General features: G+C 61.0%; 39 protein-coding genes and 2 pseudogenes. 14 read left to right on the top strand and 27 right to left on the bottom strand.

Annotation, left to right across the window (positions count from 1 at the left end; all coding sequences use genetic code 11):
* Positions 1–384: 384 nt before the first annotated feature.
* From DN412_RS29150 to DN412_RS29165, 5 genes are all read left to right on the top strand, one after another.
* Positions 385–1,545, top strand: a complete 1,161-nt coding sequence (locus DN412_RS29150) for an IS30 family transposase (protein ID WP_115214743.1) — start codon at positions 385–387, stop codon at positions 1,543–1,545.
* 721 nt (positions 1,546–2,266) lie between these two features.
* A complete protein-coding gene (locus tag DN412_RS43115; protein WP_133303096.1) occupies positions 2,267–2,476 on the top strand; it encodes a hypothetical protein in 210 nt (69 codons plus the stop codon).
* A gap of 28 nt (positions 2,477–2,504) precedes the next feature.
* Positions 2,505–4,382: a RiPP maturation radical SAM C-methyltransferase gene (locus DN412_RS29155; protein WP_133303097.1), complete on the top strand. Its 1,878-nt coding sequence runs from the start codon at positions 2,505–2,507 to the stop codon at positions 4,380–4,382.
* Positions 4,375–5,793 (top strand): radical SAM/SPASM domain-containing protein, encoded by a 1,419-nt coding sequence (locus tag DN412_RS29160; protein WP_115214745.1) that lies wholly within the window; start codon positions 4,375–4,377, stop codon positions 5,791–5,793. The genes DN412_RS29155 and DN412_RS29160 overlap by 8 nt, the downstream gene beginning before the upstream one ends.
* A 126-nt stretch (positions 5,794–5,919) precedes the next feature.
* Positions 5,920–6,534, top strand: a complete 615-nt coding sequence (locus DN412_RS29165) for a hypothetical protein (RefSeq protein ID WP_133303098.1) — start codon at positions 5,920–5,922, stop codon at positions 6,532–6,534.
* Here DN412_RS29165 and DN412_RS45990 read toward each other — a convergent pair.
* From DN412_RS45990 to DN412_RS29185, 4 genes are all read right to left on the bottom strand, one after another.
* A complete protein-coding gene (locus DN412_RS45990) occupies positions 6,492–7,052 on the bottom strand; it encodes an iron-sulfur cluster assembly scaffold protein (RefSeq protein WP_115214747.1) in 561 nt (186 codons plus the stop codon). The genes DN412_RS29165 and DN412_RS45990 overlap by 43 nt on opposite strands.
* Positions 6,940–8,172: an aminotransferase class V-fold PLP-dependent enzyme gene (locus DN412_RS29175; protein ID WP_161564058.1), complete on the bottom strand. Its 1,233-nt coding sequence runs from the start codon at positions 8,170–8,172 to the stop codon at positions 6,940–6,942. The genes DN412_RS45990 and DN412_RS29175 overlap by 113 nt, the downstream gene beginning before the upstream one ends.
* A gap of 649 nt (positions 8,173–8,821) precedes the next feature.
* On the bottom strand, positions 8,822–10,045 hold the full coding sequence (locus tag DN412_RS29180; RefSeq protein ID WP_115214749.1) for a type II toxin-antitoxin system HipA family toxin: 1,224 nt from the start codon (positions 10,043–10,045) through the stop codon (positions 8,822–8,824).
* Positions 10,042–10,482 (bottom strand): helix-turn-helix transcriptional regulator, encoded by a 441-nt coding sequence (locus tag DN412_RS29185; protein ID WP_161564059.1) that lies wholly within the window; start codon positions 10,480–10,482, stop codon positions 10,042–10,044. The genes DN412_RS29180 and DN412_RS29185 overlap by 4 nt, the downstream gene beginning before the upstream one ends.
* 160 nt (positions 10,483–10,642) lie before the next feature.
* On the opposite strand from DN412_RS29185, the pseudogene DN412_RS29190 reads away from it, so the two are divergent.
* Positions 10,643–11,224 (top strand): annotated as a pseudogene (locus DN412_RS29190) (IS66 family transposase); the annotation flags it as partial.
* 300 nt (positions 11,225–11,524) lie between these two features.
* Here the strand turns inward: DN412_RS29190 and DN412_RS29195 are convergent.
* The gene (locus tag DN412_RS29195) at positions 11,525–12,643 is read right to left on the bottom strand and encodes a sensor histidine kinase (RefSeq protein WP_115214751.1); all 1,119 of its coding nucleotides are present in this window, start codon (positions 12,641–12,643) and stop codon (positions 11,525–11,527) included.
* 126 nt (positions 12,644–12,769) lie between these two features.
* Here DN412_RS29195 and DN412_RS29200 point away from each other — a divergent pair, with 126 nt between their 5' ends.
* Positions 12,770–13,168: a response regulator gene (locus tag DN412_RS29200; protein ID WP_115214752.1), complete on the top strand. Its 399-nt coding sequence runs from the start codon at positions 12,770–12,772 to the stop codon at positions 13,166–13,168.
* A gap of 370 nt (positions 13,169–13,538) precedes the next feature.
* Here the strand turns inward: DN412_RS29200 and DN412_RS43870 are convergent, their stop codons facing one another.
* The 3 genes and pseudogenes from DN412_RS43870 to DN412_RS29210 all read right to left on the bottom strand — a co-directional run bounded on the left by DN412_RS43870 (position 13,539) and on the right by DN412_RS29210 (position 17,361).
* Positions 13,539–15,041: a hypothetical protein gene (locus tag DN412_RS43870; protein ID WP_167471147.1), complete on the bottom strand. Its 1,503-nt coding sequence runs from the start codon at positions 15,039–15,041 to the stop codon at positions 13,539–13,541.
* A gap of 21 nt (positions 15,042–15,062) precedes the next feature.
* Positions 15,063–15,131, bottom strand: a pseudogene (locus DN412_RS45995) (SEC-C metal-binding domain-containing protein); the annotation flags it as partial.
* A gap of 280 nt (positions 15,132–15,411) precedes the next feature.
* Positions 15,412–17,361: an ATP-binding protein gene (locus DN412_RS29210; RefSeq protein ID WP_115214753.1), complete on the bottom strand. Its 1,950-nt coding sequence runs from the start codon at positions 17,359–17,361 to the stop codon at positions 15,412–15,414.
* 1,092 nt (positions 17,362–18,453) lie between these two features.
* Between DN412_RS29210 and DN412_RS29215 the strand changes: the two genes are divergently transcribed.
* The 3 genes from DN412_RS29215 to DN412_RS29225 are packed head-to-tail and all read left to right on the top strand — an operon-like array spanning position 18,454 to position 21,024.
* On the top strand, positions 18,454–19,110 hold the full coding sequence (locus DN412_RS29215; RefSeq protein ID WP_115214754.1) for a hypothetical protein: 657 nt from the start codon (positions 18,454–18,456) through the stop codon (positions 19,108–19,110).
* Positions 19,103–19,948, top strand: coding sequence for an ImmA/IrrE family metallo-endopeptidase (locus DN412_RS29220; protein ID WP_115214755.1), 846 nt, complete (start codon positions 19,103–19,105; stop codon positions 19,946–19,948). Before DN412_RS29215 ends, DN412_RS29220 begins: the two co-directional genes overlap by 8 nt.
* Entirely contained in the window at positions 19,945–21,024 is a 1,080-nt protein-coding gene (locus DN412_RS29225; RefSeq protein ID WP_115214756.1) for a beta family protein, read from the top strand. Before DN412_RS29220 ends, DN412_RS29225 begins: the two co-directional genes overlap by 4 nt.
* Here the strand turns inward: DN412_RS29225 and DN412_RS29230 are convergent.
* Complete coding sequence (locus DN412_RS29230) at positions 20,974–21,687, bottom strand: sce7726 family protein (protein WP_208647678.1); 714 nt, start codon at positions 21,685–21,687, stop codon at positions 20,974–20,976. The genes DN412_RS29225 and DN412_RS29230 overlap by 51 nt on opposite strands.
* A gap of 740 nt (positions 21,688–22,427) precedes the next feature.
* On the opposite strand from DN412_RS29230, the gene DN412_RS29235 reads away from it, so the two are divergent.
* On the top strand, positions 22,428–24,356 hold the full coding sequence (locus tag DN412_RS29235; protein WP_161564060.1) for a tyrosine-type recombinase/integrase: 1,929 nt from the start codon (positions 22,428–22,430) through the stop codon (positions 24,354–24,356).
* 378 nt (positions 24,357–24,734) lie between these two features.
* On the top strand, positions 24,735–25,121 hold the full coding sequence (gene gloA, locus DN412_RS29240; RefSeq protein ID WP_115214758.1) for a lactoylglutathione lyase: 387 nt from the start codon (positions 24,735–24,737) through the stop codon (positions 25,119–25,121).
* A gap of 64 nt (positions 25,122–25,185) precedes the next feature.
* On the opposite strand, the gene DN412_RS29245 is transcribed toward gloA (DN412_RS29240), so the two are convergent.
* From DN412_RS29245 to DN412_RS29325, 18 genes are all read right to left on the bottom strand, one after another.
* Positions 25,186–25,632, bottom strand: coding sequence for a hypothetical protein (locus tag DN412_RS29245; RefSeq protein ID WP_115214759.1), 447 nt, complete (start codon positions 25,630–25,632; stop codon positions 25,186–25,188).
* 1 nt (position 25,633) lies between these two features.
* Positions 25,634–27,622, bottom strand: coding sequence for a hypothetical protein (locus DN412_RS43120; protein WP_133303099.1), 1,989 nt, complete (start codon positions 27,620–27,622; stop codon positions 25,634–25,636).
* A gap of 7 nt (positions 27,623–27,629) precedes the next feature.
* A complete protein-coding gene (locus DN412_RS43125) occupies positions 27,630–30,989 on the bottom strand; it encodes a hypothetical protein (protein ID WP_133303100.1) in 3,360 nt (1,119 codons plus the stop codon).
* Positions 30,986–32,437: a site-specific integrase gene (locus DN412_RS29255; RefSeq protein ID WP_115214761.1), complete on the bottom strand. Its 1,452-nt coding sequence runs from the start codon at positions 32,435–32,437 to the stop codon at positions 30,986–30,988. Before DN412_RS29255 ends, DN412_RS43125 begins: the two co-directional genes overlap by 4 nt.
* A gap of 36 nt (positions 32,438–32,473) precedes the next feature.
* A complete protein-coding gene (gloA, locus tag DN412_RS29260) occupies positions 32,474–32,872 on the bottom strand; it encodes a lactoylglutathione lyase (RefSeq protein WP_115214762.1) in 399 nt (132 codons plus the stop codon).
* A 91-nt stretch (positions 32,873–32,963) separates the two neighbouring features.
* A complete protein-coding gene (locus tag DN412_RS29265; RefSeq protein WP_115214763.1) occupies positions 32,964–33,824 on the bottom strand; it encodes a M48 family metallopeptidase in 861 nt (286 codons plus the stop codon).
* Complete coding sequence (locus tag DN412_RS29270; RefSeq protein WP_115214764.1) at positions 33,821–34,585, bottom strand: lysophospholipid acyltransferase family protein; 765 nt, start codon at positions 34,583–34,585, stop codon at positions 33,821–33,823. Before DN412_RS29270 ends, DN412_RS29265 begins: the two co-directional genes overlap by 4 nt.
* Positions 34,586–34,628: 43 nt before the next feature.
* On the bottom strand, positions 34,629–35,225 hold the full coding sequence (gene gmhB / locus DN412_RS29275; RefSeq protein WP_078195321.1) for a D-glycero-beta-D-manno-heptose 1,7-bisphosphate 7-phosphatase: 597 nt from the start codon (positions 35,223–35,225) through the stop codon (positions 34,629–34,631).
* Positions 35,226–35,256: 31 nt separating this feature from the next.
* The gene (gene glyS, locus DN412_RS29280) at positions 35,257–37,380 is read right to left on the bottom strand and encodes a glycine--tRNA ligase subunit beta (RefSeq protein WP_115214765.1); all 2,124 of its coding nucleotides are present in this window, start codon (positions 37,378–37,380) and stop codon (positions 35,257–35,259) included.
* 33 nt (positions 37,381–37,413) lie between these two features.
* A complete protein-coding gene (locus tag DN412_RS29285; protein ID WP_078195323.1) occupies positions 37,414–38,046 on the bottom strand; it encodes a hypothetical protein in 633 nt (210 codons plus the stop codon).
* A complete protein-coding gene (glyQ, locus tag DN412_RS29290) occupies positions 38,043–38,993 on the bottom strand; it encodes a glycine--tRNA ligase subunit alpha (protein WP_115214766.1) in 951 nt (316 codons plus the stop codon). Before glyQ ends, DN412_RS29285 begins: the two co-directional genes overlap by 4 nt.
* A gap of 579 nt (positions 38,994–39,572) precedes the next feature.
* Positions 39,573–41,183, bottom strand: a complete 1,611-nt coding sequence (lnt, locus tag DN412_RS29295) for an apolipoprotein N-acyltransferase (protein ID WP_115214767.1) — start codon at positions 41,181–41,183, stop codon at positions 39,573–39,575.
* A complete protein-coding gene (locus DN412_RS29300) occupies positions 41,180–42,067 on the bottom strand; it encodes an HlyC/CorC family transporter (RefSeq protein WP_078195326.1) in 888 nt (295 codons plus the stop codon). The genes lnt and DN412_RS29300 overlap by 4 nt, the downstream gene beginning before the upstream one ends.
* Before the next feature lie 133 nt (positions 42,068–42,200).
* Positions 42,201–42,947, bottom strand: a complete 747-nt coding sequence (gene ybeY, locus DN412_RS29305; RefSeq protein ID WP_115214768.1) for an rRNA maturation RNase YbeY — start codon at positions 42,945–42,947, stop codon at positions 42,201–42,203.
* Complete coding sequence (locus tag DN412_RS29310) at positions 42,948–43,946, bottom strand: PhoH family protein (RefSeq protein ID WP_115214769.1); 999 nt, start codon at positions 43,944–43,946, stop codon at positions 42,948–42,950. It lies immediately after the preceding gene.
* Positions 43,947–43,980: 34 nt separating this feature from the next.
* Entirely contained in the window at positions 43,981–45,333 is a 1,353-nt protein-coding gene (gene miaB, locus DN412_RS29315) for a tRNA (N6-isopentenyl adenosine(37)-C2)-methylthiotransferase MiaB (protein WP_115214770.1), read from the bottom strand.
* Positions 45,334–45,426: 93 nt separating this feature from the next.
* Positions 45,427–45,822 carry a hypothetical protein gene (locus tag DN412_RS29320; protein WP_115214771.1) on the bottom strand — a complete coding sequence of 132 codons (396 nt, stop codon included), beginning with the start codon at positions 45,820–45,822 and terminating at the stop codon, positions 45,427–45,429.
* 111 nt (positions 45,823–45,933) lie between these two features.
* Complete coding sequence (locus DN412_RS29325) at positions 45,934–47,619, bottom strand: ClcB-like voltage-gated chloride channel protein (RefSeq protein WP_115214772.1); 1,686 nt, start codon at positions 47,617–47,619, stop codon at positions 45,934–45,936.
* A gap of 300 nt (positions 47,620–47,919) precedes the next feature.
* On the opposite strand from DN412_RS29325, the gene DN412_RS29330 reads away from it, so the two are divergent.
* Both DN412_RS29330 and DN412_RS29335 read left to right on the top strand, forming a co-directional pair.
* Positions 47,920–49,500 (top strand): DEAD/DEAH box helicase, encoded by a 1,581-nt coding sequence (locus DN412_RS29330; protein ID WP_115214773.1) that lies wholly within the window; start codon positions 47,920–47,922, stop codon positions 49,498–49,500.
* A gap of 18 nt (positions 49,501–49,518) precedes the next feature.
* A complete protein-coding gene (locus DN412_RS29335; protein ID WP_115214774.1) occupies positions 49,519–50,565 on the top strand; it encodes a serine/threonine protein kinase in 1,047 nt (348 codons plus the stop codon).
* Positions 50,566–50,839: the final 274 nt, after the last annotated feature.

Raw genomic sequence — 50,839 nt, forward strand, 5'->3', positions numbered from 1 at the left:
CTACGGTTTACAACCGAAATCTATTGCCGCCCGCCAGAAGGCGTCGCCTGCATCCTGGCCCGATGCATCCGGTCAGGGGCGACGCAGCGCCTGAGGGATTGCCCCGGGTTATTGAGCAGTTACCTAATTTCGTTGCCGCTTCGCGGTCTTGGAATCGGAAATAGCTGGACTGCCATGACGAGAAGCGCGAATTAGCCGGACTGCGGTGCGAGCGCCGTTTTGCGCACTTCCCGTTGCAAGGCTCATCACCCGGTTGCTCAGTGGCTCTTGCCGACCCTCTCCTGCCCTTTGGCCCCGCGCAGCCCCCAACGGCAGCTTCCAAGTGCGGATTCAACCGGTCGATGCAACACACTAAAGGCTTTGCGAGCCTGAGGGGTGCTGCAAATGAAACAAAGACGGCGGATCTACTACACCGAGACTCAAAAGGCACTGATGTGGGAACGGTGGCGCAAAGGTGACACGCTTCACCAGATTGCCCGACTGTTCGATCGCTACCACTCATCGATACAAGGGGTTCTCGCGAGGACTGGCGGGATACAGCCAGCGCAACGACACCGCTCCAGGCTTGCCTTGACGCTTGCCGAGCGAGAGGAGATCTCGCGCGCAATAGTCGCCGGCCACTCCATCCGATCCATAGCGGGCCGGCTAGGGCGTGCTCATTCCACTATCAGCCGCGAGGTCCGGCGAAATGGTGGCAGACAGGGCTATCTGGCGAACCAGGCTGACCAGCTCGCCTGGGAGCGCGCACGGCGCCCAAAGGCATGTAAGCTCGTCAGGAATCGGACCCTCGCCCAAGTGGTGGCCAGCAGGCTTCGATTGCAGTGGTCGCCAGAGCAGATTGCGGGTTGGCTTAAGCACGTGTATGCGGTCAACAAGGATTATCAGGTGTCGCACGAGACAATCTATCGGAGCCTCTACATCCAAGCCCGTGGTGCGCTGAAAAGACAGTTGCTGGAACACCTACGGCGTTCTCGAGCCATGCGTAGATCGCGCCAACACACACTGAAGACCGACGACCGTACGAACATCCGGGATGCCGTATCGATCAGTGAACGCCCTGCCACGGCAGAGGATCGCGCGATACCCGGGCACTGGGAAGGCGATTTGCTGTTCGGCAGCGCCAACAGCCAGATTGCAACACTCGTCGAACGCCAGACCCGGTTCGTGATGCTGGTGAAGATTGCCAGCAAGGACTCCGAGGCTGTAGTCAACGCGCTGATCAAGCACGCCGGCAAGCTGCCGCAGGAACTGTACAAGTCGCTGACTTGGGATCGTGGCACGGAGATGGCTGGTCACAAGCGTTTCACCGTGGCCACGGACATCCAGGTCTACTTCTGCGATCCTCAGCATCCGTGGCAACGCGGCTCCAACGAGAACACGAATGGCCTCTTGAGACAGTACTTCCCGAAAGGCACCGATCTCTCGGTCTATTCGCAAGCCAAGCTCAACGCCATTGCCAGGCGGCTCAACGAACGCCCGCGCAAGACACTAAACTTCGATACACCGGCTGAACGATTCCATCAAGCTGTTGCGTTGACCAGTTGAATCTGCAAGGTCAAACGGACATTTTGTGCGGTGATGTCGGCCGGCAGGTGCACGGCTGCGGATGATCGCACATTTTCTCCGAGGTCGAATGGTTACGATTTGACAAAATGATCGAGCCGCCGTTATCGGCCATGACCTTGAACTCCGGCGTCCAATAGAAGCGGTTGGCCCGTCACCGGTGGTTTGATCCCATATTTACTACCCTCCCCTTGGAGAGGCTTGGCGCGGTTTCCGCAGACCTGCCGCTCCCGCGACTTGATGGGTCCGAGCAGGATGCGAACGCGGATAGAGATGTGCTCGGTCCCACTGGAGGACGCTTCAATGCAGCGAGACCAGCCATCGTGCCTCTGACGCGACGGCCCTCAAGTAACGCTATCCGTCTGCCGCCACGTAAAAATATTGGGGGCTTGCGTAATGGCCTTGGTTGCGATCATCTTGATGGCTATGCCCAAGCCGGCCCCTCGGACGCAGTGTCCGACGCCAGGGAGTTGAGGATGGAAAGCTCAATCGGGTGAGCACGAAGCGGATGTTCGCCTACGACGCTACCTCGCGCGCATTTCGACTGCCGTTCCTCGCCTCCCCAGTAGACCTCTCGTGGACTGACTTGGGATGCCTCGCGCTGGCGATCGCCGAAGGCCTCGTGCTAAGGGATTACCATAAGTTACATCAAGGAATTTGCATACTAGAACTTTAGCTACAAGAACGAAAAAGGGAGTCAGCCGTGAAGCCATCAGACAAATCCGCAGAACTGCTTCGCCAGATCGAGTCTTTCCTGAATGGGCTGACCGACGAGGAAAAGAAAGAAATCACTGAACTCCAGTTCACTGCGGTTAAACAAATCAAGAACACCACGCTGCCAACGGTCTGCTTCTCCTTGGTAGCGTCTGTGCCATTCGCCAAGGGCGGAAAGGGCAAGGTAAAAAAGCCCTGATCTCTAGTCGTCCTACAGGACAAGTTCGGTGTGTTCGATCGGTGTGGCACTGGTTTCCATGCCCTTTGGGATGCCGAACGGCCCATCCCTAGCGTTGGAGTTGCTACACGCCTCACTCGAGCGTAGCGGAACAGCGTCCACCATTCACCAATACGAAGGGGCTTTCGCCCGACACATCGGCCTCGACCTCTACATCGCCTTATCGGGAGGGCAGCCGGGTCCAGAGAAGTTAGCTGGCGAGTGGGTGTTCGCGCAGCTAGCGGCGCCGTGGCGTAGGCCGGAACTGGATGCTCGATATCTCGACCGGATCCTGATCCGCTCCGATCATAGGCTCCGAGAAGGCCTCCTGTTCGCTCGCGAGGTCGCGACCCAGTTCGTCGAGAGTGTTGCCCAAGAGTTAGCATCAAGCAACGCGCATGTGGTGGGCTTTTCCTCGGTATTTCAGCAAACCACAGCATCAGTTGCCGTCGCACGCCGACTTAAGTCCTTAAAAGCGGAGGCGATTGTAGTACTCGGCGGCGCAAACTGCGAGGGACCCATGGGGCTCCACCTTGCGCGGGCTTTCGACTGCTTCGACTATGTGGTGTCGGGGGAGGGGGAAATTGCATTGCCGAAGCTCATGAATCACCTTAATAAGCGGAGATTTGAGTCGGCGCGCATACCTGGTGTCTATTCCCGGAGGGATCTGGCATATACGGGGCCGGCTGAGTCCGTTCGCTCCCTTGACGATTTGCCGCACGTGTCATTCCGCCAATACGCTGAAAATCATGGCAATGACGATATAGCAAGCAGCTTGGGATTGCGCATACCTTTTGAGACCTCGCGTGGCTGCTGGTGGGGCGAAAAACACCACTGCATTTTCTGCGGGCTGAATGGGAGTCAAATGACGTTTCGCCGCAAGAGTAACGAACGCATCAGACTGGAACTGGCGAACCTTTCACTGACCTTCCCGGACGCGGAGTTTGCAGCCACGGACAATATTCTGGACTTAGATATTCTGCGATCAGGTGCGCTGGATAGCTTTTCCGGACGGTCGATCTACTTCGAGGTTAAAGCAAATCTCAAGCGCTCAGATGTCGCTGAGCTCCGCTCACGCCGAATCATGCGTGTTCAACTCGGGATCGAGAGTTTGTCTACTGTCTGCCTTAAAGCTCTCGACAAGGGTACCAGCGGGCTCAAGAATGTCGAGGCACTAAAGTGGTGTAAAGAATACGGAATATCTGTCGACTGGAACCTTTTGATCGAAATACCCAAAACCGAGCGAGTGGACTTCTTAGCGCAGGTCGGCCTAATGCCTGCATTGCACCATTTGTCTCCACCTCACAGTCTGTGCAGTCTCAGAATAGATCGCTTCAGTCCGCTTTTTGATCAGCCTGAGAGGTTCGGTCTCCGTAACCTCGTGCCTAGCCCGGCCTACGAGTTCGTTTTCGACCTGCCACCAGATCACCTCAAAGGCATTGCTTATTTCTTCACCGCCGACGAAGTGCCGGATCCTGCAGAGAGCACGTACCCCGTTCTGCAGAAGGCGTTGGAGATCTGGCAGGACGAACATGAGAGTAGCTTTCTATTTTCTGTCGATCTTCAGGGCATTACCTGGGTTTTCGACTCAAGAGCAGCGGGTGTCGTCAAGATGATCCGAGTCGAGGGGTTGGAGCGTGATGTGCTAGACGCCAGCCAGAAGACTATCAACATATCTCGCTGTCTGGACCTTGCCCAGCAGGAAAAGGTCAATGAAGCAATTGATTCACTACTCGAAAATAAGTTTCTCGTCCGGGAGGGCGATCACATCGTTAGTGTAGTCATTCCGGCTGGCACGCACTACCCGGGTGCGGATATGCTGGATGCCTTGATGGTGCATATGGCTGAACACGCTCGCACCCAGATTAGGGAGAAGCGAAATGAATGAGGAGGAGGTTGTTCGTCTGTCGAGCGATGTGTCGATTATTCGGCGCGAAAAGCGCGTTCTGGCGGTAAATCGCAAGTCGCTCAAGTGGCTGGGCATTCCATTGACCCTCGCACCGCTATTGCTTCGCTTCGACGGCAGGACACGCCAGCAGATCTCCCAGGGTTGGGATTCGAGCCAGATAGCCTATTTCGACTTTGAGCAATGGGCATTGGAGGGAGACCTTCTCGAGATCGGAGCTGTCGCGCAGCAGTCGGAAGAGGCACCGTTGGAGCGACAGATCGTCATTCTAAAACTCGTGCAAGGGTGCAATCTTGCTTGCTCTTACTGTTATGACGAGGCGACTACGCAAGTCATTCGTATGGACTTGTCCGTCCTGAAAGCCGCGATCAAGCGATCGTTTACCAGTCGATCCACTGACAGGCTCCACTTTCATTTCTTGGGTGGTGAGCCAACACTCCATTGGGACGGTATCGAGCAGGGTGTGACATTCGGACGTGACCTCGCGGAGGCCAGTGGGGTATCTGTCAGCTTTGCATTAGGTACAAATGGGACGTTGATTAGCCCCCGTCAGCTTCGCTGGCTGGCTGAAAATGACGTTGCCATCCGCCTCAGCGTTGACGGGGGGGAGGGCGCGCACGATAAGTACCGCATTGACCATGCCGGGCGCGGTACTCATGCGAAAGTGATGAGCTTCCTGCGCCGGCTGCTGGACTCGGGATACAGAAATTGGACCGTAGTCAGCACCGTTACAAAGGCAAGCGTGGGTCAGATCCCTGCATTCGTCCAGTACCTCGAAAGCATTGGCGTTCCGAGCATCCAACTTCAGCCATGCAGACAGCAGGGATTTGCAGCCGGAGTCGCTGGGTTGTCGCCGTCGGGCCTTGAATATGCCAAGGCACTTCGAGAAATGACGCTGCTGGTAGTGCGCGGGGAGGTTTCACATATCCGCATAGAGGCACTGCTCCGCAGCGCCTTTCCGTTCCTCACTGGTCGCAGCGTTTATGCGGGGTGCTCGGGCCAGCGTTGCGGCGCCGGCAGTGAGATCATTGCCTATGACTATGATGGCTCAGTTGGTGCATGTGACACCATTCCAAAGGGGAACTTGCGCCGGATGGGCGAGGTCCAGGGAACAGTGATCAATTTCCTCCCGATAGCGCAAAAAGCCAGTGTGATGGCGATTCCTGAATGTCAAACATGCGCGTGGTTGAAGCCGTGTCGTGGGGGCTGTCCTGGCGCAGCCGCTTCTGACGACGGAAGCTTCTTCTGGAAACACAGTATGGAATGTGAGTTCAATTTGGATTTCTTGCCCTTCTTGCTTGAAGCAATGGGCTCCTCCGACGTACTTCTGGAGTATCTCTCAAGGCATGTAAGTTCGCTGCAGGGAGAAATACTGCAGGACCGCGTGAACTGACGGGTAAGGTGAAATATGACGGTCCTTCTTATTGGTCGCGGGCTAAGTGCTGCGTCGCTACAAGAGGTACTTTCTCGTCGGGGAGTAGAAGCGCGCGTTCGATCGTTTTCCAGCTCAAGAAGCGCCATGGAACTCGCGTCTGTCGGTCCGCCCACGCTGTTGCTGGTACTCGACATCCAATTGGACACCGAACGAAAACTGCGATGGCTCTCTCGGATGAGAAAGAGGCCGATGCTCTGGAAGACGACCTTTGCGGCGACGCACGCTGGGATGCCCACTCCGGAGATCCTAAAGGCTTGTGCCGTTTCTGGTGTGGAAGTTGTGCTTGAAGATCCATCGGAGCAAATGCGCGAAATACTTGAAACGCCAGCCATTGTCGAGTGGCAGCCTTTGCCGATGCCAATAACTATCAACTTTCAAAATATCGTTGACTACTATCGGCTCGTCACCGCTGTGGTTCGCACTCTGCTCTCCATGGGTGATTTTTCTGAGACTGCAATTGCTGGGATACGTGAGTCGCTAACAGAGATCGGCAGCCGCACCTTTGAGATCCACGGAGCCAAGTTTTCGGCGGAGGAGGTTCCCTCTTTTCAGATCATCCTTGCTCGTTCCGAGAGTGAGCTGCTTATGAAAATCGTTGACTATGACACCAAGGCCTGCCAGTACGGCAAGGTTCATCAGGCGCTGGTCAACCTGCCTTACTGGCGTGCAGGACGGGGCAATCTTGAAATGATATTGTAGTCTTCGAGGGCTTTAATCAACGTTGACCATGGAAGAAGAGCACACTTCTCCCGCTGCGGAAGCGCTCGGAGATCTTTGAAAGCCAGAAATTGCGTAGGAAGAGGCGCGCAAGTTTCGGTTAGTCCCGCGACTAGAGCACGAAGCCTTTTCTCCCCTATGTAGCACTCAGAAAGAGTTCGCGCTGGTACCCATTCACACATCATCGAAGCAGAGGCGCGACATAACAAACACCCCACAGACACGCAACGGAGCTGGGCTACCACTTCACCTCGGATCTCTGCACTAATACGCACTTCATCGCCACAAAGCTCATTGACCCCGCTACCCAGAAGCGTAGGAGCCTCTAGTTCTCCGAAACCACGGGGCTTGCGCGCATGGTCCAAGATCGTACGCTGAAACAGGACGCTACTCGCGTTCTTTATCACGGAACATCTCCACGATTTGGCGCATCGTATCCAAGAATTCCTGAACTTCTGAAATAGTGTTATACACGCCCAGAGAGATCCGGACGCTCCCATCTGGGCAAAACCGACGGGTGGCAGGGATAGCGCAGTGATGTCCCGCCCGTGTAGCAAATCCTCTCTCGGATAGGATGCTTGCCACATCATGTGGATGTGCCCCAGCCACAGTGAAGGAAACTATGCTGGATTTTCTCACAGGCGCTCCTACCAACCGTACCAATTCTATATTTTCAAGGCCAGCTACTGCTGCTCGTACTAACGATTGCTCGTATGTCTCAATTCTGTGTTTGCCTAGACGCTGCAGGTATGTGGCTGCGGTGCCCATTCCCACAATGGCCGGTAAATTAGGAGTGCCGCCTTCCAGGGATCGAGGAAAGTTCAGAAACACCGGTCCGGCCTCGTTGATCGTGGAAATACTTCCACCGCCAACCCTCCATGGCCGCAGAAGATGTTGTTCTCTGCCAGGCGCAACCCAGATGAAGCCGCACCCTGGGGGGCCGTACATCTTGTGTCCAGAACAAACATAGAAATCACATCCCAGGTCGGGTACGTTGAACTCAACGTGGGCTGCTCCTTGTGCCCCATCAACCACCAGAAGGGCGCCAATTTTGCAGGTGATTGCCGCGATATCTGCGATCGGAGCAATCCCACCAGTAATGTTTGATACGTGCGCAAGCGCGATTACGCGAGTGCGACTGGATATCAGCTTTTCTATGCTGTGAGGCTCAATGTCTGCCGATTCGCTGGCCTTCGCGATCACTAGGCGGGCAGACTTTCTTTTGCACATCTGTTGCCACGGCAGCAAGTTCGAGTGGTGTTCAAGGTCTGTGACAATGACCTCGTCGCCCGGCCTGATTAGCGACTCCCCGATAGACCACGCCAAGTGATTTAGTCCGTCGGTGCACCCCCCGCAGAAGACAATGTTCTCCGGAGCCGCACCTAGGAAGGTTGCAACCTGAACCCTCGCTTGTTCGAGCGCCGCTTCTGCCTTCTGGGCAGCAGAATGGACACCTCGATACGGACTTGCACAGGGTCCGCGAAGTTGGTCAAGCACGGCCTCGATGACGGCCGCGGGTTTCTGCGTGGTTGCTGCATTGTCAAACAGGACATGCTCACCCGACAGCGAATCGAAGCAGGGGAAGTCCGTTCTAGAGGCAATGGCTGCGCTTCCGTCCACGTTACCCTCATAAAAAAACACGCATCTTGTGTTCGGAGAGGATTCTAGGGCCTTAAGGGAACTAGAATCAGCTTGGTCATTTTCGCACATGACGGCTGCCATGGAACCCAATTTATTCGGATTTCTCCGCGACTCCGCCACGCGGTAGCTATTGAGTTACCGTGCGGAGGCCGAGGTCTGGACCACCAGCAAAGCAGGCGGTGTTGATGGCGCCTTTCAAAGGCGACACTTGACGTGCCCCCCCACGGTCTACCGATGATCGGCGGCTTTGGCCAACGACCCACAATGGGCCGTCAAGACGCGAATGTCCGTTGTTTAGGTTTGAAGCGACGCTCAAGTGTCTCAATGGACCGGTAGGCCGACGGCCGCAACTGGCCGGCTAGTGCCTGACGTATCGCCCGAGAGCGGCCACTGATAGCGGCATGCATGCGACGATCTTGCCGAAAAAGCGCGGCCCTGTCGCTAACGGGTATCAGCGATGTAGCCGCGTTTTTCGACGAAACTGCACTCTTGCTGATCAAGCCGCTGAAATTCCGGCAAGGCCTGCGGTGACGCAAAGTGTCAGATTTAATACGGACTTGAGCGGAAGTGACGCTTTTATTGAGCTAGGAGTGGAAGCAACACTGTCACTTAAACCATTATAATTCGACTATGTTTTAGCAGATGATGATGGCACAGGCAGTGCCCCCTCGATGATCTTCAAGGCGTGCTCAAGCGCTTTGCGCGGCGGGCATTTTGGGCACTCATCCAAGGTCGTCGCCATGCTCTGCAATGCGATCTCGCGACACTGTGCTTGCATTTGAACGACGTCAACATTGTGGCAATGACTGAGAGAGGCGAGGCGCTCCAGCTCAAGCTGATCCAGCCATTTTTCCGTACCCCTCGGGTCGGTCTTTTGCATCGCCAGCGCGGGCACCTCTTGCGGAAACCATACCTGGGTGGTGAGTACGTCGTACACGGGGGAGAGCCGCGGGCGCATGACATCGTCATAGACCAAACCAAAGTTTTTTAGATGTGCATCGCCGTTGCGTAGTGCGTCGTTCATCATGACCAGTTTCAGCATGGCCACGAGATCTGTCGCCTGGTCGTCTGGATGTACGAAGAAGCGGATCATCTCAAACAGGTGTTCAATCGATCCGTTATATTTGCCACTACGAAACAAGCCCGACAGCGCACATGCATCTTCGAATCCGCGACGTGATCCGTCAGGGGCGATATCAAATCGGCTCATCGTCAGTGACGTGCGATCCGGGCTTAATTCAATCGCAGGAACGTCTAGTCCCGCTGCGGAGCATGCTTTCAAGCATGCATACTCAACCAAACTCGCGCCAACATAATGGGGCGAGTCGAATTTAACGATGGAGCCGTGCGCGGCGACAGTCCCGGGGCGAGTCTTTTCCGTCTGGAATGTCGACATCTTGGGCATGACGCCAGACACGCCAAACATCTCCGGAGATGTCTTCAGAATTTCGATCAGCCGCTGTGCCGCACCCTCAGTTCTGGCGGCATCCAGAATGTTTTGTTGAAGTGTGGCGTCTGGGTCCAGCGGGCCGCCGAAGGTAGTGCGGCCGATAGTGTGACGACCGACAAGACGGAGCAGCGACATATCGTTATCAACGTCGATATGCTTGCCGAAGCGGGTTCTGATGGCTTCCAGCACGATGCCTTCGGGCAGGGATATCTGAAAGGGTGGGGGCACCCCGTTGTAACCAAGATACTCTTCTGCTGGCGCGCTCGGCGGCATCAGTAACGAGACTGCCATTTGATCCGGGACATCCGGAAGGTAACGGAAATCAATCAGGCCTGTCTCGATGTCTTCACTGAGCAAGCCGACAGGATAGTCCGAAACGAAAACCTCGAGTTCGCTACTCATTGAGATACTTTGTGCAAGAGATTCGTCTGGAGCATTGCCTGGCGCTCCCGCTCCGCTCGCATCATTTCCCTGAGCGTGGGGCGACGCCTTACGTTGCTTTCCGGGTAGGAAACTGGGGCGGTAAAGGACGCCGATCCCACGCGCTGCCGGCTGGGTAATTTCGCCTGGAGCATTGCCTGGCGCTCCCGCTCCGCTCGCATCATTTCCCTGAGCATGGGGCGACGTGGTGGCGTGACGATCGCCGGGTCTGGTTGAGGGTTAAGGTTCACGCCGACCGCAGCCGCCATCAGGAGCAGATTCAACGTCGAGACGCTTTGGCCGCTCTCGATTGCAATGACGGTTGCCCGAGACACGCCCACTTTCTGGGCGATGTCGGATTGCTTGCTACCTTGTCGCTCGCGCGCGGAGCGCAAGGCTTCCCCGATTTTGCGGCGCATTGCGTCCGCTTTATCATGTAGCTCTCGTCGATGGTCCATTTGACCCCCTTAACCGGGTTGGATTCAGCAAATCTGATGTCAACAATAATTGACATTATAGTCCATGTCAATTTTTTTTGACTTCCGAAACTGAGTTCGCAATTCGAGGCAGGGGCGGCTCCAGCAGTTTGGCCACCGGTCCGAGAAGCGGGACCGGCAGATCGAGCAGCTCGAACTCAAGCTCGAAGAACTGCAGACGGATGAAGGCGTCGCTGCGACAAGTGCACCTCGCGCGCGCACTGCCCATGGCAACGGCGGACGCAACCCGCTACCTGCACACCTGGAACGCGAGGACTTGATTCACAGGCCGGCGGAGACCACGTGCTGCGCATGTGGTGGGGCCTTCGAAATCCTCGGCGAAGGCATCTCCGAACAACTGGAACTGGCCCCGGCACGGCTACGTGTCATCCGACATCGGCGCGTGAAGCTCGCCTGCACGGGATGTGATCGCATCGTGCAGGCTCCCGCGCCTAGCCGTCCTATCGACCGAGGCATCCCTGGCCCAGACTTGCTTGCCAACGTACTGGGCTCAAAGTTCTGCGATCATCAGCCCCTGTATCGCCAGCGCGTTCGCTGGGAACGTGAGGGGATCGACCTTCCCGAATCGACGCTGGGTGACTGGGTCGGCGGCTGCTCGGCATTGCTCAGCCCGCTGGTGGCGGCCGTGGAGCGCTACGTGATGAGTGGCAACAAGGTGCACGGCACTCTCTCATGGAGTGCTTCTCGTCGGCGCTGGNCACTATTGGCCGCCTTGGGGCAGCGCAGCCGGCAATTCGCTCGCCGGAAACCGGTCGTTGAGCCGGGGCGAACGTCACCTCGGCTATTCGAATTGGATGGCGAGGTCGACCGACCGCTTCTGGCCGGTCCCAGTCGTCGGCCCTCAGTCACAGGCCAGGCCCGGCTCAATCGGCGGCTCGCGACCCAAAGCGGCCAACGGCGTCCAGCGGAAGCGGACAGCCGTACCGCAGACTGGCAGCGATCTCCGCGTACCACACAATGCGCGCTATTTGCCACGAGGCAGATTTACAGAGAACACCGTTTCTGTTGCGTCGGATCGCGCATCGATTTCGCCCCCGTGTGCCTTGGCAATCTCGCGCGCGATATACAGTCCGAGCCCCAGACTGCTGTCGGTATTTGTGCCTTGATGGTTCGGGCCGCGCTGGAGTGGATTAAAAATGAGGTCGAGGGTCGACCGCTCAATGGCGGTGCCGGTATTCCTTACTTCCAGTAGGACTTCCACGCCCTCGTCGGTCACTGTCACACATACCGGCGCGTCTTGCGCTCCGTACTTGATCGCATTTAGTACCAGGTTGCCCAACAACTGCTGGAGACGTCGGCCATCCCAGACACCCATGCAGTCACCCACCACGTCCAGATCAATCTGACGGTCCGGATGTACTACCCGCAACTGGTCCAGCGTATCGGCAAACAACTGGGCCAGATCGATATCGGTCGGCGCGATATTGATACCCAAACCGAGCCTGGTTCGATTGAAATCAACCATATCGTCCAGCAGCGCCTGCATGCGAGCGCCGCTTCTGATCAAGCGGGTCGCGGCTCCCGACACTTTTTCGCCGGCGTTCAGCGCCGCCAGATACGACGCTGTAATCTGGATGGTCTGGAGCGGACTGCGCATGTCATGCCCCAACATTCCTAGGAACAGATTACGGGCCAAGTCTACCTGCATGGTGAAAAAGTCTACCGACTCGGCGATTGCCTGATCGATGGCCTCGTTGAAACGGATCATGTCATCCTCGTGATGACTGTCGGGCGCGTACTCGTCCAGCCACATTCGGAGTACGCTCGCGCGCAGGGCACGGTATTCGGCAACCATCTGGTTGATATCGAAGCCGCTTCGCGCGCGCAAAAGGGCGTGCATCTGGGCGGCTGTCTCTGGAGCTCCGGCCAGTATGGGCGCCTGTCCTGTGGACTTTTCAAATTGTTCCTTCCTGCTTTGGGAAGTAGACAGATCCTTTGCCACGGCCACCAGAATCTGCTGCGCATGGTCCCGTAAGGCCAGCGATCTCATATCTGCCGCTGCTGGCAACTGGGTGCGGGCAAAGTCCTCCCATCGCAACAGAATGGCATCCATATGGTCGAGGATAAAGTCGGCTAATCGCATGTCTGCTCTCGAAAGACGGAAAATGCGTCGCATAACGCATTTTTGCGGAATCCATGCCTGGCAAAATTGCTACCTGATTTTTGTCGGGTACATCAATTGCTTATGGTAAGGCAATTGGAGAACCTAATGCCTACCCGAAACGCCGTGCGCCTGCTAATCGCGGACGACGACCCGAATGCGTTGGCAGCATACGAGTTGTTCTTCGACGCGCATGGTTACGAAACCCGGACAACAGGAGACGGCGCGGACGCGCTCGCGGAATACTATGCGTGGCGTCCGGACGCTGTTGTTCTCGACATTCAGATGCCCGGTTTGGACGGGCGCGCGGTGGCAAGGGAGATCCGGCGCCTACAATCCCCGCCGGCGCCATTGCTGGTGGCGGTTACCGCTCTGACATCGCCTTCCGAGGAGGCCGAATCAATCAGATCCGGGTTCGATCATCATTTTGTAAAGCCTGCCGATCTGCCGGCCGTCCTCAATGCGATAGCGGCCCGCGTAAGCCCTGGCGCCACGGATGATTCATGACAATCGGCTCCGCAGTCTATGACCGCTTTCCGGCGCGCTAATGACTGGCCGTTCATGGCCGGTCTCTGCCCTCGGCACATCGTGGCCGGAGCTTGCGGTTGCCAGAGGCGACTGCCGACCCATGCGGTTCGTCGACTTCTCCGAAGGGGACATTCAACCGCGCTTCTGAACCCGAGCCGCGAAACGTGCCGACCGCTGACTACGCAGGCCAACCGATAAAGGAATGCTAGGAACCCGACTACTTGCGCCAACATCACACAGGCGATAAAGCGTCCATACTTAGTACTCGGGGTCGTCGCCCGGGTTACCCATCATTTTCTACGCCTCAGTAGGTGATAACTTCTGTGCTCCCTTCTGAGCACCGCCTATCTCATCCATGCGTTGCGCTGGAGCGGTACGCCGCGTACACACATCTTTCCGCGTAAATGCTGGCGAGTGATGCTTGATCAAGCGCAGCCAATTCTTGAACGTCTGGGGCATCTCGGAGTGCTACCAGCAATCGGTCCTTTGGCAGCTTGCGGAAGCACTCAAAGAAAAAGTCGTACAGCTCCAATGGGGTGTCAGCCTTCCGCTTCCTTTGCGTCAAGACACCGAAGAATGTGTCGGGATGCCGGCTCCACGCAGCCATCTCTTCTGAGAGCGGCCACGCGCAGATGATGTTCTCTCCTCCTGCAAAGCTGAGACTGCACAGCGCCTGCTTCTCTTGTTCCATCACTTCCGCGCTGGTCAGCACTCCCGGACGTTCCTTTCCTTCAGCATCGCGCACAAGGTAGGCCTGTCCGATGACCAAGCGCGGTGTCTCGCTGCCAAACGCAAATTCGGGAATCTCACCATCAAAAGTAATAGGAATGTGCGTATGGTCTTGGATTGAGCGCATCAATTCGTGCATCTCTATGTGGGCTTCGCGGGCGACGATCGCATCGCGCAGAGTCGGCATTGCCGCATTGGCCTTGAAGTCGGGGATCTGGAAGCCATCAACGTCGGCACAGCATCGGAAAGAAGCAGAGTTGAGGTGGTGGTGATAGGGCGTGTTTGTAACGATCAAGTACGCCGGCGGCAGCGCCTGGCCGTTGACGGCCTTGTGTTCGAATCCTCTCAGCTTTCGTATCGCGGAGTTCATCAGAGGTGGACCGCCGGCTTCAGTGCCGTCGTCGGGCATGTTGACGTCTATGAAGACAATGCGGGGGTAGTTAGCCCGCTTTTGAAGGGCGCCGATCAGCAGATGTCCCATGCGTGGCCGCGCGCCTGCTCTATGCTTTGCTTCGACTGAGAACTTTCGCCCCGTTCTCGTGAAAGCGGCTGTGAACTCGCAGTGCGACGTAGTCCGATCATCTTCATTCTCGAACTCCAGCTCGAAGCCGGCACGTATAAGTGATGCTGCGACGAAAACCTCGTACCGGGCTCCTTCAAAATTGTCATGATTGCGGAGACGTGCGAGTAGCTTTGCCTGCAACTCTGCATTATGGTCGAGCGAGTACAGGTCGTAGGCGAGGAACATGTAAGCAGCGACGGCTCCTGTCATCTCCGCCGAATGAACTTTGCCGGGCTCGTGGATGAAGGTGCGTTGATACTCGCACATCATCTGATACCACGTGATAACCGGGTGTCGGTCTTCCGGAGCCTTGGCGATTTCCACAGAGCCCCACTTTTCCGCCCCAGGGCCTGAGTTCATGGCGGCCTTGATATAGTCCACGAGGAAGTCATGGAACGTCTTCCAACCTTTGGAATACATCAACCGATTCTTGACCGCTACGAATCTGTGGCCGCTATCCGCCTCAGTTGAAACGATAGGCCTGCCGAAGCCTTGCTGGCGCCTGCGCTGAGTTTCAGCGGCTTGCGCCCGATCCATTGCCTCCCGAATCTGGGTCTGCATCTCCTCTGCACAAGTTGGAGCCCCATGGCAGTGCTTAAATTTCTTCCCGCTTCCGCATGGACAGCGTTCGTTGCGACCTACTTTTGCCATGAGTATTCCGCCGTGATCTGTATTGGCGGATTGTAGCTCTTCATGCGTTGACAGCTATGGCCCCAGGAGCAGGCGCGATTCGTGCAGCGGGGCAGGCTGGGCGGCTACGGCATGCGAAAGCCGTCGCGTACGAACATCTCCTTGTGGCCGACAAGCGCTCTTCATTGGGAGTGAGTTATGGTCCCGGCAATTGGGATGAGACGCTCTACTGCCGCCATGGTCTGTCGGGCCGTGAGGTTCCGGCTTCCGACACTGCGTCGCCCTCCGCCCGCAGAAGCCTTCACTTGGCTTCCACTGGCTCGATTTCCATCAGTTCGGCCTGCACCACCTCGACAGGTGCAAGAAACTGCTTCAAGGTCTCCTGCTGTTCCACAAGAAACGGGGCGTCCTTGACCTTGCTGTGCAGGTTCAGAAGCCGCTTCTCCGCCCTGATCAGGATGGTGTCATACAGCATGGGTGAAATCTTGACTTCTTCACCGTGCGTGGTGGGCTCGTTCTCGCCAGCCTCAATACGATCGCCTAGAACGAAGCCGTCTACACGGGTATATTTCTTCAGGTATCCCCGCTCCCGAAGTTCCTTCACATACTTCCAGACCTGGTTCTTCTCCTGGCTGCCCAAGGCCAAGCCGGTGGTCTTCAAGTCAATGATGACAAGGTGCTCCACGCCGTCTTCGTCATGGTATTCGTCGTAAGAGGCACGCGCATAGAAGCCAACGCTGCTGTCGGGCAGGGCAACGAAATCGGGTCGGTTGCGGGTGCCTTTCCCGCCATTGTCCTTGAACAAGGTCTTGATCACATTGGTCATCCCCTTGTTGGAGGTGAATTCAATGGATTCAAACTGGGCGCCGAACATCCACAGTCCGCGTTCGAACAAGGGCTGCAGCTCGTGAACTTCATCCACCCCAACTTTCTTGAGCTTGGTGCGGAGTTCGCCGATCAGCTTGAGGCGGTTCTGGATCTCATCGAGCACCAGCTTTGCCATGCCGATCGTCCACTCCTGCAAGATCTCATGCAGCGTGTCGTAATCATTGGGCTCGCACTTGTGCAGCAAATCCAGCAGCCCGTACCGCGATTTCGATTGCTCCAGCTTCGCCAGGATGCTGGACAATTGCACGATCTCGTTCTCACCGAAGTTCGGGCACGTATCCACCACTTCATCCACGAAGCTTCGTACGCGATCTTTGCTGACCGGCGACAAGGTGTTCATGGTCGTGCCGATCCTTTCGATCACGGCACTGCGGCGACTATCGCGCTCTACCTTGCTGGCGTCAAAGATGATCTGCCTGACCCGGTCTTGCACCGCCTCGCGGGTCTTCGTCCACGCTGGGTTCTCTTCCTTGAAACCACTCCAGTCGCTCAGCACCGCGTCATCGGCATTCAGGAAGTCGGCCTGCACAATGAAGGTAAATCGCTTCGCCTCGGAAGTTCGACCGTCCAGAATCCGCTCGTAGTCGCTGCGGCTCCATCTGCACTGACCCACAGCGCGACTCTGGACCCACCATGCCAAGCCATGCTGCTTCGTCGTCTTGTCCGCCTTCTTGGTGTCAATGTGGAGGATGGTTGCCTTGCCATATCCCTCAATTTCCACCTCGCTCTTGGAAAGCAGGTCCGGGATATCGTTGAAGCTGATCACACTGCCGTTGAGCTTCACCGTAAAGGCTGGGTTCGCAAGGAACCGACTGCCAATCAATTCACGCGCCTTCTCCGGCGTGAACATGAGGTGGGGAATGGTGCCGCTGCCAACGATCTCCGTGCCGTGGCCCATCACCCCGTTATCCTTGAAGGAAATCTCTTCAAGCACCAATGGATCGGTGGACGTGCGACGCACGCGACAAACGAACTCCTGACCGTGCTTCCGTGAGGTGATGAGGTACTCGGAACTGAAGCAGAAGCTCGCGAATCGTCCTTTCCCATTCTTGCCAAAGACGAGTCGCGGCAGTCCTTGGACGTCATCGGGGGGTGCCGAGGTGCTGCCTCCCGAAGTAATGCGATTGTAGGCAATGGTCCGCCAGATGTGCTGGAACTCATCGCGGGTCATGCCATGCCCGTTGTCGGCGATCTTGAACGGCTTCTCTAGCTTTGCATCTGGCCAGATGACATTGACTTCGGTCGCATAGGCGTCCCAGCAATTGGCGACCAACTCCACGATCGCCGTCGCGGGGTCGGTGATGATCGCTCCGGCATAGCTTTCCAGAAATCGCTCGTCGTAGAGAAGAGTTCTTTGCTCCATTCAGATCAGCCCCGTCACGGTCTCTCGGTTCGTATTAAAAATCCAAGGATGCAATGTGTGGAATCCTCAAGGTGGCCGATATTAACCTTGCGCGGCAAATCGGTAAATGGCGGCAGCCGCTGCCCGAAGACGGGAATGCGAACGGTAGCGATGGGGCGGTCGTCGCGAAGGCACGAAAGCGCCTGGGCGAAGCGCGGCGACAGGGAGCGGCCACGCGCGGCTTGGCGGCGCAAGCGTTGCAGGCCTGCATGCGGCCGCGACCCGCAGGAGTCTGACATGACAGCATCCGCTGCGGCCCGACTGGGAGCCATGGGCGCCTTGCGCCGACCATCCATGGAACCCGCAGCCGGCAGCGGTGCCCTCGGTCAGCGCGTCGACGATGACGTCGAGCGGGGGGGAAGGGGGCGGATTCGTCCATGGCGGGTGGCAAGACGGGTATGGGGGCGTGCGCGGGGCGGCGGTCATGGTCGGGGCCGCCGGTGGACGGGACCTCTCCTTGGGGAAGGCCATCGCGCCTGTGTCGTCAGGCCGAGGCGGATCTTCGGGCGCGCAAACGGCCGGGAGGCGCGCTCGCCGGGTGTCGAGCGCGGCAGGCCGTGGGTTGGCGTCGGCAATTTTTGCCGGCGAGTGGGGCAACATAATGCGTCATATTTTGGGAACAAGGATCCGGACGCGTGGTGTCCGGCGTCAACGTCCCGGCGGGAGCAGTAGGGCTGCCGCGTCGAAGGACTATCGTGGACGCGCGATATCGCAAGGCCGAAGACCGATATTGATGTTGGCGGGACTGTGGCCACCGGCCCCGGGCAAGCGGGGAGAGCAGGACTGGCAACCGACCTCTCACGCTCACACATTGATGGAACAATTCTTCGGAATGTGATCAATATGGCATGGCTGCTTTGCTGGGTAGCGAAACGTGCATGGCGCAAGGGTCGGGCCGTTGTCGGTCATCGGGCAAGGAGTGTGGGGGCTCCTACTGCAGAAGTAGGGTACGGCTGTCCATACATTTATGCGATGCTCTGCCTGCTAAAAATCCATAAAACCTGCGGCCATATCCTGCGCTGGCAGAATGCAACGCAGGAATGAAACACGCGAATGACGCCAATTTGCTCGGAAAGCGGTCAACTGCTGTGCAACCATACGGCCAACAACGTTCCCTATGTCATCCGGACAGGCTTGGATAGCATGCTGACGTTGACGCTGGACGCGGACTGGTCGGCCGCCAAGGCCGATGCCTTTAACGCATTTCGTGAGCGATTTCCAAACGGGTTGCCCAGTCGGGCCGAATTTGATTCGGCAGTGGCCGAATACAATCTCGTGGATTTACACTGGAATTGGCTGAATAAGGCCCACCTCACAGCGACCAACGATTACCAGTGGTTCTACCTGATGGCCGAGGACAAGGTCCAGGGTGTCTGCATCATTTTTCATCCGAAGCCCAGCCGCGAAGATGGCGAAAAGATCTTCTACATTGACTATATCGCCGCAGCATACTGGAACCGAAATCGTCCCGGGTACAAGCGCCGTTTCTCGAATATCGGCCACATCCTGATCTCCTATGCGGTTGATCATGCAATGCGTGTGCTGCGTTACCGTCCAGGGTTTTCGTTGCACGCGCTACCCGCGGCCGAGAGCTACTATTCGCGCCTCGGCATGACGCCGTACGATTGCGACGCGGACAAGGAGGGGCTGCGCTATTTCGAGGCCAGCGAATCTTGCGCCAAGGCCGTGCTGGAGCGCGCTCATGCTTGACGACGATTTCTCCGTCTACCCGGCAACCGCGTCTTCGGCGTATCAGGTCTTCGAACTTTACGGGCAGCTCAAGCGCCATCTCAAGTCGAAGGACATCGCCACGCGGAAGGGCGCTGGCGAGTCCGAGTCTGCCTTCCTGCTGAGGACGGCCATTACGGCGGGCGAAGAAAGCCCTGCGTTGTTTCGCCAGAATGAGCACGCCAATCCTTTTCTCACTTCTGCGTGGCTGTCTATCGTCAAGAACAAGGCGCGTGCCACGGCATTGAAGGGAATCGTCGAGCCATTCCGCCCGCCCAGTGACGAGGATCTGCGTCGACTCGTTGGCTACAGCACCGATGTGCGCAATCTGCGCCGCTTGCCCACGATCCTCGCCGAGCAATATGGGGTCATCCTCGTGGTGGAGCGAGCGTTCGCGGCGATGCGTACTGATGGTTGCGTACTGACGCTAAACACCGGCGCGCCCGTGATTGGCCTGAGTCTGCGCTACAACCGCTACGACAACTTCTGGTTCACGTTGATGCATGAGATGGCCCACATCTGTCTGCATTACGATCATCTGTCGACCCCGATCCTGGACGATCTGGAGGAAGAGGATGATGGGGAAGTTGAAGTCGAGGCCAATCGGCTCGCCATGGATATGCTGGTGCCGCGCAATATCTGGCGAAAAATGGTCTTGCAGCGAGGTTCGCAGAGCCACTTGGTGGAGTATGCGAGGCAAGCCGGCGTTCATGTAGCGATCGCGGCAGGGCTACTGCGTTACCGCGAGAAGAACTACACCATGTACAGTGACTTGGTCCAATCGGTCGACGTCGCGCATGAACTGGGGATCCAGGGATGAGTGTCTATTTTCCGTTTCTCAAGCTTAAACAAAACGAAATCCTGTGCATGGGTGCGCTCTCCGACGAGACCCGAGCGAAGATCCGTCCCTGTTTTGATGTGCCGCGCACCAGCAAGAACCAGAACGCAGACGAGATTCTGGACCGTATCCGACTCGGGTTCGCCAAGATGGCGAGTCTGTGCAATCTTATTGGCACTTTCCCGTTCTACATCGACAATTTTGACCTTGACGATGACCTTGAGTTGGAAGGCACGCCCCAGTATCGCTATATTCTCGCGACGTTCAAGCGCTTCCGGGCGATTCCGATCATCGCGTTGGATCGCCATGCCGATCATAACGCCGCCGCTTTTGCCTATCTGCTTGAAGTCGGCGGACCGGTCGGCGTACGTCTCCAACTCGAGGATATCGAAAGCTGGATGCTGCTCAAGCGCAAGCTGACCGGGTTGTGGGCCGAGCTGGCACGCTGCAAGGCGCAGCGCATTGACGTCATTGTCGATGCGCGTGTATTGACGGACTATGCCGTGGCTGCCACGTGTATTGCCGAGTTCCTCAAGAAGTTTCGCGCCGAATTTGCCGCGCACACCTTTGTGGTGACGGGATCTTCAATCCCGTCGAACATCAGCGAGCTGATCGAAACAGGCGGTGCGAAGATGGTTCCTCGGCTTGAATACCATCTGTGGCGCCATCTTGTGGGGGAGGCAGTCCTGCAGGACGTTCGATTTGGCGACTACGGTGTCGTCAGTCCGGAGTATTCGGACGTCGAACTGCAGCCGGAACTGCTGCGCACGATCTCTACGCCTCGCGCGTTCTATCCGCATGGCGACAGCATGCTGGCAGTGCGGGGCATCTCGTTCAAGGCTCATCCGCTGGGAAATGGGCAATATTTCGAGATCGCCGACTTGATCCAGCGGCAGCCCTTCTTCCGTGGTGCGGCATATTCGTTTGGCGACGAGTACATTTACGAGCGCAGCACCAGCAGTGCGAAGCGGCCACCCAAGGCCGGCAATGCCGGCTCCTGGGTGAAGTCAACGCTCGCCAGCCATATTACCTACCTCGGCGACGTACTCCCCCCCTGAGCGGCTCATGATCGCGCCCTGAATGGAGGCGAGCGTCAGTTGCTTGTCTAGGGCCTGGCTCAAATGGGCGGCCAGATCCTCGCGCGTATACGCGCTTTTCACGGGGATCTTCGCCGTGTCCGTAGCGATGCTGGTCAATTCTGCCTTCCACAGCATCATCAGCGCCTTCTGTTTGACGAAGCGCGGGCTGCTCAGCGCGGCTCGAACATATCGTAGCGCGATGCCGTGCCGCTTGCGTGTGGCCACGATGATGCCCCAATAGGGCGGCAGGTTGCGCAGACACCAGGTTAGGTGGTTCTCAGTCGTGACGAGGCTCACCTTGGGAAAGGTCTGATCGAAATAGCTGGCTTGCCGAGTCAGGCGTTGTATGCTGTCGGTCGCGCCTTTGATTTCAAAGCAATGCATTTCCCGATAGACGGCCACCAGATCGGCCTTGGCGTTGCCGTTGTGCACACCTAGTTCTTCGATCACACGGACCGGGGCGGGCATGCGCCGCGCCAAGTGGTGACGCAACGCTTCGCGGATCTCTCGGTCCCGCAGCACGAGCGGGGCCGCGGTCAGGGATGGTGGCGAGGGCGCAATTGGGACGGTGGCCTGAATGGTTTCGCGCTGACGCGGCGGCACGGGATTGGCAGTCATTGTGATCGTTGGGTTCGCGGCCATGCGGATCAGGCTCCGGGCGGCGGGCGCGGCGGTTGATGTTAGCACGTGCGCTGGGCGTTGTCGGCCGGTGGGGCCGCGACACTGTGCGGCGGCCTGGGGGAGTCGAGGCTATCCCATTTGTCAGGCGCGCATGTCTGGTCGGGGTCAGTAAAAGAAGTTGAGAGGCGATGGTCCGCGCTCGGCTCCACATCGGTTTGCCGTTGCGGCGGCTCGGACGCAGCTTCAGGCTCCCTGCGCGGCTGCGGCCAAGATTGCTGGGGGAGCAATGATCCCAGGGCCGCACACGGATGGATTCGCCGATTGCGCCTCTGAGACGGCGTCGCGCTCAGGAAGTCGTTGGCCACCGCCGACGCTCACACAGGGCGAAACGCGTCGGGGATTTTTGCGGCGGGCAGACCCAAAATAATTACTCTTATTTTGGGGTGCAAAAATCTGGACGCCAACCCTGGTCTCGCGCCGGGCGGCGCCCGCCGTGCTGTTGGCGTCCCACGCGGCGCGCAGGAAAGCGGCGGCGAGGTCGGATGGCCACCCGGCGCGGTCCGCGCGGCCAGAAAATTTGCCGATGTCATAACGCCCCGGATCCGGGGCGTTATGACGGAATTCTGTCGTTAGCGCCCTGGAAGTGGGGCGTTATGCCTCGGGCGTCGAACGCCGCAGGTCGGCGGATGTCCCGCGACCGGTCGCGCCACGCACTACAGTGCAGGGAAGCTTCCCGCCCATCACCCGCCCGGTTTGTCGCTATGGCCCACCGTTCCGTGCTGCGCCCGCACTTGCACCGAGGGCATTTCTGTTACTTGCGCGGCAAGGTCCAGGGCCTCTCGCCGAAATTCCTGTGGGAGCGGTACCTGGCCGATCAGGGCGACTACGACGAGGGACCGGCGGTGCACCGCATGACCGGCTTCATCCGGCAGGAACTGGTGGCCACCGCCGCGCGCGCCGGCAATTTCGGCCGCGCGCACCTGCTGCGCCTCGATCTCGCACCGTTGCCCGCGGAGGGCGCGCTGCCCAGTCTCGACACTTTCGTGCGCGAACACGGGTTGGACGGATTCGGCGAAAGTGAGCAACAGGCGCTCTACGCGGAACGATACGGCAGCGATCTCGATGTCCAGCGGCGGCGCACGGTATTGCTGCGGCGCCAGCTCCTCGCGATCCATGCCCTGGAGCGCCAACTCTGCGTGCCCGTGTCGCGCTTCGACGCCTGCGAAGTGTGGTTCGTCGATGCCATCGCGCAGCGCCTGGCCAGCCACGGCATCGACACGCTCGGCGCGCTGCACGCGCGGATGGCCGCCGCGCCCGGCTGGTGGCGCGGGTTGAAGGGGATCGGTGCGGGCAAGGCGCAGGCGCTCGAGCGGTTTGTCCAGGCCCACGCGGCGACGCTCGGTGTGCTACCCGAGGGGACCGCGTCCGACGCGCCCGACGACGGCGAGGTAGTGCCCACGCCCTTGCATCCCGACCCCGTCGCACCGACGGTCTCGCCGCTGGTGCCGCTCGAGCGCCTGGCTTTGCCGAACGACCTCAGTGGCCGGTCGGGGCAGTTTCGCGGGCCGCGCGAGTTCTGCCTGCTCGCGGCCGACGACGACTTGGCTGCGGTGCACGCCTTTCTGTCGGCGCGGGCACCGGCGAGCGACGCCGGTCGGCCCACGCTGACGTTCCTCAGCTACCGGAAGGAATGCGAGCGCTTCCTGCTGTGGGCGGTGGTCGAGCGGGGCAAACCGCTGTCGGGCTGCAACGTGGAGGACTGCGCCGGGTTCCGAGACTTTCTGCTGGACCCGCCCGGGCACTGGTGCGCGCCGCGTGCGATTCCACGATGGCATGCGGGCTGGCGTCCGCTCGAGGGGCCGCTGTCCGCCTCGAGTTGCGGCTATGCGCTCGGCGTCCTGAACAACTTGTTCTCCTTTCTGGTCGCACAGGGTTACCTGCGGGGCAATCCGTGGCGCGGGGTGCAGGCGCCTCGCGTCGATGGCAAGAGGGCGCCAACCGGACGGGCCCTGAGCGACGCGCAGTGGCAGTGGGTGCGCCAGCGGCTGGCAGCCTTGCCACTGACCCTGGCCAACCGACGGCTGCGCGTGGCTGTTCGGCTGTTGTACGAAGGGGGGCTGCGCCTGAGCGAGCTCGTGTGCGCACGCACAAGCAACCTGGTCTGGCGCGAGCTGGTCCTCCCGTCCGGCGCGTTGGCGGCGGGGTGGTGGCTCACCGTGGTGGGCAAGGGCGGGCGTGTGCGGGAGGTCCCAGTGAGCGACGCATGGGTTGCCGAACTTGGTGACTACCTGGCGGCACGAGGATTAGCGTCCGATCTGCGACAGGTTCTCGACGTGCCGGTGCTCAGCTCGGCGGCACGGGATGCCGAGCCTGCCGACGGGGTCTCCGCCAACGTGTTTCACACCACCCTCAAAACATTCCTGTCGCAGTGCGCGGACGCGCTCGAAGCCAGCGATCCTCTGGGCGCCGCGCGGCTGAGGCAGGCGACGTGCCACTGGTTGCGCCACACCCATGTCACGCACGCGCTCAATGGCGGCGCCGACGTGCACCTGGTGCAGGCCAATGTCGGGCACGCGTCGTTGCACACCACGACGCGCTACGTCACCACCGATGACGCGCGGCGCGCGCAGGCGCTGCGCAGATGGTGGGCCGGGGGCGAATCAGTCGCGGTATCCGTGTCCTCCGAGTGACCAAGTGCGCCCAAGTCAGGCACTGGCAAGGTGACGAGGCATGCACAGCGTAACTTCTGTCCCCGCAGGATGCGACCATTATCTGGCGACTTGGAGAGCGAGCGCGGGTGGCTCCTATCCTTACTCATTTGCTGGCGTCCTTCAGGTGAGGGCAATTCAATATGTAATGGACTTAAGTTCTCCCTGTGAAACCGATATCGCGAGCCGCTTCCAAATCCCTCGGGGAGGGCATCTCATCATAAGCAGCATGCTTCCCTAATTCCCCCTCGAATCAATAAATTATCTGTCCAGGAAGTGGCTCGATGGACCAAATACATATAAAATGAATTATGCGGCGATAGATTTTTTGCTGGCGACATCAAGGCCAAGGAAGAGAATATGCGAATACTGCACACAATGCTTCGAGTCGGCGACCTCGAACGCTCCATCAAGTTTTACACCGAAGTTCTCGGCATGCGGTTGCTCAGGAAAAACGACTATCCGGACGGTCGCTTCACTTTGGCCTTTGTCGGCTACGATAGCGAGGACAAGGCTGCCGTGCTCGAACTCACCCATAACTGGGATACGAAGGAGTACAACCTCGGCGATGCGTACGGCCACATCGCTGTTGAGGTGGAAGACGCGTACGCAGCATGCGACGCAGTTAAGGAACGGGGAGGCAACGTTACGCGCGCGGCGGGACCCATGCGGCATGGAACGACCGTAATAGCATTTGTGACGGACCCCGATGGATACAAAATCGAATTTATTCAGCGTAAGCCGTAACGTCCAGGATGCCTGGAGGATGTGAACCGGTAGGTGCTGGTCACGAGTTATTCGTTAGCCGCACCTAGCGATCAAAGCCATCTTCGCCATCGACGTTCTTCTTCCTTTTCTGTAGATGGGGTTCAATGCCTATCACATTGCCATAGCTCGATTGAGCGATCTGAGTCCGAAGCCTATCATTTTCATAAAGCAAAGATACTTCTCGCGCTATGGCTTCCTCGTAAGCCCTCAAGAGACGGGAATTTTCGTCCTTAAGTTCCTTTATGACGACGTCGGGGTTGCCAGTCGGTGGTTCGGCCTTTGTTTTTTTCCTTTGTTCCTCGGCGGCCGTCCTTATTTCCAAAATAAGGTCCGCGAATAGCGCTCTCGATTTCTTGATGCTACCCTTACCCCTCCCAGCTTCTAGTGCTACATTATCATTGTTTATCTTCGAATTTTTTGGAACGATCCGAGGATTGTTGTCCTGCAAACGCCTTAGGGCGTCCAAGTATTCGTCGAGGGCAGTTTTCATTTTACGGTGAATTCATAAGACGTTGATGCGCACGGCGCAGTTCCTCTAGTTCTTGTGTCTCAGTTCGGGCTTCTACCGACGATGGATTAAGACTGTCAACAATTCCCTGCTGCGATGTAATCGCGCTTTCAAGTTTGCTCAGCTTGATAACGCTACCTCGATTGCATCCAATGCAGCTCGAAACAGATTTCATCAATGGATCTGCGCACGGTTCAATATTGGTGCAGCCACCTAGAGGTGTTTCGTGATACGCGAGTACTCCTTTTTTTACTTGCCGTTTTGTTTCATCACGCGTGCGCTTGCTAACGGGGGCTCCGGTACGCAGCTTGAGTTCCACATATGTTCCGTGCGACCCGTATAGCCGTTCGTCAGATTCGAGAACATTCAGAATGTACGCCAGTGCTTCCGATTCGGGTAAGGTGGCCTGGTACTCGACGCCAAAATGCTTTTTATCTCCAGCAAGTAAATTTACCGCGACCTCGCTTCCCGCGCTATACATGGCTGAGAGTTCCAACGTGATATGGCCCAGTTGGCGCCGCAGTGAGGGCAGCGATACGAGGCCCGAGCGACATGCATAGAGAGCCAATGAGCGCCGTAGTTGATGCTGGCCAAAAGGCCACATTTGTCCGACGACAATCTTGGCCATCCACGGCCCCTCAGGGTCAATTCTCCTCAGTTCTTCAACGTCCTCAGCCGTTACCGTCAAACATAGGCGCTGCACAACATCACTGCCATCGTAAGCATTAATCTGCTTTGGAGCGTATGAATTTTCCCAGTCTTCTGGCCAAGCCCGGATGATCGGAAGGTAGCCTGTCGACACAAACAGTGGTCGCGTCAAGTTGATCGCTGAAGTCGAATGGTGTCCTAATGGTCCGTTCAAGTATTCGTAGATCACGTCCGCTACCTTCCTTGCCAAACCGATTGCGTAGATAGCCGCGTGTGAGGTGACCCATTTTTGCGGACGTCCGGAACCTGGAGAATTTTTGCTAATAACGCCACATAGAAGATAATGCTTGCGTCCGTTATAGTAAAAGTCCTCGATACAGTCATATGGAAGGCAGCGCGCCTCGTCCGTTCGCATCCCACTATAGGCGAGGATCGTGAGGGCGCAGAGATATTGGACCTCGTTCAGTACCTTGCCTAAATCGGTGGATGTCAGTTGCTTGCCGGTCGAAGCGAGATACTCCATGACATGTTCGTGCTCTTCATCACTTCGGGTGTATGCGGCGAGATTGAGTGAAAGCGAATTTGTCTTGGAGATGGCATATTTCTCCTTTATGTCTTGACGTTTGTACCGTGGTGCGCAATATTGCGCGCAAAGCGCCAGTATAGCTGGGCTAACCTTCTCGAATCGATGTAATTCGAAAAGAAGCCGCCTAAGAAATTCAGAGTAAATGCGCGTCGGGATAGGGGGAGTTTGAAGGTCGTCCTTCTGCCGACTATTTACTAGGGCCGCGACCTCCTCAATGGTGGTGCGACTCGAGATCGCTATACCAGTCTTAAGCGGACCAAGCTCATAAAGGATTCGCAGGAGTGCACTTAATCCCTTCGTCTTGTTCGGGGACGCTGTCGAAATGTACTGACTGATAAAAATAGGGTTCTCTAATAGGTGGAATATTTCTTTGTTTTTTGCATACGCAATTTTTGCGAGTTCATTGAGAACCGAAAGGTAGCGAGGCAATACAACTACCGCGAGTGGTTTCCCGGGTCGCTTCCACATCACGAGGAACATAATCCAGTGAATCTGGCTTTGTATTTTGCTGGTCAGCGAGTCCCCGGTGAGCTTTCCCTGCCACCGAGTTAGGTATAAAGTGAGCGGTTTTCCTCGCGAATGGTATGGCGTCACATCCCAATTCAGTTGGCTATAGTGAGCTCTGATATTGCCATCTTGATCTCTGCAAATCACAAAATCGTCTGCCGGCGGCGCGAAACCCTCGCCAGTGTAGGTATCCGGCGCAAGCTGATCATCGGGAAGGTTGATGTTTGGCACATACATGTTATATGGCCCCCAGGTCGAAAAGCATCGCTATTTTGAGCGCCCAATAGGGATGCATATTTCCGTTTTCTTCGATATCTAAGATAATCGATTCGATTGTACTTTCAAGGCTGGTGTCGAGCTTCTTCATCTGGTCGATGATGAAGTTTAGCGTTCGTAGGAGCTCGTCGAAAATAGGCCTATGCTTTTCACTGGTATGTGTAACGGGTTGTGCCAATATCACATAGTGGCGGCAGCTTAAAATCTTTCTTGCGTCTTCCGCGTCGGCATGAAGGCGATTATGCTTGCAAAAAAGGCATCCCACCAGATGTTTGCAATCTGGCTCAACTGGCGGAGCACTGTGAATGGGTGTCGGGTTGTTGCGGGACTCGCAGGTGCCGATTGGGGTGTCGTCGGCGCCGTGGGCATTCCGAGAAACAACGATTGAAACCTCATTGAAATATGTCGAGAGCTCGTCCGCAGCGTCGTTCCGTGAGCCCGCGGCGTACGATCGGCGTACCGACTGTTCGGAGGTTTGTAGTATCGCAGCGGTCGTTTCCACATCAAATCGCTGCAGCAAAAAATGGGACTTCGCCGCTCGCCATTCGCGAAAGGTTATGAAATCGAGTTCCGGTTTGATCCGTTTCAGCAGTCGCTCTGCGGTCGCAAGCACATCCTTATTCGGGCGAGGAGGACCAGCGTGATTTTGGCCAAAACTTATGAATAATCGATCAAATGGAACTCCGTCTAACAAATAGTTTCGAAGCTGCAAGTACCTTTTAAACTCTGGTAGAAATACCTGCTTTATAAGGAAATGCACTTCGCGCTCATTCGCTCTGTATTTTATCGCGCGATAGCCTTGTTGTGCGGGTCCCACTTGATAGGTTCCGCTCCATGGCAACTCGGTCATCTGGGCCGGGTTGATTGCTACATTTGCGCTGAATTTCAAACCGAAGAGACTGTGGGCGTACATCCCAATTAGCTTTCGGGTGGAATGACGTAAGTTTGCATTGGCTTCTTGAATACATTGATGATAATAGATCTGATTGCCGCTAATAAAGGTTGAATCAGGATAGCGTTCTTTGAATTCTTCCTTGGTCAATATGCGTCCGGTCCGAACGTCGCTAAAGGAGTTTTGGGCCGGGCTAAAGAGACGTGCCGGCGGGAATACATAACTCCGTTGGAACTCCTCTCGTACTATTTGGGGCAGGGTGATCAGGAAAGGAAAGGTTCGGCCTTCCAGGAGAAATGAAGTCAGTTGTTCGAACAGTGTCGAACAGAGCGCTAGCACCTCCCCTTGGGTGCGCTCGTCAGGTGGTTCCGTCGGATCCCATTCACCTTTGAAAAATTTGGGAAGGCTGTGAGGCGAAAGCTCATCACCGATCGCATATTCTAGGTGCCGGACGAAGCCCACCTTGTATTGCCTGGCAGTGCCTGGGTCGAGCTCCCCTAGTCGAACCAAATGGGATAGATGGGTGAGGTACGCCTCTGCGGCGCCTTGGGCGTCGGCATGCGAGTCCAATACCATGGAGCGTGCGTTGCGGTCACACCAATCGATCCCCCGGAGGAAATTGGCGCAGTCCTGAGCCAGTGAGGTTAAGCGTTGCTTTCCATTCTTGGCCTCGATACTTAGGCAATCGAGGAGTCTACTTAGCGCTGGTATGCGAATAGGTGAAAATGTTTCTAAATCAACCTCCAAGCTTTTGTCCTGTGGGCCTTGAGTGCGTCGTGTACTATTGCCTGCCCGGCTGACATACGCCCGTGCCCCAATGTCTAGTGTTCGTACCTCTGGGAACCGCACAATAAGTTTCCCTATATCGGCGGAAAGTGACGTGCTCCAGTCGGTTACATCGATTATCCTGGCCGCCCTTTGGCTTTTGAGGGTAAGTTTTGATCCTACCGCGATTTCAAGAAACTGGACGAAATTGTTTCGGTACCTTACGGCCGTGGGAGCTTTGAGTTCGCCCAGGTTTACCGTTCGCGATAAATAAGCCGAGTACGAATCCGCAGCAACGAGGGCGTCGGAATGAGAATGCAATGCGTTCGCGTGACCGTTGTCATCGCACCAATCAATACCATGAAGAAAAATCGCACATTGGATCGATAGTGAGGCTTGGCGATGCGTTCCCTGCTGCGCTTCGTTGCTAAGGTACTCAAGCAAGTTGGTTAACGGGGCAATGCGACTTTCAGAAAAAGTTTGTAAATCGACGATGCTGTCTGAGTCTGAGGGAGCTCGCATTCGCCGAGTTGTATTTGGTCTCCGGCTGACATAGGCGCGTGCACCGATATCGATAGTTCGAGTGTCCGAAAAACGAACCATTAGCTTTCCCAGGTCGGATGACAAGGATGCATTCCATTCAACGATATGGATTATGCGCACCTCCCTCTCGCTTTGCACACGCACTTGTAATGCTGCATTGAAGCCACGGATTAAGCTGCGCCGGTATGATTCGGCGGTAACCGAGCGTAGCTTGCCCGAGCGTACCAGGTTCGATAAATGAGCGGAGTATGCTTCTGAAGCGGCATGAGCATCGGGTGGGGAGTGTAAGGCGCGCGAGTGCCCATTCGAATCGCACCAATCTACGCCCCGAAGAAAGTCTGCGCAATCCTTCGCTACAACGGTTAGAGCTTGTTCTCCCTTTTTGGCTTCGGTTTTTAGGTTATCGAGAAATCTCGCTAAGGCTGGTATGCGAGCCGAACAGTAGCTGCTTAAATCAACTCGCAAATCGACACTATTCGGCGCGCTATTGAGGGCCGCTCGGACAACGTATGCGCGTGCGCCTATGTCGAAGGTTCTGAGTGCTGGAAATCGGATAACAAGATTGGGAATGGCGGAAAGCAGCGACGTATTCCATTCCGTTACGTCGATTATCTGGACTTGCCTTTGAGGGATTATCTTGCCGCCCAATGCGGCTCCCAGATATCGCATGAAGCCGCGCCGATATTGTATGGCAGTATTCGACTTCAGTTCATCGGAGCGTACCAGTTGTGATAGGTGACTCGAGTACGACTCTGCGGCGGCCTGGGCCCCAACTAGCGAATGCAATGCGCCTTGGTGCTCGTTCCTGTCACACCAGTCTACACCGCGAAGAAAATTTCCGAAATCCAGAGCGATGGAGGTTATCTGATATTTCCCACTTTTCGCTTGGGCACTCAGATGGTCCAGAATCGTAGTAAATGCTTTTATTCGAGGCGCCGGGATGTCAGGATCGGCGTGGTGGCTAGCTGCGCTGGGCGGCGAACCCGAGTACACCCGTGCACCGATGTCGAAGGTTTGCCCGTTAGTAAATCGGATAACCAGATTTCTTATTTCTGGGGAGGATGATGCGTTCCATTCGGTGACATCGATGATCAGCGAATCTTTTGCTTTGCTTCCACTCATTGCGTTGCCTCGCACGCGAGTTTGGCTAAGGAGGTAAGATGAGATTCGTAGTCCTCCTGAGCACGGGAGTGGAGTTGAACTTTCTTTCTGAAATCGAGATACTGGTCCGTTGTGGCAGTGGAATCATGGCCCAAGCGAGTTCTCACGCGATTCCGTAGCTCACTTAGCTTCAGCTCTCCTCGTTCGACCTTGAGCATTCCTTCGTCTGTGAGATTCATCCCGAAGCTGGCTCGAAGGTCATGAAATTGGAAATCGAATTTTGGAAATCCGTTTTCTCGTATAAACGGTATTAATCGCTCCGCCATGAAGGTTCTCACGACCTGCCCAGTTTTCGGATGGCGAATGTGTGCGAGCGGGTTGAAGTCCGATTGGAATTTCCGGGTATCGTACATCGCGTTCCCGTGAGTGGTAATAAATAGCGGTTCAGCGTACGGCTGAATGCACTTTCTTACCCAGCGATCTCGACGAATACTGAATCTGTTACTCTGGATGTATACCCGAATCGCTTGATAGAGCCACGGGGGGAAATAGAGTGTGAGCGACTTCCCTTTTTTGGTATCGGCAATTCCTTCGCCAACCGACAGGATAATCTCGGAGAGGCCATTCGGAGATTTGCTAAACGCGCTGCTCGGTAGCGTTAGAATGGTTTGGATTCGCGCTCCGGTAAACAAGGCGATACAGAAAATAAGGGTCATTTCTGTATGCTCCAGCGCAGTAAGTGCGCGGATTATTTCGATTTGTTCCTCCGGAGCGAGGGGGCGGAGCTTGCCCCCGTCTTGTATTGTTCCATCGAAATCGTTCGCGTCGCCAGTTCCGCCAAGAGAAAGATCGGTGGTTTCGACTGCTTTAGCGGTTTTTCCCCGTGGAGTACTGAAGAATACTAGTGCTTGTCTTCGCTGCCAAGGTGGATATTCTGGCTCAATTCGTCCCTCTATAATAAGTTGGTTATAGAAGGCGATAACCCGCCCCATTCGTCTCCTGCCGGTCTTTTTGCTTATTGCTCCACTTTCGATATTTCTGTTTAGATACCCAAGATACTTATAAGTCGGACGAAGGGAGGCGAGCTTAGGAAAGACAGTAAAGTCAGTGTTGGTTGCTATAAGGAAGCGGAGGTAAGCGAGTAGGTCGTCTGCATACCCCAGTAATGTGTGGATTTTCACCTCTCCGGCCATTGCAATGACCTTCGCTATTATCTGCAGGCATACTTCCGTCCAAGGCTTCCCGTCTTCTCCAAGAACCACCGGGAAAAGCTTAATAGCACATGCCGGGACGCGGTGGTCGCTTGTCGCGTTCATCCCCATGGCGACGTCATCGGCGATTACCACACGGTAGTAGTAAGTCAGCGGGCCATCTGGCGTAGGAAGCGTACGAGGCCGCGCTCCAGGATCGTCAGGGGAACAAACTTCGGTGAGCTCAAATGTGGGCAGAACGACTCTTCTGGGTTTCATGTGATGCACAGAGCATATTTTGTCCTATTGTCCATCTTAGGAAAAATTATAAGTATTGTCTAGAAGATAAAAACTTATACGTACGTCCGGGTCTTCGACAAAGGCGATCACGGTGGTGCCGCCCTTGACCGGGCCGGCTTCGCGGGTGACCTTGCCGCCGGCGGCGCGGATGCGCTCGCAGGTAGCCGCGGCATTGTCGGTTTCCAGCGCGATATGGCCGTAGGCCGTGCCCAGGTCATACTGGTCGACGCCGTAGTTGTAGGTCAGTTCCAGCACCGCGGTTTCGCTCTCGGGGCCATAGCCGACGAAGGCGAGGCGGTACTTGTACTCGGGGTTGTCGCTCTCGCGCAGCAACTGCATGCCGAGCACGCGGGTGTAGAAATCGATGGAGCGCTGCATGTCGCCGACGCGCAGCATGGTGTGGAGGAGTCGCATTTGAGGGCCTTCAACTGTTTTTCGTATGGAGGCGCTATTTTAGTGCGTTTGGCCGAAAGCTACCGGCGCTCTCCGGCCCCCCGCCCGGCCCTCAGAACGTGGGCAACAGCTCGGGCGGGTGCGCGCGCAACTGGGCGCGGGCGTCGCGGAACTCGGGGAAGATCGACTCCACGGCCTGCCAGAAGCGCGGGCCGTGGTTCATTTCCTTCAGGTGCGCCAGCTCATGCGCGGCGACATAGTCGATCATCGACAGCGGGAAATGCATCAGGCGCCAGTTCAGGCGGATCTTGCCGTCGGCGGTGCAGCTGCCCCAGCGCGTGGCGGCCGAGGTCAGCGCAAAGCCGGTGTGGCGCACCCCCAGCTTCTCCGCATAGATGTCCAGCCGCTCGGCCAGCAGCCGGCGCGCCTGCTGCTGCAGCCAGCCCTGCACGCGGTCCTTGATCTGCTGCTCGTCGGCATGGCCCGGCAGCGCCAGGTGCAGCACGCGCCGGTCGGCATCGAACAGCAGCGCGCCGATCGGCGACTCCAGCGACAAGGTCAGCGGCTGGCCCAGGAAGGGCAGGCTGGCGCCGTCGCGCCATTGCACCGTGGGCAGGATGCGGCGCGACTCGCGGTGGCGCCACTCGCCCAGCTTGTTGAAGATCCAGCGCTGCTTCTCCAGGATGGCCGACTCGATGTCGGCCAGCGTGACCCAGCGCGGCGCCGTGATCGACAGGCCGCGGTCGTCGATGGTGAAGCCGATGGTGCGGCGCGCCGAGCGCTTGAGCGTGTAGTGCAGCGGCCGTTCGCCGATATGCAGCAGGCGGGCGTTGGGCTGCGGCACTGGCCACGTGAGCGGTGCCGGCGGTTCCTGTGCCAGGGGCGCCGCGGGCTGCGGCGCCTGGGCGGACTCCGCCAGCGGCAGTTCCAGCTGCGCGCCGTCGGCGTCGGTGGGGGGGCGCAGCAGCTTCATGCGGCCGGCCCACTCCGAGGTGCGGTCCGGTAGCTGTCGGGGTCGATGCGGCGCATGTCCTGTTCGATCCAGTCCGCCACCTCCTGGTTAAGCTGGTCGGCAGTCTTGTTGGCCGACGCGATCGGCGGGCCGACCGAGATCGTCACCATGCCGGGGTACTTCAGGAACGAATTGCGCGGCCACACCCGGCCCGAGTTGACCGCCATCGGCAGCACCCAGGCGCCGGTTTCCACCGCCAGGCGCGCGCCGCCGCTCTTGTAGCGCGTCTTTACCAGGCCCGACGGCGTGCGCGTGCCTTCCGGAAACATGATGATCCAGGCGCCTTCGGCCAGACGTTCGCGGCCCTGGCGCGCGGCCGAGGCAAAGGCGCGGGTGCCTTCCTTGCGGTTGATATGCACCATCTTCAGCATGCCCAGCGCCCAGCCGAAGAACGGCACCATCAGCAGCTCGCGCTTGAACACGAAGCACAGCGGCTTGGGCATCAGCGCCACGTAGGCCACCGTTTCCCAGGCCGACTGGTGCTTGGACAGCAGCACCACCGGCTTGTCGAGCATGCTGTCCATGTACTCATGGCCCTGGATGCGGTACTGGATGCCGCAGATGCCGCGCGCGGCCCAGATCACCAGCAGGGGCCAGCCGCGCACGAAGCGGAAGCGCTGGTCGGCATTCATGAACGGGAACACCAGGAAGCAGGTACAGGCGTAGGGCGGCGTCAGCACCAGCAGGTACAGCGCGAACAACAGGGAACGGAGAAACGTCATGCGGGGGGCGCGGGGGGTGCGAATAGGGAATGGGGGCGGGCGCTCAGCCGGCGCCGTGGGCGCTCTGGGCAGGCGGGCGTTGCCCGCCGCCGTTGCCGGTCAGCCAGCGCGCAAACGCGCGCAGGTCGTCGTGCACCTGCGTGCCGGGCGGCAGGCCGCCCTTGTCGAGCGTCTTCAGGCCCTTGCCGCTGCGTACCAGGTGCGGTGCGCAGCCGACTGCCACGCCGGCTTCCAGGTCGCGCAGCGAATCGCCCACGATCGGCACGCCGCGCAACTCGATGCCGAAGCGCTCGCTGATCTGCTCCAGCATGCCCGGCTTGGGCTTGCGGCACTCGCAGCCGTCCGCGGCGGTATGCGGGCAGAAGAACACCGCATCGACGCGCCCGCCCACGCGCGCCAGCGAGGTGTGCATCTTCTCGTGCATGGCGTTGAGCGCGCTCATCTCGAACAGCCCGCGGCCGATGCCGGACTGGTTGCTGGCGATGACCACGCGGTAGCCCGCCTGGTTCAGCGCGGCGATGGCTTCCAGGCTGCCGTCGATCGGCACCCACTCATCAGGGGTCTTGATGAACTGGTCGCTGTCGAGGTTGACCACCCCGTCGCGGTCCAGGATGACAAACTTGGGCGGCGTCTGCGGCATGTGCGGCTCCGGCTATGGCTGTGGGCGGCGCTCAGGCGGCCAGCTTGGAGATGTCGGCCACGCGGTTGGCCATCGCATGCAGCGAAGCCAGCAGCGCCAGGCGGTTGGCGCGCAGCTGCGCGTCCTCGGCCATCACCATGACGTCGTTGAAGAAGCGGTCGACGGCGTCGCGCAACTGGGCCAGGTCGCGCAGCGCGGCGCTGAAGTCGCCGCTGGCGAAGGCCGCTTCCACGGTGGGGCGCACGCGCTCGATGGCGGCGTGCAGCGCACCTTCGGCGTCTTCCTGGAACAGCGCCGGATCGACAGCGCCGACCGGCTCGGTGTTCTTGCGCAGGATGTTGGTGATGCGCTTGTTGGCGGCGGCCAGGGCCTCGGCCTCGGGCAGCGCGGCAAAGGTGCGCACTGCTTCCATGCGGCCCAGGATGTCATGGAGCTGGTCCGGGCGCAGGCTGACCACGGCCTCGACCTCATTGGTGGTGTAGCCCTTGTCCTTCAGGTAGCCGCGCACGCGGTCGTACAGGAAGTCGATGATGGCTTCGGGCGCCGGCTTGACCGCAGCGATGCCGGCAAACGCCTGCTGCGTCAGCGCCAGCAGCGACGTCAGCGACAGCGCCAGCGGCTTCTCGATCAGCATGCGCAGGATGCCCAGCGCGTGGCGGCGCAGCGCGAACGGGTCCTTCTCGCCGGTGGGCTGCAGGCCGATGCCCCAGATCCCGACCAGCGTCTCGAGCTTGTCGGCCAGCGCCACGGCGGTGCTGACCGCGCCCGCGGGCAGTGCGTCGCCGGCAAACCGCGGACGGTAGTGTTCGGAGCAGGCCAGCGCCACGTCCTCGGCTTCATCGTCGTGGCGGGCGTAGTACGTGCCCATGGTGCCCTGCAGCTCGGGGAACTCGCCCACCATGTCGGTCAGCAGGTCGGCCTTGGCCAGCTCGGCGCCGCGCATCGCGGCGGCCTTGTCGGTGGGCACGCCGGCGGCGTTGAGCGCATCGGCGATATGGCCGGCGATCTGCTGCAGGCGCTGCACGCGGTCCAGCTGGGTGCCGATCTTGTTGTGGTAGACCACGCTGGCCAGCTGCGGCACGCGCGAGGCCAGGGTCTTCTTGCGGTCCTGGTCGAAGAAGAACTTGGCATCGGCCAGGCGCGGGCGCACCACGCGCTCGTTGCCGGTGATGATCGACTGCGGCGTCTCAGTGGCCAGGTTCGACACGATCAGGAAGCGGTTGCGCAGGTGGCCATCGGCATCGGTCAGCGCGAAGTACTTCTGGTTGGTCTGCATGGTCAGGATCAGGCATTCCTGCGGCACCGCCAGGAAGGCTTCCTCGAAATGGCAGGCATAGACCACCGGCCATTCCACCAGCGAATTGACTTCATCGAGCAGCGACTCGGGCATGATCACCTGGTCGGCGCCGGCTTCCTTGAGCAGCGCGGTGCGCATGCGCTCGCGGCGCTCGGCATAGCTGGCGACCACGCGGCCGGCGGACTCCAGCTGCTGCGCGTAGTCATTGGCGTGCGCGATCTCGATCGCGCCATGCGACAGGAAGCGGTGGCCCTGGGTCAGGTTGCTGGCCTGCAGCCCCAGCAGCGTCACCGGCAGGATCTCGGCGCCGAACAACGCGATCAGGCTGTGCGCCGGCCGCACGAAATGCACCGTGCTGCCGTCCGGGCGCTGGTAGCTCATGACCTTGGGAATCGGCAGCCTGGCGATGGTGTCTTCCAGCGCCGCCTGCAGGCCGGCAGCCAGTTCGGCGCCGCGTGCGGTGTAGCGGTAGAAGAACGCCTCGGCCTTGCCGTCGGAGGCGCGCTCGAGCGACTGCCAGTCGATCTCGGCGACGCCGACCGACTTGGCCAGCGCGGCCAGCTTCTTGGCCAGCGGCGCGGTGGGCTCGCCCTTGGCGTCCAGTGCCACCGACAGCGGCAGGACCTTCTCGCGCTGCTCGCGGTCCGGCGCGCTGCGGCGCACACCGGATACCAGCGCGGCCAGGCGGCGCGGGGTGGCGAACGGCGTCACGGTGGCGCCCGGCTCAAGCAGGTCGCGCTCGCCCAGGCCGGCGAACAGGCCCTGCGCGAAGGCGTCGCCCAGGCGCGCCAGCGCCTTGGGGGGCAGCTCTTCGGTGAACAGTTCGATCAGCAGCGAGTCGGTCATGGGTTGCGACATGAATCGTATCCAACAGGTTGTGGCGCGCGCCGCTTATGAGCAGCGCGGCGAAAGATTAGGTTCCACTCCGGACAGCAGCCACAGGCCGTTCTGTTGCCGGAATTGCAGCGTGGTGTAGGCGCATTGCGCTGCCGCCGCGGCGCTGGCCGCGCCGTTGCTGCCGCCGCGGCTGCCCGCAGCCGGGAAGCGCGCGTCGATGCGGCGCAGGCGCTTGTCGTAGCGGATCTCGTCGATGCGCCCGCCCACCCAGAAGTCGATCTTCGGCGGCAGCTGCGCGGCCGAGTAGTACGTCTTGACCGTGCGGCGGGTGCGGCCGTTGTGGGTTTCCATCTCCACCCAGGTCAGCGGGTAGCGGATCGCGCTTTCATAGGCGCGCAGCGGCACGCGGTGCCAGCCCAGGTCGCGCTGGCCGGACAGGTCGCACGAGAACGAGCGTACCAGCTGCGTCCACTGGTCGAGCGCGTTCAGCGACGGGCGCCATTGACGCGCCATGGCCAGCTGCAGCGCCTGCGGGTCGGCCTCGCACACGTTGCTCAGTTCGGCGGGCAGCATCAGCGCCTGCGCGCTGGGTGCCGCCTGCGCACGCGCGCCGATGGCGTTGCCCGCCGCGGCCAGCGCGGCGAGGGCCATGGCGCAGCACAGCGCGCTGCGCGCCAGCAGCGTCATGCCCGGGCTCCGCCGCTATTGCCGCACATCGGGAAGCCCAGGGCTTCGCGCGAGTCGTAGTAGGCCTGCGCCACCTGGCGCGACAGGTTGCGGATGCGGCCGATATACGCTGCGCGCTCGGTCACCGAGATCGCGCCGCGCGCATCGAGCAGGTTGAAGGTGTGGGCGGCCTTGAGCAGCTGTTCATAGGCGGGCAGCGCCAGGCGCGTGCCGGCGGCCTGGCCTGCCTCGGCGCCTTCGCCATTGCCCATCAGCCGCTTGGCCTCGCCTTCGTGCTCGGCGAAATGGCGGAACAGGATTTCAGTGTTGCTGTGCTCGAAGTTGTAGGTCGACTGCTCGACTTCATTCTGGTGGTACACGTCGCCATAGGTCAGGCGGCGCGTCTCGCCGTTCTCGACCCACTCGGTCCAGACCAGGTCGTAGACGTTCTCGACCTTCTGCAGGTACATCGCCAGCCGTTCGATGCCGTAGGTGATCTCGCCGGTGATGGGCTTGCAGTCGATGCCGCCGACCTGCTGGAAGTAGGTGAACTGCGTCACTTCCATGCCGTTGAGCCAGACTTCCCAGCCCAGGCCCCAGGCGCCCAGCGTGGGATTCTCCCAGTCGTCCTCGACGAAGCGGATGTCGTTCTGCTTCAGGTCCAGGCCGAGCGCCTCGAGCGAGCCCAGGTACAGCTCCAGGATGTTTTCCGGCGCGGGCTTGAGCACCACCTGGTACTGGTAGTAGTGCTGCAGGCGGTTGGGGTTCTCGCCGTAGCGGCCGTCCTTGGGGCGGCGCGACGGCTGCACGTAGGCGGCACGCCAGGGCTCGGGTCCGATCGCGCGCAGGAAGGTGTGTACGTGGGAAGTGCCGGCGCCGACCTCCAGATCGATGGGTTGCAACAGCGCGCAGCCCTGCCGGTCCCAGTAGGCCTGCAGGGTCAGAATCATTTGTTGGAAGGTCAGCATATGAAGACTAGGTAGAGGCACCGGGCGGGGTCGCGCCCGCCCGACATGCAGGCCGCACAGCGCGTGCCGGAGCCGCCGCATACGGATTTTGCCAAACCCCGAATTCTATCGGCTTTTTGGCAGGGCGCCCCGTTTGCCGGGGCTGGACAGGGCACGCACCGATGGAGGAGGACGTCCGGCAATGTCGGTCCTGCGCAACGCATCGGGAAAATACTGAGGCCGATTTCAGGTTTGGCTACTGCTGGCCGATAACGTTTTTGTATACAGTATGAACAAGCAACCCGTTTCAGAGCGTTGCGATTGACAGTCCGTGCCGGCATGGCGGGCACGGCGGCTGCTGGCTGGCACCGCGGTAGCCGTTTGTCGGTAACTGATTATTGATGGGGACTTTGGATCATGGCACTTCTTTCTCGCAAACCTTACCTGGTCGCAATCGCGGTCATGATCGCCGCGGCCACCGTGTCCGTGGCGACCGGGCTGCTGAACTGAACCGGCCGGCGCTGACCTGACGCGCCACGACCGGCACCGGGCCTGCGGCGGCGATCCCGCCGCGTCCGGTGCCTGCTTCTCCCTGTGCCCTCAGCCTGTGCTGCGCACCTTGCGCACGCGCCAGGCGGCCATCCCCAGCACCAGCGCAAACAGCGCCAGCACCGGCGCATTGCCCCAGCGGATATAGGGCGTCAGCCCCTGCATGCCTTGCACTTCGGCCGCCAGCGTGCCGACCGTGAAGGTCGCCAGGCGCTGCTGCACCGTGCCGTCCGGGCGCACTACCGCGGTCATGCCGGTATTGGTCGAGCGCAGCATCGGCCGGCGCGTTTCCAGCGCCCGCATGCGCGAAATCTGCAGATGCTGGTCCAGCGCAATGGTGTCGCCGAACCATGCCAGGTTGGTCAGGTTGGCAAGGACGTTGGCCGGCACCGGCTGCTGGCGCAGCGTCTGCGCGATCTCCTCGCCGAACAGATCCTCGTAGCAGATATTGGGCGCCACGCGCACGCCGCGCACCGGCAGCGAAGCCTGGTCGAGCCCGCCGCGGCGGAAGTCGCCCAGCGGCATCTTCATCATGTCGACGAACCAGCGGAAGCCCAGCGGGATGAATTCGCCGAACGGCACCAGGTGGTGCTTGTTATAGCGGTACAGGCGCTCGGTTTCCGGGCCCAGGCCGAACACGCTGTTGGTGAAGTCGACCGGCGAATCGGCGCCCGCGGCGCCGAACAGCACGGTGGTGCCGCTGGCCAGCGCGTAGTCGCGCACGGCCACGGCAACGTCGACCGGCAGGTCTTGCAGGATGACCGGGAACGCGGTCTCGGGCGTGACCACCAGGTCGGCCGGCGCGGCGGTGATCATGTCGCGGTACAGCTCGATCGACCGCTGGATGCCGGCGGGTTCGAACTTGATGTCCTGGGCCACGTTGCCTTGCAGCAGCCGCACCGAGAGCGGCTTGCCGGCCGGCGTGGTCCAGGCCAGCGGCGCCAGCGCGGCGCCCGCGGCGGGCAGCACCAGTGCCAGCGCCAATGCGCCCAGCGCCCGGCCGCGTTCGCCACGGCCCAGTCCGCGCGCGGCGGCCGCCAGCAAGGCAGCCACCGCTGCCGCCAGCGCGCCGATGCCATAGACGCCAGCCAGCGGCGCGAAGCCCGCCAGCGGGCTGTCGGTATGGGCATAGCCGCCCGACAGCCACGGGAAGCCGGTGAACACCACGCCGCGCAGCCATTCCGTCAGCCCCCAGGCGGCGCCGAACGCCAGCGGCGCCAGCAGCGTGGCCCTGTGCAGCCGCGCCGTCAGCCGATGCCACAGCGCGCCGGCCAGCGCCGGGTAGAGCGACAGGAAGCCCGAGAACAGCACCACCGCCAGCGCAGCCATCCACGCCGGCATCTCGCCGTAGACGTGCATGCTGATATAGAGCCACCAGATGCCGGACAGGAACCAGCCCAGCCCGAAGGCATAGCCGGTGGCGGCGGCCGCGCGCGCGCGCGGCGCGTCGGCCATCAGCGCGGCCAGGCCGGCCAGCGACAGGATCTGCAGCCACCACCAGTCATGCGGGGCAAAGGCTTGCGTATGGGCGATGCCGAGCACGCCGGCCAGCAGCAGCCGCACCATGGCCGCCGTGCGCGAGTGCGCGCGCGTGCCAGGCACGCCCGTCGTGCCGGCGTCGGCAGCGGCGGCGCCGTTCAGGATCGGGGCGGAACGCTTCATGCGCCGGCCGCGCCCGCGTTGTCGCCGTTGGATTCGCGGTGTACCTGCAGCAGGTGCACCTGCCGCGCGTCGGCGCGCAGCACCTCGAAGCGGATCGGCGGCAGGGTGATGACCTCGCCGCGGTGGGGCACGTGGCCCACGTGGTTGGACAGCAGCCCGCCCACGGTGTCGACATCGTGGTCGGAGAAGCCGGTGCCGAAGGCCTCGTTGAACTGCGCGATCTCGGTCAGGCCGTGCACGCGCCAGCTGCCGTCGGGCATCGGCAGGATGTTGTCCTGGTCTTCGTCCAGGTCGAATTCATCCTCGATATCGCCCACGATCTGCTCCAGCACGTCCTCGATCGTCACCAGCCCGGCCACGCCGCCGTACTCGTCGACGACCATGGCGATATGGTTGCGGTTGATGCGGAACTCGCGCAGCAGGATGTTCAGGCGCTTGGATTCGGGGATGAACACCGCCGGGCGCAGGGTCTCGCGCAGGTCGAAGGCGGGATCGGTGTAATAGCGCAGCAGGTCCTTGGCGAGCAGGATGCCGATGATGTTGTCCCGGCTGCCTTCGTAGACCGGAAAGCGCGAGTGCGCCGTCTGCTGCATGAAGGGAATGAACGCCTCCGGGGCGTCCGCGATATTGACCATATCCATCTGCGCGCGCGGCACCATGATGTCGCCGGCGGTCAGTTCGGAGACCTGGAACACGCCCTCGATCATCGACAGCGAGTCGGCGTCGATCAGGTTGCGCTCATGCGCTTCCTGGAGCACTTCGAGCAATTCCGCGCGGGTGTCCGGCTCGGGGGAAATCAGGTCTGACAGGCGTTCGAGAAGCGATCTGGGCCGATCGGCCTGCTTCAGGTAAGCGGGCTTCGAACTGGGATAGGGGTCGTTCATTTCGCGGCGAGCGCGTGGTGGAGATCGTCTGAAGGATACACTAAAAGCCTGACCGTCCCGTGACGGCAGGCGGCCGCTGACATGGTTATGTGCAGCAGGCGGCGCTCGACCGGCGCCGCCTGTGACAGCGGAATCACGCGGCGCGGTCGTCGCGGTAAGGGTCGGCGTGGCCAAGGGCCTGCAGCGTCTCGGTTTCGATCGCTTCCATTTCCTCGGCCTCGGCGTCTTCCTCGTGCTCGTAGCCCTGCGCATGCAGCACGCCGTGCACGATCAGGTGGGCATAGTGCGCCTCCAGCGGCTTGCGCTGCTCGCGCGCCTCGGCTTGCACCACCGGGCAGCACAGCACGATATCGCCCGTGACCGGGTCGGCCTCGTTCTCGGCATAGGCAAAGGTCAGCACGTTGGTGGCGTAGTCCTTGCCGCGATAGGTGCGGTTCAGCGTGCGGCCTTCTTCCTCGCCGACAAAGCGGATGGTCAGCACGGCATCGGCGTACAGCGCGGACTTGACCCAGGTTTCGATCTTGCGGCGCGCCGGCAGGCCGTCGGCCTTGCCGACGCCGTCGCCGTGCTGCACGTCCAGTTCCAGCGCCGGCGGCGTGGCCGGGGTGCCGGTGGTGGTGGTCAGCGGCGTGGCGGTCACGGCCACCGACAGCGCGTCATGGTTGTCCGGGCGCACCAGCAGGCCGGCCTGCTGGTTGGTGTCGGTGTGCTCGGCCAGCAGCGCCACCACGCCGTCGGCGGCCTGCGACAGGTCCAGCGTCAGGCTGCGGCCATCGGGCAGTTGCACGCGCAGCGCGTGCGCGGCGCTCTTGCGCGCGCGGCCGTCGCCGTCGAACAGGATCAGGCTCACGCCGGAAGACTTGGATTTCTGCGGTTTCAATTAAGCGTCCTTATGCTGGGCGTGGTATTCGTCATAGGCATCGACAATGCGCGCCACCAGCGGATGGCGCACCACATCGATGCTGGTAAAGCGGGTGCAGGCGATGCCGCGCACGTCGCGCAGCACGTGCAGCGCCTCCACCAGGCCGCTCTTCTGCCCGCGGGGCAGGTCGATCTGGGTGGTGTCGCCGGTGATCACGGCCCTGGAGCCAAAGCCGATGCGCGTGAGGAACATCTTCATCTGCTCGGGCGTGGTGTTCTGCGCCTCGTCCAGGATGATGAAGGCGTGGTTCAGCGTGCGCCCGCGCATATAAGCCAGCGGCGCGATCTCGATCATCTGCCGCTCGAACATCTTCTGCGTGCGGTCGAAGCCGAGCAGGTCATACAGCGCGTCGTACAGCGGCCGCAGGTACGGGTCGACCTTCTGCGCCAGGTCGCCGGGCAGGAAGCCCAGGCGTTCGCCGGCCTCCACCGCCGGGCGCGTCAGCACGATGCGCTTGACCGCGTCGCGCTCCAGCGCATCGACGGCGCACGCCACCGCCAGGTAGGTCTTGCCGGTGCCGGCCGGCCCCACACCCAGCGTCAGGTCGTGCGACAGGACATTGCGCAGGTAGTCACGCTGCGCCACGGTGCGGCCCTGCAGGCCGGTGCGGCGGGTGTGCAGTACCGGCGATTCGTCGCCGGCCTCGCGATCCCCGACATCGTCGCCGTTGCCGGGCAGGTAGCTGCCATGGGCGCTGAGCTGGCGCGTTTCCACCAGGCCCAGCTGCACGTCGTCGATCGACAGCGGCGTGCGCGCCTGGTTGTAGAAGCGCTCCAGCGCCATCGCGGCGTCCTGCGCATTGCCGCCGCGCACCGTCATGCGGTGGCCGCGGCGCTGGATGTTCACGTCCAGCGCCTGCTCGATCTGGCGCAGGTTTTCGTCGAGCGGCCCGCACAGGTTCTGCAGCCGGGTGTTGTCGTCCTTGGGGGCGACGAATTCTGCGGAAGGGATTTTCATCGGTTGGCGATGGCCTCGCTTGGTGCTGACTGGATTACTGGCGCACCACGATCTCGCCGCGCAGCGAGTGCGGGAACGCCTGCGTGATGCTGACATCGACCAGCTGGCCGACCATCCGGTCGCGGCCGGCCTGAGGCACGCCCGGCAGCGCGAAGTTGACCACGCGGTTGTTCTCGGTGCGGCCGTGCAGCTCGGTCGGGTCCTTGCGCGCCGGGCCTTCCACCAGGATGCGCTGCACCGTGCCGACCATGTTCTGGCTGATGCGCTGCACGTTCTCCTCGATGGTGGCCTGCAGCCGCTGCAGCCGGCGCAGCTTGACCTCGTGCGGGGTGTCGTCGTGCAGGTTGGCCGCGGGCGTGCCCGGGCGCGGGCTGAAGATGAACGAGAACGAGGTGTCGTAGCCGATCTCCTCGATCATCGCCATCAGCTTGTCGAAGTCGGCATCGGTCTCGCCGGGGAAGCCGATAATAAAGTCCGACGACATCGACATGTCCGGGCGCAGCACGCGCAGCTTGCGGATGATGCTCTTGTACTCCAGCACGCTGTAGCCGCGCTTCATCGCCATCAGGATGCGGTCGGACGCGTGCTGCACCGGCAGGTGCAGGTGGTTGACCAGTTTGTCGCAGCGGCCGTACAGCTCGACCAGGCGCGAGGTGAATTCCTTCGGGTGACTGGTGGTGTAGCGGATGCGCTCGATGCCGGGGATCTCGGCCACGTATTCGATCAGCAGCGCAAAGTCGGCGATCTCGGTGGTGTCGCCCATCTTGCCGCGGTAGGCATTGACGTTCTGGCCCAGCAGCGTGACTTCTCGCACGCCTTGCTCGGCCAGGCCGGCGACTTCGGCCAGCACGTCCTCGAACGGGCGCGACACTTCCTCGCCGCGGGTGTAGGGCACCACGCAGTAGCTGCAGTACTTGGAGCAGCCTTCCATGATCGAGACGAAGGCGCTCGGGCCGTCCACGCGCGCCGGCGGCAGGTGGTCGAACTTCTCGATCTCGGGGAAGGAGATGTCCACCTGCGACTGGCCGGTACGCTGGCGCCGCGCGATCAGGTCGGGCAGGCGGTGCAGCGTCTGCGGACCGAACACCACGTCGACATACGGCGCGCGCGAGACGATGCTGGCGCCTTCCTGGCTGGCCACGCAGCCGCCCACGCCGATCACCAGGTCGGGTTTGACGGCCTTGAGCGCCTTCATCCGGCCCAGTTCCGAGAACACCTTCTCCTGCGCCTTCTCGCGCACCGAGCAGGTGTTGAACAGGATCACGTCGGCGTCTTCGACGTTGTCAGTGGGTTCCAGCCCCTGGCTGGCGTTGAGTACGTCGACCATCTTGTCCGAGTCGTACTCGTTCATCTGGCAGCCGTACGTCTTGACGAAAACTTTCTTCATATGCCGATCTCAGTGGTTGACCTGGGGGCATCAGGGAGTTGCAACAACACGGCCGGCGCGTGGGGCACGCCGGTCGCACTTCCGGGGTCACGGTTATTTTTTCAGCGCCTTCTGTTCCGGCTCGCTCAGCACCCAGGCGGTCAGCAGCTGGCCGTACAGGTCCAGCTTGTACCGCACCGGCAGCTTCTGGCCCGCCACCGCGGCGCTGGCCAGCAACTGGTTGTCGGTGCCAAACAGGCGCAGGCCGGGCGCCACGCCGACGGTCTTGCCATCGAGCGTGGCCGTCTGCGGCGCACCGGCAGACGGCGTGGCGATGACCAGCCTGGCCGCCTGGGCATCGTCCGGGATCACACGCACCGGTTGCGCCAGCGCGCTTGCCGCGCCCAGCAGCAAGGCAGCGCCGCAGGCCAGCCCGGCCCACAGCTTGCGCGTGCGCTTGGGTTGCACGGACTCCGGCGCCCCGAGGCGCGTATCACGACCTGCTGGCATGGAGAGAACTCCGACAAATAAAGCAATGCGATGGGGGAATGGCCCGAAGGCGGGCGCAACTTGGCATTTTACCCCGCTCGGGGCCTGGCCGGTACGCCAGCTCGACCAGCCTCAGAACAGACAGGATGCTTCTTGCAGCACACGCTGCTTGGACACCGTGCCCATCAGTTCGCGGCCGGCACCGTCGCGCACCAGCGGAATGCGGTTGATGCCGTGCTCGGCAAACACCGCCAGGGCATCGCGCAGCCGCGAGTCCGGGGTCAGCGCCGGGAAGTCGCGCTCGGCCAGCGCCACCACATCGTCCGGCGCGCCCTCGCGCTGGGCGCGCTGCAGCGCATGGATCGACAGCGCGCCCAGCAGGCGGCCGTCCGGTTCCACCAGGTAGAGGTAGCGCGTGCCGGTCTCGGCAAACTTGTCGGCGGCGGCCGCCAGCGTAGCGTTCGGGTCGAGCACCGTATCGGTCGGGTCGCACAGCCCGGCCAGCGTCAGCGTGCGGGCATGATCGGCGGCGGCCGAGGCCTGCGCGCGTTCGGCGATCACGCTGTACAGCGACAGCGTCTGGCAGCGCGATGCCGTGTAGTACGCCGCCACCGCGCCGATCATCGACGGCAGCAGCAGCGCGGGCGCGAGCGTCATCTCGAACACCATCAGCACCGACATCAGCGGCGCCTGGCTGGTCGCCGCCAGGAAGGCGCTCATGCCCACCAGCGGCAGCAGCGGCGCCGCGCCGGCCGCCGTGCCCTGCATGCCGATGGCCAGCAACTGGCCCAGCGCCGCGCCCACGAACAGCGACGGCGTGAACACGCCGCCGACCGCCCCCGAGCCCATGCTGATTACCGTGGCCGCCAGCTTGGCCAGCAGCACGCCGGCCACCGGCACGCTCAGCGGCTGCTCCTGCAGGATGGTCTGGATGGTGGAATAGCCGTTGCCGACGACCTCCGGCACCGCCATCGCCAGCACGCCGACCAGCGCGCCGCCCAGCGTCAGCCGTGCCACTGGGCCGCCCGGCACCGCCGCAAAGCGGCTGCGCGCAAAGCCCGCCGCGCGCATGAACAGCGCGCCCGCGATGCCGGCGGCCACGCCCAGCGCGGCCGCGGCCAGCAGGATGTGCGGGCGCAGGTCGGGGGCGATATCCAGGCCGGGGTAGAGCGGCTGCAGGCCGCCGTGCCACTGGCTGACCATGGCGCCGGCCACCGAGGCCAGGAAGAGCGGCATCAGGCGCTGCACGGCCAGTGCCCCGAACACCACTTCGGCGACGAAGACGGCGGCGGAAAATGGGGTGTGGTAGACGGTGGCAAGGCCCGCCGCGGCACCGCAGGCGGTCAGCATGCGGCGCATGTTCGAGCCGCCGCCGCGCTCCAGCCGGGTCGACGGGAACAGCGAGCCGCACAGCGCCGCCAGCTGGATCATCGCGCCTTCCTTGCCGACCGAGCTGCCGCTGACGATCGAGAAGAACGACGAGAGCGCGCGCAGCAGGGTGATCCGCACCGGCAGGCGGCCGCTGCCGTTGGCCACCGCTTCCATGTAGTCGGTGGCGCCGCCGTGGCTGCCCGCCAGGCGATTGGCCAGCACCAGCAGGCCGCCCGCCAGCGCGCCGCCCACGGCCGGCACCACCACGCGCCACGCCAGCGCCAGCGTGGCGAACACGGCCACCACGTCGGCATGGCTGGAAAACAGGACGACACCCGCGCCCTCCAACGCCTCCTTGAACAGCGTGGTGGCGATCGCCGCGACGATCCCGACCGGGATGGCCGCGAACAGGGTGACTTCCTGGTCTTCGAGGAAACGCAAGCGCATGGCGGCTTTCCGGGCACATGCGGAACATGTGCGGGAGCGGAGTGGGGGGCGGGCCGAGGTCATCATGATAGCGCAGCGCCACCTGTGCGAACCCGATGTGCGCCAGCGCGCATGCGGGGCCAAACCCGGTGCAGAACCCGCTTGTCCCGGACTGGTACACTACCGCTCTTTCCTTCGCGGGCGGGCCGGTGCCCTGCCAGGCCGGCTTCCCGGCGTTCGCGTTCCGATTCCGATCCGATTACCAGGAGCCATCCGGCGTTTGGCGCACCGCGTGCGCAGCGATGGCCCAAGCAGCAATTCATGTCTTTTTCTGAACTCGGCTTGTCCGACAAGATTGTGCGTGCCGTAGCCGAACAGGGCTACACCACGCCGACCCCCATCCAGGCCCAGGCGATTCCCGCCGTCCTCAAAGGGGGCGACCTGCTAGCCGGCGCGCAGACCGGCACCGGCAAGACCGCCGGCTTTACGCTGCCGATGCTGCAGCTGCTGTCTGAATCCGCGGCACGCGCCGCCCAGGGCGCGCAGCGTCCGGGCCGCGTCGCAGTGCGTGCGCTGGTGCTGACTCCCACGCGCGAACTGGCCGCCCAGGTTGAAGAGAGCGTACGCAACTACGGCAAATACCTGCGCCTGCGTTCGATGGTGATGTTCGGCGGCGTCGGCATCAATCCGCAGATCGAACAGCTCAAGCGCGGCGTCGAGATCGTCGTGGCCACGCCCGGCCGCCTGCTGGACCATGTGTCCCAGCGCACCATCGACCTGTCCCAGGTGGAGCTGCTGGTGCTCGATGAAGCCGACCGCATGCTCGACATGGGCTTCATCCACGATATCCGCAAGATCCTCAACGTGCTGCCGGCCAAGCGCCAGAACCTGCTGTTCTCGGCGACGTTCTCGGACGATATCCGCGCGCTGGCCGACCGCCTGCTGAACAACCCGGCCTCGATCGAGGTGGCGCGGCGCAATACCACCGCCGAGACCGTGGACCAGCGCGTCTACCCGGTGGACCGCGAGCGCAAGCGCGAACTGCTGGCCCACCTGGTGCGCCAGCATGACTGGCACCAGGTGCTGGTGTTCACGCGCACCAAGCATGGCGCCAACCGCCTGGCCGAGCAACTGACCAAGGACGGCCTGTCGGCACTGGCGATCCACGGCAACAAGAGCCAGTCAGCGCGCACGCGCGCGCTGTCGGAATTCAAGGCCGGCACGCTACGGCTGCTGGTGGCGACCGATATCGCCGCGCGCGGCATCGACATCGATCAGCTGCCGCACGTGGTCAACTTCGACCTGCCCAATGTGCCCGAGGACTACGTGCACCGCATCGGCCGCACCGGCCGCGCCGGCGCCGAGGGCGAGGCGATCTCGCTGGTCTGCGTGGACGAGATTGCGCTGCTGCGCGATATCGAACGCCTGATCAAGCGCAAGCTCGAGCAGACCGTGCTGCCGGGCTTCGAAGTGGACCCGAGCATCGCGCCCGAGCCGATCCAGAAGGGCCGCCAGCAACGCGGCGGCGGTGGCCAGGGCCAGGGCCGCGGACGCGCCCAGGCACGTCCGGCCGGCAATGAAGGCGAGGGCGCCCAGCGCCAGCGTCCCGCGCGCGAGGCGCAGGGCGCGCCGCGACAAGCGCAGGGCGGCCAGCCGCGCACGCGTACCGCTGAAGGCGGCCAGCGCGGCAACGGTGCCGGCAATGGCAACCGTGGCGCCCAGCCCGCCGGCGGCGCGCGCAACCCCGCACCGCGCCGCGAAGGCCAGGAGCCGGCACGCCAGCAACGGGCCGCGGCCCAGCCCGCGCGCCAGCCGCATGATGCGGCCCCGGCACCGGCACGCAATCGCCGTCCGGCACCGCAGGCCGCGCTGCTCGGCGGCAACCGCAAGCCGGCGCGCTGAGCGGGACAGGCCGACACCATGCACGCGTCCGACGCCCCGGCCGACCCCGGCGTTCCTTATGCCGGCCTGACGCCGGAGCTGATGCTGGACGCACTGGAAGGCGCCGGCCTGCGCCCCGACGGACGCCTGCTGGCGCTCAACAGCTACGAGAACCGGGTCTGGCAGGTGGGTATCGAAGATGCCGCGCCCGTCATCGCCAAGTTCTACCGCCCGGGCCGCTGGACCGACGCGGCCATCCTGGAAGAACACGCCTTCGTGCAACAGCTGGCCGATGCCGAGATCCCGGCCGTGCCGGCCATGGTGCTGGCGCCGGGCGAGGCCGGCACGCTGCTGCATCACGCGGGCTTCCGTGTCGCGGTCTTCCCCCGCTGCGGCGGGCGCGAGCCCGCGCTGGACCGCTCCGACACGCTGACCTGGCTCGGCCGCTTTATCGGCCGCATCCACGCGCTGGGCGCAACCCAGCCCTACCAGGCGCGGCCGGCGCTGGATCTCGATACCTTCGGCATTGCCCCGCGCGACTGGCTGCTTGCCAGCGGCTGCATTCCCGCCGACCTGCTGCCCGCCTGGCAGTCGGTGACGGACCTGGCGCTGGATGGCGTGCGCCGCTGCTATGAGCGTGCCGGCGAGGTGCGGCTGCTGCGCACCCATGGCGACTGCCATCGCGGCAACGTGCTGTGGATCGACGAGGACGACGCCCGTGGCGGCACCCATGGCGCGCCGGGCCCGCATTTCGTCGATTTCGATGACAGCCGCATGGCGCCGGCGATCCAGGACATCTGGATGCTGCTGGAGGGTGACCGCGCGGCCATGCAGGACCAGCTGGCCGATATCGTCGCCGGCTATGAAGACTTCGCCGAATTCCAGACGCGCGAACTGTGGCTGGTGGAAGCGCTGCGCACCCTGCGGCTGCTGCATTACAGCGCCTGGCTGGCCAGCCGCTGGACCGACCCGGCCTTTCCGGCCGCGTTCCCGTGGTTCGGCACGGCGCGTTACTGGCAGGACCGCATCCTGGAGCTGCGCGAACAGGTCGCGCTAATGGACGAAGCGCCCCTGTGGGGCGCTTGAGGTCTGCGCGACAGCACTTGAACCGCGCTGGTTTTCTCCCCTCTCCCGCTTGCGGGAGAGGGGCCGGGGGAGAGGGCAGGCGCTCGACAAGCATCGTGACGCCTCACTTCGTGGAGACTCCTGCCCTCTCCCCCGCCCCTCTCCCATAAATGCTTGCCTTTACCCACAACTTCCGGCGGCTTACTCGTTTTTCTGGAAGATCCGATACATTTCGGTGATTTCGTGCAAAACGAGGAAGCCGCGCCAGAGGACAGTAGCACCGGGGGGATCGTCG

Origin of the sequence: Cupriavidus lacunae (assembly GCF_003353055.1) — a bacterium.
Lineage (GTDB): Bacteria > Pseudomonadota > Gammaproteobacteria > Burkholderiales > Burkholderiaceae > Cupriavidus > Cupriavidus lacunae.

Bases quoted from the DNA above. Each gene is read 5' to 3' on its own strand.
- DN412_RS29150 (WP_115214743.1), top strand. From the start codon at position 385: ATGAAACAAAGACGGCGGATCTACTACACCGAGACTCAAAAGGCACTG.
- DN412_RS29160 (WP_115214745.1), top strand. From the start codon at position 4,375: ATGAATGAGGAGGAGGTTGTTCGTCTGTCGAGCGATGTGTCGATTATT.
- DN412_RS29165 (WP_133303098.1), top strand. From the start codon at position 5,920: ATGGAACTCGCGTCTGTCGGTCCGCCCACGCTGTTGCTGGTACTCGAC.
- DN412_RS45990 (WP_115214747.1), bottom strand. From the start codon at position 7,052: ATGGGAGCGTCCGGATCTCTCTGGGCGTGTATAACACTATTTCAGAAG.
- DN412_RS29180 (WP_115214749.1), bottom strand. From the start codon at position 10,045: ATGAGTAGCGAACTCGAGGTTTTCGTTTCGGACTATCCTGTCGGCTTG.
- DN412_RS29185 (WP_161564059.1), bottom strand. From the start codon at position 10,482: ATGCGCCGCAAAATCGGGGAAGCCTTGCGCTCCGCGCGCGAGCGACAA.
- DN412_RS29195 (WP_115214751.1), bottom strand. From the start codon at position 12,643: ATGCGATTAGCCGACTTTATCCTCGACCATATGGATGCCATTCTGTTG.
- DN412_RS29200 (WP_115214752.1), top strand. From the start codon at position 12,770: ATGCCTACCCGAAACGCCGTGCGCCTGCTAATCGCGGACGACGACCCG.
- DN412_RS43870 (WP_167471147.1), bottom strand. From the start codon at position 15,041: ATGCAGACCCAGATTCGGGAGGCAATGGATCGGGCGCAAGCCGCTGAA.
- DN412_RS29210 (WP_115214753.1), bottom strand. From the start codon at position 17,361: ATGGAGCAAAGAACTCTTCTCTACGACGAGCGATTTCTGGAAAGCTAT.
- DN412_RS29215 (WP_115214754.1), top strand. From the start codon at position 18,454: ATGACGCCAATTTGCTCGGAAAGCGGTCAACTGCTGTGCAACCATACG.
- DN412_RS29220 (WP_115214755.1), top strand. From the start codon at position 19,103: ATGCTTGACGACGATTTCTCCGTCTACCCGGCAACCGCGTCTTCGGCG.
- DN412_RS29225 (WP_115214756.1), top strand. From the start codon at position 19,945: ATGAGTGTCTATTTTCCGTTTCTCAAGCTTAAACAAAACGAAATCCTG.
- DN412_RS29230 (WP_208647678.1), bottom strand. From the start codon at position 21,687: ATGGCCGCGAACCCAACGATCACAATGACTGCCAATCCCGTGCCGCCG.
- DN412_RS29235 (WP_161564060.1), top strand. From the start codon at position 22,428: ATGGCCCACCGTTCCGTGCTGCGCCCGCACTTGCACCGAGGGCATTTC.
- gloA (WP_115214758.1), top strand. From the start codon at position 24,735: ATGCGAATACTGCACACAATGCTTCGAGTCGGCGACCTCGAACGCTCC.
- DN412_RS29245 (WP_115214759.1), bottom strand. From the start codon at position 25,632: ATGAAAACTGCCCTCGACGAATACTTGGACGCCCTAAGGCGTTTGCAG.
- DN412_RS43125 (WP_133303100.1), bottom strand. From the start codon at position 30,989: ATGAGTGGAAGCAAAGCAAAAGATTCGCTGATCATCGATGTCACCGAA.
- DN412_RS29255 (WP_115214761.1), bottom strand. From the start codon at position 32,437: ATGAAACCCAGAAGAGTCGTTCTGCCCACATTTGAGCTCACCGAAGTT.
- gloA (WP_115214762.1), bottom strand. From the start codon at position 32,872: ATGCGACTCCTCCACACCATGCTGCGCGTCGGCGACATGCAGCGCTCC.
- DN412_RS29265 (WP_115214763.1), bottom strand. From the start codon at position 33,824: ATGAAGCTGCTGCGCCCCCCCACCGACGCCGACGGCGCGCAGCTGGAA.
- DN412_RS29270 (WP_115214764.1), bottom strand. From the start codon at position 34,585: ATGACGTTTCTCCGTTCCCTGTTGTTCGCGCTGTACCTGCTGGTGCTG.
- gmhB (WP_078195321.1), bottom strand. From the start codon at position 35,225: ATGCCGCAGACGCCGCCCAAGTTTGTCATCCTGGACCGCGACGGGGTG.
- glyS (WP_115214765.1), bottom strand. From the start codon at position 37,380: ATGTCGCAACCCATGACCGACTCGCTGCTGATCGAACTGTTCACCGAA.
- DN412_RS29285 (WP_078195323.1), bottom strand. From the start codon at position 38,046: ATGACGCTGCTGGCGCGCAGCGCGCTGTGCTGCGCCATGGCCCTCGCC.
- glyQ (WP_115214766.1), bottom strand. From the start codon at position 38,993: ATGCTGACCTTCCAACAAATGATTCTGACCCTGCAGGCCTACTGGGAC.
- lnt (WP_115214767.1), bottom strand. From the start codon at position 41,183: ATGAAGCGTTCCGCCCCGATCCTGAACGGCGCCGCCGCTGCCGACGCC.
- DN412_RS29300 (WP_078195326.1), bottom strand. From the start codon at position 42,067: ATGAACGACCCCTATCCCAGTTCGAAGCCCGCTTACCTGAAGCAGGCC.
- DN412_RS29310 (WP_115214769.1), bottom strand. From the start codon at position 43,946: ATGAAAATCCCTTCCGCAGAATTCGTCGCCCCCAAGGACGACAACACC.
- miaB (WP_115214770.1), bottom strand. From the start codon at position 45,333: ATGAAGAAAGTTTTCGTCAAGACGTACGGCTGCCAGATGAACGAGTAC.
- DN412_RS29320 (WP_115214771.1), bottom strand. From the start codon at position 45,822: ATGCCAGCAGGTCGTGATACGCGCCTCGGGGCGCCGGAGTCCGTGCAA.
- DN412_RS29325 (WP_115214772.1), bottom strand. From the start codon at position 47,619: ATGCGCTTGCGTTTCCTCGAAGACCAGGAAGTCACCCTGTTCGCGGCC.
- DN412_RS29330 (WP_115214773.1), top strand. From the start codon at position 47,920: ATGTCTTTTTCTGAACTCGGCTTGTCCGACAAGATTGTGCGTGCCGTA.
- DN412_RS29335 (WP_115214774.1), top strand. From the start codon at position 49,519: ATGCACGCGTCCGACGCCCCGGCCGACCCCGGCGTTCCTTATGCCGGC.